We start from the raw sequence: 48,790 nt of genomic DNA, 5'->3' as shown, positions 1-48,790 counted from the left end.
GCGGCACCCGCCAATGGCCCCAGCCAGGCTTCGTGCCGCGCCGGAACGCGCAGCTGCAGCGAAGACAAGCCCGCCAGCGCATACAGCATCAGCGCCACGCCCAGCGCGACGACGGCCCAGGCGCCGCCGTCGGCCGGCATCACGGCGCCGCCCGCCACAGTGCCGGCCATGACGGCCGCCAGCATGGGCCACAGGCGGCGCAGCAGGTCGCGCAGTCCGGGGCCGGCCGCCACCTGCCAGAAATTCGTCACCATCGACGGCACGATCAAGAGGGCCGCCGCCTGCACGGGCGGCATGACGAGGCTGAGCGTGCCCATGGCCACCGTCGGCAAGCCCAATCCAACTACGCCCTTGACGAAGCCAGCGACGAGGAAGCTGGCGCCGACGGCCAGCAGAAATGACATCTCCATTTTTTCTGTTCCACAGTGAATTGCGTGGATTCTGCGCGTGCTGGCGGATTTCGCCAAGGTGGATTATTTTGAGTCAGCCTCAGTAAAATACGAAGGCTGGTAAGATGGTGAAAAGGGGAGCCGTCATGCGCTTTGATCTGGTCGATTTGCAGCTGTTCGTCAACGTCGTGGAGGCGGGCAGCCTGACGGCGGGCGCCGCGCGCAGCCACCTGGCGCTGGCGTCAAGCAGTGCGCGCGTGCGCGGCATGGAAGAGATGCTGGGCATGCCCTTGCTGCTGCGCGGCCGGCGTGGCGTGGAGCCGACCCCCGTGGGCCAGACCTTGCTGCATCACGCGCGCCTCGTATTGCTGCAAATGGAGAAAATGCGTGGCGAGCTTGGCGAATTTGCGCGCGGCCTGAAAGGGCAGTTGCGGCTGCTGTGCAATACGGCCGCGCTCAGCGAATTTTTGCCCGAGGCGCTCGGTGCTTTTCTCGACCGCCATCCGAACCTCACCATCGACCTGGAAGAGCGCCTCAGTTACGATATCGTCAAGGCCGTCTCGGAAGGGCTGGCCGACATGGGCATCGTGTCCGACTCGGTCGACATGCGCGGTTTGCAGACGTTTTTGTTCCGCCCCGACCGGCTGGTGGTGATCGCCGCGGCCGACGGCGTGCACCACCGCGCTCTGGGCCAGGATGGCGTCGTCGCGTTCTCCACGCTGCTGGATCACGATTTCATCGGCCTGGCCGACGACAGCGCGATGCAGCAGTACCTGGGCATGCATGCGGCGCGCCTGGGCCGCCCCTTGAAGGTGCGCGTGCGCCTGCGCAGCTTCGATGCCGTCTGCCGTATGGTGGCCAGCGGCGTGGGCATCAGCGTGGTGCCGCTGGCGGCTGCCAGCCGCTGCCAGCAGACGATGGCGCTGCGCTGCCTGGAATTATCCGATCCCTGGTCGGTACGCAATCTGACGATCTGCGTGCGCCAGTTCAGTGAATTACCCCTGTATGCGCGCCAGTTGATCGATCATCTGAAGGCGTGACAGGGCATGACAGGAGCAGCGATGCGTTTTTCAGAAGACAAGATGGCCAGCCTGCTGTGCAGCGACCGGGTCGAGCGGCCCATCCACATCTGGCAGCCGGAGCATCCCCGCGCCGTGATCCTGGCGATCCACGGCGGCATGGCGCATGCGGGCGATTACGTCACGCCGGCGCTGTATTTCCGCCAGCACGGCATCGCCACCGTCAGCTTCGATATGGTGGGCCACGACGGCAAGCGCAAGGTCGATATCCCCTCGTTCGACGCCTTCCTCGATGACGAGGAGCTGTTCCTGGCCTGGGTCAAGCAGACGTATCCGGGCGTGCCCGTGTTCGTCATGGGCCACTCGATGGGCGGCCTGATCGCCACCCACCTGGGGCTGCGCCGCTTTGCGGGTGACCCGGCCATCAAGGGATTTGTGATTTCGTCGCCGTATTACGTGAATGCGATACCCGTGCCGAAGGTGCTGCAGATGCTGTCGGGCTGGCTGGCGCGGCGTTTCCCGACGATGAAGGTGCCACTGGGGAATCTGACCATGCTGCTGACGCACGACCAAACCATCACCGCGCGCCATTTCCAGGACGAGCGCGACGGCATCCGCGCCAGCGCGGCGTCGGTGCGCTTCGCCCATGCGCTCACGTCGGCGCAAAAGGCGCTGGCGGGCGGCTTGTCGGACTGGCGCTTCCCCCTGTTCGCCGTGGTGGCGGGCGACGACAAGCTGGCCGACAGCCGCGCCACGGAAAGCCTGCTGCGCAGCGTGCCCGATGGCTTGCTCGACTATCATTTTTACCCAGCCAACTATCACGAGAATTTCAATGAAGTGAACCGCGAGACAATCTTTGCCGCCATCCTGGACTGGATGGAAAAATTGCTCGCACCCGTGCCGGCGTGAGGCGCCAGTATCGTTATAATCGATTTGACTGAATTGACCGTCGGCGCATGCCGGCCCGGTCCCCGCGGCACAGGGGAATACTCAAGGAACGAACGATGCGCTTGCTGATTGCCCTGATACTCCCATGGCTGACCTTTTTCACGATCGGCCGTCCGATCGCCGGCATCATTTGCCTGATCCTGCAAATCACCGTGATCGGCTGGCTGCCGGCCACGATCTGGGCCGTGTATGCGCTGAGCCAGTACAAGACGGACCAGAAAATCGCCGACGCCATGCGCCGGCGCTAAGCTAAGGCTGGCCTAAGCTGCGCTTCCTATCTTGATTCAACCGACATGAGGAGAGTGAGATGGCATTCAACAGACGCGGTACCTTGACCCTGGCGGCGGCAATGCTGGCCGCCGGGCTGTTGCTGGGAAGTGCGGCGCAGGCCCAGACCGATAACGCACTGCCGCCCGTGCAGAAGAGCGGGGCGGTGGAGTACCTGAGCGGCGGCATCGGCCTCGATGAGTCGACGGCCATCAAGAGCGCCAGCCGGCATTGGCCTTTGAGCCTGGTGTTTTCCGTGCAGGCGGCGGGCAAGGCGGAATTTGCCTCCGACGTGAAGCTGGAAATACGCGACGCCAAGGGCGCGCCGGTGCTGGACACGACGGCCAGCGGACCGTTCCTGCTGGCGAAACTGCCGCCAGGCAGCTACAGCCTGCGCGCCACCCTGGCCGGCAAGACATTGGAACGCAAGGTGCAAATCAAGGCGGGCAGTTCCGCGCGGGTAGAGCTGGTCTGGCCGGCGGGAACGAATCAAGGTAAATCCTGATGGCTGGCGACGGCAAGGCGCCTGAACAGGGCTTGTCGGCGCGGGGCTTGTCGGCACATATCCTGCCCACGTCGGCGACGATGGTCGGCGTGTGCATGACGGTGCTGTCGATCGGGCATTTGGCGCCGCGCGGCGAGGTGCGCGTGGCCATCGACAAGCTGCTCGCCGTCGATGCCATCGTTTTTCTCGTCAGCGCCGTGCTCTCGTTCATGTCGCTGCGCCCCGGCCAGTCGCGCTTGCGCTACGAATCGTGGGGCGAGCTGCTGTTCATCTGCGGCCTGGCGCTGCTGGCGCTGGGTGCCGTGGTGCTGGCCTTCGTCATCAACTGACCGCGAGCACGCGCCCTTCGGCAGCGCTTTGCAACGCCAGTTCGATCAGGCGTATCGTCGCCGCCGCATCCTCGGCCGCCACCGGCGCCGGCGCGCCGCGGCGGATGGCGTCGGCCATGCCCTGGTAAAAGTCCTGGTAGCGGCCCGCCTGCATTTCCAGGTGTTCGCAATGGCCGTCCGGCTGCGTGCCCAGGTGCAGCGCGCCGCGCACGGGGTCCACGCCCCAGCCCGGCTGGCCTGGTCTGCCGCCCGCCTTCAGGGCGTCTTCCTGCGGGTCGAGGCCGAATTTCACGAAACTGCCCTTGTCGCCATGCACGGCGAAGCGCGCCGTCGGCGCCTTCACCAGGCAGCCCGCTTGCAGCACCACGCGCAGCCGGTCGTAGTACAAAACGAGATGCATGTAGTCGACGGCTTGCGCGCCATCGCGCTGCAGGGCGATATCGGCGTACAGTTTTTCCGGCTTGCCGAACAGCTGCATGGCCTGGTCCAGCATGTGCGGACCCAGGTCGTACAGCAGGCCGCCGCCCGGCGCGGCGGACTCGCGCCAGCGCTGGCGGATCTCGGGGCGGAAACGGTCGAAGTGCGATTCGACGCTGGCGATGCGCCCCAGGGTGCCTTGCGCCAGCAGCGCTTTCAGGGTCAGGAAGTCGCCATCCCAGCGCCGGTTGTGATACACGCTGAGCACCAGCTTGCGCTCCTTCGCCAGCGCGATCAGGCTCTGCGCCTCGGTGCTGGAAATGGTGAACGGCTTGTCGACCACCACGTGCTTGCCCGCCTGCAGGGCCGCCTGCGCCAGGCTGAAATGCGCCTCGTTGGGGGCGGCGATGACGACCAGTTCGATCGAGGCATCGGCAAACAGCTGCGCCGCATCCGCATACACGGCGGCGTGCGGCCAATCCTTGTGCACGAGGTCCGGCTTGCTCGAGGCGACCGCCGCCAGTTCCAATGCATCGATGGCGGACAGGACGGGAGCGTGGAAGGTGGAGCCGGCAAAGCCGTAGCCGACCAGGCCGGTTTTGATCTTGTTCATGGCGTGTTCACAGGTGCGTGGAAGAATCCACGATCATACCCGCAAGCGGGCGGCGGCACCGCTGCTGCAATGCTGCTGCGATGCCGCTGCGCATGTCTTAGTTCAGGCTCCAGACGTATTGCACCTTGACGCTGGCGCCGACCGGCTTGCCGCCAGCGAGGGCCGGCTTGAACGTGCATTTGGCAATGCCGCTGCGCGCTGCCTCGTCGAGGGCCGGATGGCCGCTGCTCTTGACCACGCTCGAACCCGTTACCTTGCCGGCGGCATCGACGTCGAAAGACATGTTGACCGTACCCGTTTCCTTGGCCTGCAGCGATGCGGCCGGGTAGACCGGTTTGCCGCACACGCCAAAGTCGATGACGGGGCGGCGCTCCAGCACGGGTGCGCTGTCGGCGGCGACGGCCTGGCCGTAGATGCCGAGGCAGGCGCCGGCCAATGCCAGCAGCGGCACGGCCGCCTTCCAGTTCAGGGCTTGTGGTGCGGGGCGCAGCAATCGTTTGATACGTGACATAAGATCTCCTCCGTTGGCCGCCTGGGCCAGGTGGTGGGTTGAGAACTGGAGACGTTCCAGTTCCGAGAGTGCAAGAGCCAGACGCCGCGGTTCGCCCAGTTGTCTTGCTGCGAAATCATCTGCAATGTGTTCGCGTTCGAGGCGCACGCCGCGTGAAATCCACCAGACGGCAGGGTGGAAGAACAGCAGCGCCTCGATGGCGTTTTGCAGCAGGTTGAGCAGATAATCGTGGCGCCGGATGTGCGCCAGTTCATGCGCCAGCAGCGCGTCGAGCAGGTGCGGCGGCATGCCGGTGACCAGGGCTGCGGGCACCAGCACCATGGGCCGCCAGATGCCGGCCGTGAGCGGACTGGCGATGCCATCGAGCACGCGCAGTCGCACGGGCCGCGCCACGCCGGCATCGTGCGCCATGCGCGACAGCCTGGTCTGCAGTTGTCCATGCGTGGTGCCCGTGTTCCTGGCGCTGCGCGCTATCCACAGCATGCCCAGCGCCATGCGCACGGCCAGCACGGCGGCGCACAAGGCCCACACGCCGACGACGGCGCGCAGCAGCAGGTCCAGGTCGGGCAGGCTGTCGGGTGCCAGCAGGGCGGCGGGCAGCAAGGCGCTGGAGTACAGGGCGCCCGTGGCATCGCCGCCCGCCAGGCGCCAATACAAGCCCGCCGCCGGCCATGCCAGGCAGGCCAGCAGGGCGCCGCAACCGACGGCGTAGCGCGCCTCGGGACGCGCATTGCGCAGGGCGGCCCACGCCAGCGCCGTGGCGCAGCCGATCAGCAAGCCTTGCCACAGGAAGTGCAGCAGGGTCCAGCCCAGCGCCGGCACGACGCCGCTCATGGCTGATCGTCCTTGAGCATTTTTTCGATTTCTTCGCGTTCGGCGCGCGACACGCCCGTGCGCAGCGCCGCCAGCACCAGCGCCTTGGCCGAACCGGCAAAGGCTTTCTGCATCAACTCCTTGAGCAGGTTCGTCTGCAGGCTGTCCTGCGCCTGCGCCGGCGCATACACGTGCGAACGCTGGCTTGCGTCGCGGATCAGCAAGCCCTTGCCATGCATGATCTGCATCAGGCGCAGCACGGTGCCGTAGGTGATGGCCGGCTTGGCCAGCGCCATCGCCTCGTGCACCTGCTTGGCCGTGGCGGCGCCCAGCGGCCACAGCGCTTGCAGCAGATCGAGTTCGGCCGCCGTCGGTTTCGGGATGTCGGGTGTCTTGGCCATGCTGTTTTCCTCTTGCCTGAAATTCAATAGGGCTAGATTAATCGTTGTAGACAGAAATGTATACTTTAATTTTCAAATGGAGCACAAGCTGCATTTATGCGATGAAATGAACTAGACAGCACGGTATAGATGCGCCGCTTGGCAGGTAAGCGCACACGCGGCGGCGTCGAGATAATTGCATTATGGAAATTATCATGTAATCATCTTCTATTCCTGCTGGAATATAGTTGATCTCGCCGATCATCTGGATATGGCCGAGCGCTCATTTACTCTCTCCCTTACTCTCCCTTACTCTGCCATGCGCCTTAAAGAAATTTTGCTGTTGACGACCTGTACTCTCGTGCTGGCCGGATGCCATACCACGCGCTCCTCTCCCCGCTATGTATTTGCAGATACCACGCAGCCGTCGGCCAGTCTGGCGATTCAATCGATCCATACCGGGTCGCGGCAAAAAGCCACCGTCGACCGCAATGAAGTCGACTGTGCTCCCGACGGCAAGTGGAAGGCGCAACGCAGCTTCGAGCTGGCCAGTTTCCAGGGCGCGAAGTTCAGCGATCCGCCGGTCATGGTGCGCCTGCCGGAAGGCATGTCGCATTTCTTTGTCAATTTCCCTGTCGGTTCATCGAACGAGTGTTCGATGTCCTTTGCCGCCTACCTGGAAGCGGGACATAGCTACACCTTGAAGGCCGATGGCCATCTGGGCGCCTTCTTTTCCCTTGACCCCGGCGGTTGCCGTGTTGCCGTGATCGATAACGACACCGGGCAAGCCAAGCATTTGATTAAGGGGCCGCACGCGCAATCGCAATTCGGTTCCGTGTACTGTCCGAATCCGGCGCTGTTCGCTGCCGCTGCCGAAGCTGCTGAGCACGCCGCAGACGCTGCTGCCGCTGCTGCCGCTGCGGCAGCAGCGGCCAAGTAAGGCGTGGCGGGCGCCGCCCAGGGCGGCAAGGGGAGGGGCGCAGGCATCGCCAGATACCTGGCATGCCAGTTTCTCCATTAAAAAAAGACGCCGCGGCGTCTTTTTTTGAGGGGAATGGAGGGGCGCTTATTCCGCCAGCTTGGCTTTCAGCAGTTCCGTCAGCTGGGCCGGGTCGGCCTTGCCTTTGGAGGCCTTCATGGACTGGCCGATCAGCGCGTTGATCGCCGCTTCCTTGCCGGCGCGATACTGCTCCACCGACTTGGCGTTGGCCGCCAGCACTGCGTCGACGATGGCTTCCAGGGCGCCCGAGTCCGAGATTTGTCTCAGATCCTTGGCATCGATGATGGTATCGACCAGGTTCTCGTCGTTTGACTTCGCTTCCCACATGCCAACGAAGACTTCTTTTGCCGCCTTGTTCGAGATCGTGCCATCGGCGATGCGTTTGAGCATGGCCGCCAGCTGCGCGGCGGAGACGGGTGCGTCGTCCAGGTCCACGCCTTCGCGGTTCAGGGTCGACGAGACGTCGCCCATCAGCCAGTTGGCGGCGGCCTTGGCGTTTTCCTTGCCGGCCTTCTCCACCACGGCAACAAAATAAGTGGCCATGGCTTTCGACTGCGTCAGCACCAGCGCATCGTAGTCCGGCAGCGCGTATTCGCTGATGAAGCGCGCGCGCATGGCGGCCGGCAGTTCCGGCATCGATGCCTTGACGGTATCGATCCAGGCTTGCGAGATGACCAGCGGCGGCAGGTCAGGGTCCGGGAAGTAGCGGTAATCCTGGGCGTCTTCCTTGCTGCGCATTTCGCGCGTTTCCTTGCGGTCCGGATCGTACAGACGCGTCGCTTGCACGACCTTGCCGCCGTCTTCGATCAGTTCGATCTGGCGGCGCACTTCGACGTGCACGGCTTCCTCGATGAAGCGGAAAGAGTTCAGGTTCTTGATTTCGCAGCGGGTGCCGAATTCCTTCTGGCCGACGGGACGCACGGAGACGTTGACGTCGCAGCGGAACGAGCCTTCCTGCATGTTGCCGTCGCAAACGCCCAGCCACATGACCAGCGAGTGCAGCGCCTTGGCGTAGGCCACGGCTTCGGCGGCGCTGCGGATTTCCGGCTCCGAGACGATTTCCAGCAGCGGCGTGCCGGCGCGGTTCAAGTCGATGCCGCTCATGCCCGCATAGTCTTCATGCAGCGATTTTCCCGCGTCTTCTTCCAGGTGGGCGCGCGTCAGGTTCACCGTCTTGGTGACGAATTCGCCGTCCTTTTCGTAGCCGAAGGTCAGGGCGCCGCCGATGACGACAGGGTCTTCGAACTGGCTGATCTGGTAGCCCTTGGGCGAATCGGGGTAAAAATAGTTTTTACGCGCGAAGACCGAGTGCGGCGCGACGGTGGCGCCCACGGCCAGGCCGAAGCGGATCGCGCGGTCGACCGCTTGCTTGTTCATCACCGGCAGCACGCCCGGCAGCGCCAGATCGACGGGGCTCGCCTGCGTGTTGGCTTCGGCGCCGTACTTGATCGGCGAACCGCTGAAAATTTTGGATTCGGTCGTGAGCTGCACGTGGTTCTCAAGACCGATGACGACTTCCCATTGCATAGTGTTCTCGCTTATTGTCTGGTGGCGCCGCCTGGGCGGCGCGAATTTTTTCTTGATTTTCTTAAATGCCGGCAGGGCTGCGCGTATGCCAGTCCGTCACTTGCTGGAACTGGTGGGCCACGTTCAGCAGCTTGGCTTCGCCAAAATAATTGCCGATGATTTGCAGGCCGACGGGGCGCTTGCTGTTCTTGTCTCCTGCGCCGAAGCCGCAGGGAATCGACATGCCGGGCAGGCCCGCCAGGCTGGTCGACAGGGTGTAGATGTCGGCCAGGTAGTTCGCCACCGGGTCGTCCGTCTTGTCGCCCAGGTCCCAGGCGACGGTCGGCGCGACCGGCCCCATGATGACGTCGCAGACGGCGTTCGGGCCATTCAGCACGGCGTCGAAATCCTGCGCGATCAGGCGGCGGATTTTTTGCGCCTTCAGGTAGTAGGCGTCGTAGTAGCCGTGGCACAGCACATAGGTGCCGACCATGATGCGGCGCTGCACTTCCGGGCCGAAGCCCTGGGCGCGCGACTTCTTGTACATGTCCTGCAAGTCTTTGTACTCGGCGGCGCGGTGGCCGTAGCGCACGCCGTCGTAGCGCGACAGGTTCGACGACGCTTCGGCCGGCGCGATCATGTAATAGGCCGGAATCGACAGGGCCGTATTCGGCAGCGAGATGTCGACCAGGGTGGCGCCCAGCTTTTCATACTGCGCCAGTGCGCCGCGCACGGCCGCTTCCACGTCCTTGGCCAGGCCTTCGCCGAAGTACTCGCGCGGCACGCCGATGCGCAAGCCGGTGAGGGGTTCATCAAGACTGCGCGAAAAATCTTCCGCCACGCCGCCCTGTTCCGGCGACAGGCTGGTCGCGTCGCGTTCGTCGAAGCCGGCCATGGCGGTGAGCAGCAGGGCGCAGTCTTCGGCCGAGCGGGCCATCGGGCCGCCCTGGTCCAGCGACGAGGCAAAGGCGATCATGCCGAAGCGCGAGACGCGGCCATACGTCGGCTTGATGCCGGTGATGCCGCAAAAAGCGGCAGGCTGGCGGATCGAGCCGCCCGTATCGGTGCCGGTGGCCGCCGGTGCCAGGCCGGCCGCCACGGCGGCGGCCGAACCGCCGGACGAGCCGCCCGGCACGGCGTTCTTGTCCCACGGATTGCGCACGGCGCCGAAGGCCGAGTTCTCGTTGCCGGAACCCATGGCGAATTCATCGCAATTGACCTTGCCCAAAGTGACCATGCCAGCCGCCTGGAATTTTTCCACCACGGTGGCGTCAAACGGGCTGGCGTAGTTGGCCAGCATTTTCGAGCCGGCCGTCGTGCGCCAGCCTTTCGTGACGAACAAGTCCTTGTGCGCGATCGGCACGCCCGTCAACGGCGTGGCCGTGCCGGCGGCGATGCGCGCATCGGCGTCGGCTGCTTGCGCCAGGGTCAGGGCACGGTCGACGTGCAAAAAGGCGTTCGAGTTGTCCGCTTCGATGCGGTCGAGGAAATGCGTCGCCAGTGCAACGGCGGAAATTTCCTTGTTCTGCAAAAGCGTGGACAGCTGTTTGATGGATTTTGTATGCATGGCGTTTCTATTTTTATCTATTCGGCAGGATTGTTTTTTGTGCACTGCGCCGTTCTAGCGCCTGACAGAAGCGTCGCGACGCGCAGTAGCTTATGTCAGGTGCCAGTTATTCGATCACTTTAGGCACGAGATACAGTCCATCCTGTACCTTCGGTGCCACGGCCTGGTAGGCGTCGCGGCGATTCTGTTCCGTGGCGACGTCCTCGCGCAGGCGCAGGGCGATATTGTCCATGTGGGCGGCCAGCGGGTGGCTCAGGGGCGCCACGCCATCGGTATTGACGGCTTGCATTTGTTCCGCCAGTGCAAAAATCTTGTTCAATTGGGCCAAAGACGTGACGGCCTGGTCGTCGGCCATTTCAAGTTGGGCCAGGTGGGCGATGCGTTTTACGTCGGAGAGTGTCAGGGACATGGCGAATGGCGCGGAGTGCCGCGCATTAGTATTAAGTTGGCGTTTTGATAAAACGCGGGTATTTACTGCTATTTTGCTCACAAAAATCGAGGAATGCCGCGTAACTCGCGGCTGCAAGAGTCGCACTTTTCCATGGTTTTTGAGCAAATCGCATTCAAATTATAAGGTAGAATGGCGGGTTAATGCGTTGCCGGCGCTGATGGACCGCTGCCGCAGCATAGAAAAGATTGCGCAAGCGCCAAGCGAAACCCGAAAAAATCGCCTCCACGGATTTTCAGGGTGCCTGAAAGCGCCCGCTTTGAAACTCCCCATAAACAGCTTTTGCGCAGCTCGATGCGCTACAGGACACTCATGTTTGGTTTTTTACGCAGGTATATCTCCACCGATCTGGCCATTGACTTGGGCACGGCCAACACCCTTATTTATGTACGCGGCCTCGGTATCGTCCTGGACGAACCCTCCGTCGTCGCCATCCGCCAGGAAGGCGGTCCGAATGGCAAGAAGACCATTCAGGCAGTCGGCAAGGAAGCCAAGCAGATGCTGGGCAAAGTGCCGGGCAATATCGAAGCGATCCGTCCGATGAAAGATGGCGTGATCGCCGACTTCACCGTGACCGAACAAATGCTCAAGCAATTCATCCGCATGGTGCATGACTCGAAATTCTTCCGTCCATCGCCGCGCATCATCATTTGCGTGCCGTGCGGTTCGACCCAGGTCGAACGCCGCGCGATCCGCGAATCGGCCCTGGGCGCCGGCGCCTCGCAGGTGTACCTGATCGAGGAACCGATGGCAGCGGCCATCGGCGCGGGCTTGCCCGTGTCGGAAGCGACCGGCTCGATGGTGGTCGACATCGGCGGCGGCACGACGGAAGTGGGCATCATCTCGCTCGGCGGCATGGTCTACAAGGGTTCCGTGCGCGTGGGCGGCGACAAGTTCGATGAAGCCATCGTCAACTACATCCGCCGCAACTACGGCATGCTGATCGGCGAACAGACGGCCGAAGCCATCAAGAAGGCCATCGGTTCGGCTTTCCCTGGTTCGGAAGTGAAGGAAATGGAAGTCAAGGGCCGCAACCTGTCCGAAGGCATCCCGCGTTCGTTCACCATTTCCAGCAACGAGATCCTCGAAGCGCTGACCGACCCGCTGAACAACATCGTCTCAGCCGTGAAAAACGCGCTGGAACAGACGCCGCCGGAACTCGGCGCCGACATCGCCGAAAAAGGCATGATGCTGACGGGCGGCGGCGCGCTGCTGCGCGACCTGGACCGCCTGCTGATGGAGGAAACCGGCCTGCCGGTGCTGGTGGCCGAGGACCCGCTCACCTGCGTGGTGCGCGGTTCCGGGATGGCACTGGAACGTATGGACAAGCTCGGCTCGATCTTCTCCTACGAATAATCTGACAGAAGGGCCGGAAACCATTCCGGCCTTTTTTTGGTTTTGGCGCCGGCGTCTGACCGGGGCCTGCACGTTGGCGCACTGCGCCTGGCCTGATTATTGGAAGTCATGGAATACAGTCCTCCGCCACTTTTCAAACAAGGCGCCTCCGCCCGCGTCAAGATGATGGTGTTCGCCGGCATTTCTATCGCCCTGCTGCTGGTCGATTCGCGCATGCACGCGCTGACGGCCGTGCGCCAGGCGGTCGGCACCGTGCTGTATCCGGTGCAGATGGCGGCCCTGGTGCCGCGCGACGTGGCGCTCGGCGTCGGCAATTACTTTTCTTCGTTGTCGGCCCTGGAAAAACAGGTGCGCGACCTGAAGCACGAACAGATCGCCTCGGCGCAGATACTGCAGCAGGCGCAGCTCAACATCGTTGAAAACAACCATTTGCGCAAGCTGATGGAAGCGCGCGAGCGCGTGCCCGTCAAGACCATGATGGCCGAAGTGCTGTACGACACGCGCGATTCGGCCACGCGCAAGATCGTGCTCGATCGCGGCATCCAGCATGGCGTGGAACTGGGCCGCCCCGTGATCGACAACCTGGGTGTGGTGGGGCAGGTCACGCGCGTGTTCCCGTTCACCTCCGAAGTAACGCTCCTGACCGATGAAGAGCAGGCCATTCCCGTGCAGCTGCTGCGCAACGGCGTGCGCAGCGTGGCCATCGGCCGCGGCAAGTCGGGCACCATGGAGCTGCGCTTCACGGCCCCCAGCGCCGACATCCAGATCGGCGACATCGTCATTACCTCGGGCCTCGACGGTCTGTACCCGGCCGGCCTGGCCGTGGCGCGCGTGACCCTGGTCGAGCGCAATGCGCATGGCCCGTTCGGCCGCGTCGTGTGCCAGCCGCTGGCCGGCATCGAACGCAACACCCAGCTGCTCATCCTGATGACGTCGCCCGATATTCCGCCGCGCCCGCCCGCCGAAGATGTCAAGACGGGCCGCAAGATCGCCGGCAAGATGGCGCCGATCAAGGACCCGGCCAAGGAGCCTGCGGCTGCCGCCGCGACCGCGCCGGCAGCGAAACCGCCCGTCAGCCCCGCGCCGAAACCGGCCGCGCCTGCAGGACCTGCCGCAACGCCTGTAACAACGCCAGCACCTGCCGCCGTGCCACCGAAGGAAGCGACACGATGAACCGCCCGCATTACATCCTGCTGCCGGTCAGCCCCCTGTTCATCGGTTTTTCCCTGCTGTGCGCTTTTTTGCTGAATCTGCTGCCGTGGGGCCAGTTCGTCGGCGTGCCCGATTTCGTCGCGCTGGTGCTGGTCTTCTGGGGCGTCCACCAGCCGCGCAAGGTCGGCATCGGCGTGGCGTTCTTCATGGGCCTGATGATGGACGTGCACGACTCGACCCTGCTGGGCGAGAATGCCTTGGCGTATACCTTGCTGTCGTATTTCGCCATCATGATGCACCGGCGCGTGCTGTGGTTCCCCATCCTGACGCAGGCGCTGCACGTGCTGCCGCTGCTGCTGCTGACGCAGGCGCTGCAATTGCTGACGCGGCTGATCGTCTCGGGCCGTTTCCCCGGCTGGCTCAATTTCATCGAGAGCTTCGTCGCCGTCGCCCTCTGGCCTTTCGTGACGTGGATCCTGCTGGCGCCGCAGCGCCGTGCCGTGGACCGTGACCATAACCGGCCGATCTGACGGGCGCCTGCCATGACCGAACTGAAAAATACCGAGCGCGAACTGCATTTTTTCCGCATGCGCCTGACCATCCTGGGTGCGCTCGTCTTCGTCTGTTTTTCGCTGCTGCTGGCGCGCTTCATCTGGCTGCAGGTGATCAAGCACGAAGACTACGCGACCAAGGCTGAAGACAACCGCATCGCCGTGGTGCCCATCGTGCCCACGCGCGGCCTGATCCTCGACCGCAACGGCGTGGTATTGGCGCGCAATTACTCGGCCTACACGCTGGAAATCACGCCGTCGAAATTGAGCGCCAGCCTCGATTCGGTGATCGACGAGCTGTCGATCCTGGTGCAGATCGACATCAAGGACCGCCGCCGCTTCAAGAAGCTGCTGGAAGAATCGAAGAACTTCGTCAGCGTGCCGCTGCGCACGCGCCTGACGGACGAGGAAGTGGCGCGCTTCACGGCGCAGCGTTTCCGCTTCCCCGGCGTGGAAGTGCAGGCGCGCCTGTTCCGCCAGTATCCGATGGGCGAGGTGGCTTCGCACGTGGTGGGCTTCATCGGCCGCATCAACCGCAATGAAGCCAAGGCTCTGGAAGAGGGCGAGGACGCGGCCAACTACAACGGCACCGACCATATCGGCAAGGAAGGCCTGGAAAAAAGCTACGAAAAGCAGCTGCATGGCACCACCGGCTACGAAGAAGTGGAAGTGTCGGCCGGCGGGCGCGCCATGCGCACCCTGTCGCGCACGGCGGCCACCCCCGGCAACAACCTGATCCTGTCGATCGACATCGAACTGCAAAAAGTGGTCGAGGAAGCGTTCGGCGAATGGCGCGGCGCGGCCGTGGCCATCGACCCGGCCACCGGCGACATCCTCGCCTACGTCTCCAAGCCAGGCTATGACCCCAACCTGTTCGTCGACGGCATCGACCAGCAAAGCTGGAACGAACTCAATACCTCGCTGGACCGGCCGATGGTCAACCGTCCCCTGTCCGGCACCTACGCGCCCGGCTCGACCTTCAAGCCCTTCATGGCGCTGGCCGCGCTGGAACTGGGCAAGCGCACGCCGAGCCAGTCGATTTCCGATCCCGGCTTCTTCATCCTCGGCGGCCACACCTTCCGCGACGACAAGGTGGGCGGCCATGGCACGGTGGACATGCACAAGTCCATCGTCGTCTCGTGCAACACCTATTACTATCAGCTGGGCCGTGACATGGGCATCGACGCCATCCACGACTTCATGAAGCCGTTTGGTTTCGGCCAGCTGACGGGCATCGACCTGAATAATGAAAAGACGGGCGTGCTGCCGTCGACGGAATGGAAGCGCAACCGCTTCAAGACGCCGCAGCAGAAAAAATGGGTGGGCGGCGACACGATTTCGGTGAGTAACGGCTCCGGCTACAACTCCTACACGCCGCTGCAGATCGCCCACGCGACAGCCAACCTGGCCAATAACGGCGTGGTGATGAAGCCGCATCTGGTGAAGATCATCGAAGACGCAGCCACGCGCGCGCGCACCCTGACAGTGCCCAAGGAAAGCTACCGCATCGCGCTCAAGCAGGAAAACATCGACACCATCAAGCGCGCCATGGTGGGCGTGACCAGCGAGCAGGGCGGCACGGCCGCGCGCATCTTCACCGGCGTGCAGTACACGGTGGGCGGCAAGACGGGTACGGCGCAGGTGGTCGGCATCAAGAAAAACGAGAAGTACAATGCCAAGCTGCTGGCCGAACGCCTGCGCGACAACGCCCTGTTTACGGCCTTCGCGCCGGCCGACAAGCCGCGCATCGCGATCGCCATCGTGGTGGAAAACGCGGGCTTCGGCGCCGGCGTGGCCGCGCCGATCGCGCGCAAGGCGCTCGACTACTACCTGCTGGGCAAGCGCCCGAGCGACAAGGAAAAGGACACCACCAAGGTGCCCAAGGAAGATGTCGACGAAGTGCGCACCCTGGAAGAAATCACCGACGAGCAGGCCGCCCCGGCGGCGCCTGCCAGGTAACAATGAAACGTTTCCCATTACGCGAGGCGCCCGCCATGGCGGCGCGCCAGATCCAAGGCAATAAGGAAGCACATGCCCATTAACGAGAGGCGCTCGCTGTGGCGGCGCGCCAAACCCTATCTGGCGGTGTTCGATCCGCCGCTGATGATCATCATCCTGATGCTGCTGTGTACCAGCCTGCTGACCCTGTATTCGGCCAGCATCGGCATCCCCGGCAAGATCGAGGACCATCTGCGCAACATCATGCTGTGCTTTTTCGTCATGTGGGTGGCGGCCAACGTCACGCCGCAGATGATGATGCGCATCGCCGTGCCCGCGTACACGGTATCGGTGATCTTGCTGGTGGCCGTGGCGCTGTTCGGCACCATCAAGCTCGGTGCGCGGCGCTGGCTGCATATCGGCGTGATCGACATCCAGCCGTCCGAATTCCTGAAGATCGCCACGCCGCTGATGCTGGCCTGGTTCTTCCAGCATAATGCGGGCGCCCTGCGCTGGAAGTCGTTCGCCATCGCCGCCGTGCTGCTGCTGGTGCCCGTCTACCTGATTGCGCGCCAGCCCGACCTGGGCACGGCGCTGCTGGTGGTGGCGGCGGGCTTTACCGTCATCTTCCTGGCCGGCCTGTCGTGGAAGGTGCTGGCCGGCTTGCTGATCACCTTTGTTTCCTGCCTGCCGATCGCCTGGTCGCATCTGCATGATTACCAGCGCGACCGCGTGATGATGCTGATCGACCCGACCAAGGACCCGCTGGGCAAGGGCTTCCATATCATCCAGTCCATCATCGCCATCGGTTCGGGCGGCATGACGGGCAAGGGCTGGACGCACGGCACGCAGGCCCACCTGGAGTTTGTGCCGGAGCGCACCACCGACTTCATCTTCGCCGTTTATTCGGAGGAGTTCGGCCTGGTCGGTAATCTGATTTTGATGCTGATGTATTTGCTGCTGGTGGGACGGGGGATGATGATCGCCGCCAACGCCCCCAGTTTTTTCACTCGCCTGCTGGCAGGAGCGATAACAATGATTTTCTTTACGTATGCGTTTGTAAACATGGGCATGGTCAGCGGCATCGTGCCGGTGGTCGGCGTTCCCCTTCCATTCCTCAGCTATGGCGGCACCGCGCTGCTGACCCTGGGCGTGGCCACCGGTATCCTGATGAGCATTCAGCGCCACCGCAAGCTGGTGCAGACCTGATGCGGGCGCCTTTCGACACCTTCGCCATGCGCGGGCTGAGCCTTGCCGCCTTGCTGACCCTGGCCGCCTGCGGCACGGCGCCGCACAAGCCCGCATCGAACAACGTGCCGCTGCCGTCCGGCGGCAAGGTCAAGGTACCCGTGCGCCAGGATCCCACCTTGCCGGCATTGCCGGCGGCCGGCTCCGGGCGCGGCGGCTATTACAAGGATGACGGCCCGGGCGATAATCCGCCCGCCAACCTGCGCGACGTGCCCGATGCGGAAGTGCGCAACGAGCCGTATTCGACGCGTTCGAACCGCCCGTATGTCGTCTTCGGCAAGACGTATACGCCGATCACCGACAACGAGCCATTCAAGCAGACGGGGACCGGCACCTGGTATGGCAAGAAATTCCATGGCCAGCGCACCTCGTCGGGCGAAATCTACGATATGTACAAGATGACGGCGGCCCATCCGACCTTGCCGATTCCATCGTATGCGCGCGTGACGAGCATCGACAGCGGCGAGCAGGTGATCGTGCGCATCAACGACCGCGGCCCGTTCCACGCCACGCGCGTGATCGACGTGTCCTACACGGCGGCGCTGAAACTGGGCTTTCTCGGCAAGGGCAGCCACCAGGTGGTCGTCGAACGCCTGCTGCCGGCCGATATCGACGCCATCCTCGCCGCCCGTGCGGCACCCAAGCCGGTGCCGTCGGTGGTGGCCATTTCCATCGATACGCCGGTGGAAACGGGCGCCGTGGTGCAGCCGGAAGTGTCGTCGCAGATGCTGCCCGTCGATGCGACGGTGGCCATGCCGGCTCCGGCGGCGCTGGCCAGCGGCTTCTATTTGCAGCTGGGCGCCTACTCGCGCGCCGACAATGCGGAAACGGGACGTTCGCGCCTGGCGCCGTACGCGGCAGCCTTGGGTACCCTGGGCGTGGTGCAGGCCGGTAACCTGTTCCGCCTGTATGGCGGCCCGTTCTCCAGCCGCGCCGAGGCGGCGCGGGCGGCGGCGAATTTGCCGGAATCGACGGGTATCAAGCCCATCGTCATCGAAAGATAAGCGCGGGTCGGATCAGGTGCGAGGCGCCGTCATCCGGCGCGATTGTCAGGCGTTATTTACAGGAGCGCAGTTCCTGCTCCGGGAACTGCGCCTTGATCTTTTCGAGACGTGCGCGCGTGGCGGCGTCGAGGTCGCGGAACTGGTAGGCGAATTGCTTGCTGGCGCTGTAGCGCGGCGCGACGCGGGCGCTGTGCACGCCCTGTTTGTTGAGCGTTGCCAGCTGGCTTTGCGCGCTCGTTTCCGACTTGAATACGCCCAGTGAAATACCCCAGCGCAGCGGACTGCTGTCGTTCATGATGAAGTAATTCGTCACGCCCAGCTGCTTCAATTCGCCGGCCTTGCGGTCGGCGCCTTCCTTGCTGCCCTGCGGCGGGATGTACACCATGTAGCTGGAAATGTCCTGGCCGGCCACGTTGCGGCGCGACTGGCGATCGCCCAGGTCCAACGCGGCCACTTGCGCTTCGAAGCGGCGGCCATCGGCCAGCAGGAAATTGCCCACTTCCGTGCACGCATACGATGGCGGCGGCGCCGGTGCGGCGGGCGCTGGCGCCGCAGCTGTTTCGGCCGTCGGCGGGGCCGCGGGCGCCGTCGCCTGCTCCTGAGTCAGCAAGGTGAGCTTGCCCGCCTGCAGCTGGTTTTTCAGGCGCGCCGGCTCGCGCGTCTCGCTGCGAAAACTGCCCAGATAACCCTGGCCGATGGCCAGTACCAGCAGGTTGACGCCGGCCAGCAGCCAGAAGACGAATTTCAGCATACGTGGTTTCCTTGTGTTCCTGCCGCCCCGGCGCGCGCGGCCGCCTGCAGGCCGATCATGACGATATTGTCTACCAGGTGCAGCGGTACCGCCAGCGCCAGGGCCGGTGCGATGCGCGCTGCGGCGCCGCCCGACAGCAGGCAGGCGCTGGCGCCGTGCATGCGCACGGCCCGTTCGATGGCGCCCGCCTGCGCCGCCAGGCAGCCGGAGAGGATGGCGTCGTCCGTGTTGTCGGCAAAGCCGGCAGGCAGCATGGCGTCGCTGGCGATGTGCGGCAGCTGCGCCGTGTTGCGCGCCAGCGAACTGGCCATCAGTCCCAGTCCAGGCAAGATCATCCCGCCGAGGAAAACGCCTTCGGCCGTGATGGCGTCGATGGTGGTGGCGGTGCCGCAATTGGCGACGATGACGGCCTGGCCAGGCGCCAGCGCGTGCGCGCCGATGGCGGCGGCAAAGCGGTCGCAGCCCAGTTGCGACGGCGCGCGGTAGCCGTTCGTGAGGCCCGCCAGCCGCGGCAGCGAGACAAAGTCACGCGGCACGACCGGCAGCATGGCGCGCAGGCGCGTGCCGATGACGGCGCCGGCCACGTTCGACAGCAGCGCTGCGCTGATGGCGAGTGGCGCCCAGTGCGCCGCCAGGGTGTCGATCTGCGCATGCGCGACGGCGCCGCTGGCCAGCCAGCCGCCGGCCGCGCTGTCGGCGGCCACGAGCGCCCATTTGATGCGCGTATTGCCGGCGTCGATCAGCAGCAGCATGCGCTTACTCCCCGAGCAGGCGCAGGGACACGTCGCCGGACATGACTTCCTGCAGGCCACCATCGGTGCGCAGCAGCAGGCGGCCCAGCTGATCCACGCCGGCCGCCACGCCTTGCTGCAGCAGCTGGCCGTTGTCGAGGATTTTCACGTGCTGGCCCTGCCAGGCGTGCAGCGCGTTCCAGCGTTCCGTAAACGGCGCAAAGCCCGTGTCGTCGAATTCGGCCAGCACGCCGGCCAGGCGGCTGAGCAGGGCCGCCACCAGGGTGTTGCGCTCCATCTGCGCCAGCCAGGGTACGGCCGAGACGCTGCGCCCGATTCTTTGTTCCAGCGCATCGGGCATCAAGAGATTGATGCCGCAGCCGATCACGGCCCACACGCCGCCATCGGCCGCCTGCTGCGTCTCGACGAGGATGCCGGCCAGCTTGTGGCCATCCTTGAGCATGTCGTTCGGCCATTTCAGCTGTACCGGCACGCCCAGCGCCGTCATGCTTTCGGCCAGCGCCACGCCGACGGCCAGCGGCAGGCCGACCAGCCGGTGCAGCGGTCCCTTGAAGCGCCAGGCCAGCGAGAACATCAGGCTGGCGTCCGCCTGCGACACCCACGGCCGTCCGGCACGTCCGCGTCCGGCCGTCTGCTGGCCGGCGATGCGCAGGGTGGGGCCGGCCAGGGTGGCGCAGCGCGCCAGCAAGTCGGCGTTGGTCGATTCCGTTTCGTCGACCACTTCGATGGCCACGTGGGAGGCGCCCGTGGCGCAATGGGCGGCGATGGCCGCGCTGTTCAAGTCTGAGTGCTTCGTCATGTTGGTCAGTTCAGTTGCGCGCCTTGTGCGGCGCATTCGCGAAGGCCCGGTCGTAGACGGCATTGGGCAGCGCGCGCAGCAGCTTGGCGACGACGCCCATCTGCCACGGGATCACGCGGTAGCTGTCGCCGTCGGCGATGGCGCGCGCGGCGCGCACGGCGAATTGCTCGGCCGGCATCAGGAAGGGCATGCGGTAGGCATTGTGGCGCGTCATCGGCGTGTCGATGTAGCCGGGCGTGATGGTGACGACATTGATGCCCGCCGGTTTCAATTCCAGGCGCAGCGATTCGCAGTAGCTGATGACGGCCGCCTTCGAGGCGCTGTAGGCTTCGGCGCCGGGCAGGCCGCGGATGCCGGCCACGCTGCCGATGCCCACCAGGCGTCCGCTGCCCTGGTTTTTCATGGCGGCGATGAAGGGCGCGAAGGTGGCGACGGTGGCCGTGACGTTGATGGCGATGAGGCGCGCGAAGGCGTCGAGGTCTTCCGCGTGTTCGCTCAAGGTGCCGTAGGACACGCCGGCGCTGGCGATGACGACGTCGATGCCGCCGGCATAGGCGATGAAGTCGCCGGCCGCGCTTTTCAGGGCGGCGTGGTCGCACACATCGACGGCGTAGGCGCGGTGGCGTTCAGGGTGGGGCAGGGAAGCGATCAGTTGCTGCAGCGTGTCGCGGCGGCGGGCCAGCAAGCCCAGCTGGGCGCCCTGGCGCGCGTACTGCAGCGCCAGGGCGGCGCCCAGTCCGCTTGACGCGCCCGTGATGAAAACGCGGTGCATCAGGCGATGTCCGGGCGCGCCAGGGAAGTGGCCATGCTTATTTCTTTTCCGCTTTGGCTTTCGCGACCAGCACGTCCATCACGGTGAGCGCCTGGGCGTTCAGCTGCTCTTCGTTCTTGGCCGACTTGCTGCCTTGATCGGCTTGCGAAGGCGAGGTGATGTAGCGGCCGTCGATGGCGATCATGGGCCAGAACGTCACGTTATAGCCCTGCATCATGGCGTCGGCGCGGCGCACGCGGGCCGAGACGCCCATCGAGCGGTAGGTGTCGATGAATTTCTGGCGATCCACGCCCTGCTTGGCGACGAAGTCGAAGACGGCGTCGTCGGTGTTGAGGCGGTTGCGTTCCACGTGCATGGCGTGGAAGACGCCGGTGTGCAGCTTGTCGACCAGGCCCATGGCTTGCAGGGTGAAGAACAAGCGCTGCTGCGGCGCCACGCTCTCGTCGCGCGACACGTGCACGCGCTTGAAGACGATGTTGTCGCCCTGTTTCTTGACCCAGGCCGCCAGCTGCGGCTCGAGCACGTTGCAATGCGGGCAGTAATAGGCGAAGAATTCCGTCACTTCGATTTTCTTGCCCGATTCCGTCGCCTGCGGCGTGGCCAGGGTTTCGTATTCGACGCCGTTCTTCGGCTCGGCGGGCGAGGCGGACGCGCCCAGGGCGATGCTGCACAGGGCGGCGGCGAACAGGATTTTCTTCAGAAAACGCATGCTGGTTCCTTATTTTTGGTTGCGGACGACGGCGACATCGATGCCGTTTTCAGACAGTTTGGTGCGCGCGCGGTTCATCGCTTCGAGCTGGTTGAACGGCCCGATGCGCACGCGGTGCAGCACGCCGGCATCGGTGCTGCGGTCGCTGATGGCCGCTTCGAAGCCGAGCAGCGCCAGTTTGCCGCGCGTGCTTTCGGCGTCCGACATGTCATGGAAGGCGCCGGCCTGCAGATAATAAATCCATTTGTCGCTGGCTGCATCGGCCTTGGCTTCTTTCACGTCGGCCTTGGCTTGCGGTGCTGGCGCCGCTGGTGCGGCCGCCGGCGTTTTCGGCGCCGGCTTGTCCTTCAAGGTACCGATCAATTCCTGCAGCGCGTCCGGCGGTGGCGCTTTGGGCTGCTGCGCGGTGGCAGGCGCCGGCGCCGGCGCGGCCGGCTGCGTCGGCGTGACGATCTCGCGCGGCTCCTTGGAGAAGTCGCGCGCCGCTTCCTTGGCCGCTTCCTTGTTGCCGTACATCGGCTTGTTCGGGTCGGCGATCTGGCCGGCCGTCGGTTCGGCCGATTTGCCGGCCTTGCCCGATTTGTCGGTGAAGGGCGAGGCGCCCTTGGTGATCACCAGGGCGACCACCACGGCGATGCCCAGGCCGATGACCAGGCCGATGATGATGCCGACCAGGGTATTGCCCTGCTGGCGCCGGGTCGAAGAGAAGCGGGAAGCATGATTCATTGACGGAGACCTTCGCGATTACATTTTGTTTGGCGCGGACACGCCGATCAGTGCAAGGCCGTTGCGCAGGACCTGGCGCGCGGCGATGACGAGGGCCAGGCGGGCCATCTTGACGGCTTCGTCCTCGACCAGCACTTTTTCGGCGAAGTAGAAGCTGTGCAGGTTGGCGGCCAGGTCGCGCAGGTAGAAGGCGACCTGGTGCGGTCCCAGTTCGGCTTGCGCGCGCGCCAGCATTTCCGGGTAGGCGGCCAGGGTTGCCAGCAGGGTCGCTTCGGTCGGTGCCGTCAGGGCGGACAGGTCGACGCCGGCGATAGTGCTTTCATCGCCGCCCCAGTTTTCCAGGATGCGGCAGATGCGCGCATGCGCATACTGCACGTAATACACCGGATTTTCATCGGTGGTTTTCAGCGCCACGTCGACGTCGAAGACGAATTCCGTGTCGGCCTTGCGCGAGATCAGGAAGAAGCGCACGGCGTCGCGGCCCTTGGCGATGTCGCCGCCGCCCGACCATTCGATCAGGTCGCGCACGGTCACGTAGGAGCCGGCGCGCTTGGAAATCTTGACTTCCTCGCCGTCCTTCATGACGGTGACCATCTTGTGCAGCACGTAGTCGGGGTAGCCCTGCGGGATGCCCATGTCGACCGCCTGCAGGCCGGCGCGCACGCGCGCGATGGTGCCGTGGTGGTCGCTGCCCTGGATATTGATGGCCTGCACGAAGCCGCGCTGCCATTTCACCAGGTGGTACGCCACGTCGGGCACGAAATACGTGTAGGTGCCGTCCGTCTTGCGCATGACGCGGTCCTTATCGTCGCCGAAGTCGGTGGTGCGCAGCCACAGCGCGCCATCCTGCTCGTAGGTGTGGCCCGCCTTGATCAGGGTTTCCACGGCGCTGTTGACCTTGCCGTCCGCGTACAGCGACGATTCCAGGTAGTAATTGTCGAACTTCACGCCGAAGGCCTGCAGGTCGATGTCCTGCTCGTTGCGCAGGTAGGTGACGGCGAACGGGCGGATCGAATCGATGTCTTCCACGTTGCCGTTGGCCGTCGCTGGCAAGCCGTCGCTGGCCGATACCGTCTTGCCGGCCTTGAAGTCGCTGGCGATGTCGGCGATGTAGTCGCCGTTGTAGGCGGATTCGGGCCATTCGGCGTCGCCGGGCTTGAAGCCGCGTGCGCGCGCCTGCACGGAATTGGCCAGGGTCTGGATCTGCACGCCCGCGTCGTTGTAATAGAACTCGCGCGTCACTTGGTAGCCTTGCGCGTCGAACAGCGAGGACAGGGCGTCGCCCAAGGCCGCCTGACGGCCGTGGCCCACGTGCAGCGGACCGGTCGGATTGGCCGAGACGAATTCGAGGATGACTTGCTTGCCGGCGCCTGCCGTGCTGCGGCCATAGCGATCGCCTTCGCCCAGGATGGTCTTGATGACGGCCTGCTTGGCGGCGGCGGAGACGCGCACGTTGATGAAGCCGGGACCGGCGATTTCCACTGCCTCGACCAGGCCCTTGCCGGCCGGGTTGGCCAGCACGGCCGTGACGATGGTTTGCGCCAGTTCGCGCGGATTCTGTTTCAGCTGCTTGGCCAGTTGCATGGCGATATTGCAGGCGACGTCGCCATGCGATGCATCGCGTGGTCGCTCGAGCACCACGGTAGGCGCAAGCGAAGTGCCGGCCAGGACGGGAGCGAGGGCGGCCTGGAACAGGGCGATGATTTCTTGTTTCTGTTGGGCGAGCATGAGCAGGATGGCGGTGGAACCGCGTTAAGAATGAATAGAATGAATCGAAAAGCAAAACGGACGGCCAGTACCCAAGCCGCCCAGACTGCGTTAATTATACTGGTTTGCTGCCGGGAACAATACGCCAGCCGGCAGTGTTCCCGTGCCGGCGCGTTTCACGATATTATCAGGACAGCATGCCCATGTTGGTGCGCGAAAACATCAGCAGGGCGCAATCTGCTTGTATATATGCAGTTTTTTGCCGCAATTTACATGTATCGCTGCAATCGCCTGGGCCAGAGGGCGCCACAAACGCTACAATCGACCCTTTATTGATGACGCGCGGCCGCGACTTTGCCACCATGCAGCCCGCCGCGCGCAGCCACACCGGATAACTATGAACAAGCGCCCCACGCTGAAATTGAAAACCAAGCCGGCGCCAGGCCAGGCGCCTGCCGCACCGAAATTGCGTCCCAGCTACCATCCCGACCTGAAACCGGTGTTGCAGCCAGGCTTCCAACCCGATTTGCGCGCCGACTCGCTGGCGTTTTGTCTGCTGGGCGCGGCCAATGCCGTGGCGCAAGTGCGCACGGGCACGGCCCTGCCGCAGGCGCTGGCCAAGGTGTTTGCGCAATCGAACGCCAGTGCGCAGGCGCGCGGCGCCATCCAGGACATTTCCTACCGCACCATGCGCCAGCTGGGCCGCAGCGAAACCCTGGTCGGCCTGATGACGTCGAAGGCGCCGGAGCCACCGATGCTCGCAGCCCTGCTGTGCTGCGCGCTGTCCTTGATGTCGGCCGAGCCGGACGAGCAGCCGTACGAAGAATTCACGGTGGTCGACCAGGCGGTTGCCTGCGCCACCTCGCACCCTGACCTGGCACACGCCAAGGGCATGGTCAACGCCGTCTTGCGCCGCTTCTTGCGCGAGCGCAAGTCCTTGCTGGAAGCGGCCTTGCAGCAACCTTTGGCGCAATGGAATTATCCCCAGTGGTGGATCGATTCGCTGCGTCTGGCTTACCCGCGCGACTGGCAAGCCATTTTGACGGCCGGCAATGCCGTGCCGCCATTGACCTTGCGCGTGAACCGCCGCAAGAGCACGGTCGAAGCCTACCTGGCCGTGCTGGCCGGGGCGGGTATCGCCGCGCGCCAGGTGGGACCGTTTGCCGTGCGCCTGGACAAGCCGATCGGCGTGGCGCTGATTCCCGGCTTCGAGCAGGGCGTCGTTTCCGTGCAGGATGCTGGCGCGCAACTGGCCGCACCGCTGCTGGACTTGCAGGACGGCATGCGCGTGCTCGATGCCTGTGCGGCGCCGGGCGGCAAGACGTGCCATATCCTGGAACTGGCCGACGTGCACGTGACGGCCATCGATGCGGACGCCAAGCGCCTGCCGCGCATCGCGGAAAACCTCGCGCGTCTGGGTCTGGACGCGACCTTGAAGGCGCAGGACGCGCAATCGAGCGCATGGTGGGACGGCCAGCAGTACGACCGCATCCTGGCCGATGTGCCGTGCACGGCCTCGGGCATCGTGCGCCGCCATCCCGATATCCGCTGGTTGCGCCGCAAGGGTGACGCGTTCCAACTTGCAACACTTTCATCCAAAATTCTGGACAACCTGTGGCAGATGCTGCGCCCCGATGGTAAATTGCTGTTCGTGACATGTTCGTTGTGGCCGCAAGAGTCCGAGGCACAGGCGGCGGCATTTGCGGTGCGCAATAATGCGACCCGATTGACAGCGCCTGGCCAGCTGTTGCCGACCGGCAGCGCGGAGCAGGACCACGACGGTTTGTTCTATGCGCTATTCCAAAAAAATGCGGCTTGAGCGATTCGTCGAACCTTTTCTCACGGACACTACCGGCACACTTGTGACAACACGACTCTTCCGACTCCTGGCCCTGCTGCTGATGCTGGCATGTACCATGCCACGCGCGCATGCCGCCGATATGGTCGAGATCACCCGTGCCTACATCGAGGCCAGCGAAGAGGGCTACAAGCTGGCCGCCACGTATTCCTTCGAACTCAATCACGACCTCGACGATGCCGTGCAGCATGGCGTGCCGCTGTATTTCACGACGGAAATCGAACTGACCCGGCCCCGCTGGTACTGGTTCGATGAAAAAGCCATCGTGGCGCGCCAGACCAGCAAGCTGTCGTACAACGTGCTCACGCGCCAGTATCATGTGTCGGGCGGCGGCTTGCAGCAAAGCTTTCCCACGCTCGACGATGCGCTGTTCCTGATCCGCCGTCCCAGCCGCTGGCTGGTGGCGCGGCGCGGCGAGCTGAAAGTGGGGCAGACGTATAACGTTACCTTGCGCATGGGCATGGACCGCGACTACCTGCCCAAGCCGATACAGGTCAATGCCTTCAATAACAGCGACTGGCGCCTGGCTTCGAATAAAAAAACCTTCTTGTATACGGCGGAGTAGTGAGTCAAGCATTGCGCTATCTGCTGGTGGTGGGCGGCGGCATAGTCAGTATCCTGCTGTTCCTGCTGGCATCGGCTTCCGATAATTCCGGCTTTTTCGACCGTTACTACACCTGGCTGCTGGGCCTGAATGCGGCCGTGGCCGTGTCCCTGCTGGCGCTGGTGGGCATTTCCCTGGGGCGGCTGTACGCGCGCTACAAGAGCGGCAAGTTCGGCTCCAAGCTGATGACGCGCCTGGTGATGCTGTTCGCCGCCGTCGGCATCCTGCCTGGCCTGGTGATTTTCCTCGTCTCTGTGCAATTCGTCTCCCATTCCATCGAATCCTGGTTCAACGTCAAGATCGAAGCGGCGCTGGAATCGGGTATTGAGCTGGGCCGTGCCGGCCTCGATGCAGCCTTGGTCGAGCTCGACCACCGGGGCCACAAGGCCGTCGAAGAAATGGGCGCCGACCCCGTGGCCGGCCCGGCCGTGCTGACCAGCCTGCTGCGCGAAGAGGGCATGCAAAATGCCATGCTCGTCAGCGGCGATGGCGTGCTGCTGGCCAGCGCCGGACCGCACAGCGCGGCTGACTTGCCGACGCCGGCCATGCTGGTGCAGGCGGCCTTGCCGGCCGGCTATGCCTCTGCGGAAGGGGGGCTGGAATTGCACGACGACGGCACGGAGTCGGGCGGCGGCGGTTTCCGCTCGGGCTTGCCGGCGTCGCTGGAAACGGCGGCCAGCCTGCGCCTGCGCGTGCTGGTGGCCGTGCCGGGACCGTCCGTCTCGCCCCGCTACCTGCAACTGCTGCAATCGGTGCCGCCCAAGCTGGCGACGAATGGCGAGGTGCTGCGCGCCGCCTACAGCGAATACAAGGAACGTTTCGTCGCGCGCGTGGGACTGCGCAAGATGTACATGGAAATCCTCACCTTGACCTTGTTGCTGGCTATCTTTGGCGCCATCGGCAGCGCTTTCCTGATCGCGGGCAACCTGGCCCAGCCCCTGCTGCTGCTGGCCGAGGGCACGCGCGCCGTGGCCGAGGGTGACCTGTCGCCGCGCCCCATCGTCGCCACCAAGGATGAACTGGGTACCTTGACGCAATCGTTCAACATCATGACGCGCCAGCTGCTCGATGCGCGCACGGCCGTGGAAAGCAACCGCGCCGCGCTGCAAAACGCCAAGGCCCACCTGGAATCGGTGCTGGCCAACATGTCGGCTGGCGTGATGGTGCTCGATGGCGACTTTAAACTGGTGACCTGCAATGAATCGGTCGAGCGCATCCTCCAGCATTCCGGGATGAGCATGGTGGGCCAACCGCTGGCGCAGATTGCTGGAATGGAAGAATTTGGCGGCGCCATCATCAGCGCCTTCACGGCGCAAAGCGCGCAATCGGCGTCGGGCCGCAACCAGCAGCGCCTGCATTGGCAGCGCCAGATCGAGATTCCGCGCCGTTTGGGCAGCAGTGCCGACGAGCATGACATCACCTTGCTGGCGCGCGGCTCGCGCCTGCCGCTGGAGTCCGGCAGCGGCTACATCGTCGTATTCGATGATATTTCCGACGTCATTTCCGCGCAGCGCTCGATCGCCTGGGGCGAGGTGGCGCGCCGCCTGGCGCATGAAATCAAGAATCCGCTCACGCCGATCCAGCTGTCGGCCGAGCGCCTGCAGATGAAGCTCGAAGGCAAGCTGGAGCAACCCGATGCCGACCTGCTCAGCCGCGCCACCACCACCATCGTCAAGCAGGTCGATGCGATGAAGCGCATGGTCGACGATTTCCGCGACTATGCGCGCACGCCGCCGGCCGTGCTCGTGCCGCTGCGCTTGAACGAGCTGATCGAAGAGATCCTGAACCTGTACCTGCGCGGGGACGATGGCGACATCATCCATCCGCTGCTGGCGCCGAATCTGCCGATGGTGATGGGCGATCCGACCCAGTTGCGCCAGGTGATTCACAACCTGCTGCAGAACGCGCAGGACGCCATGGCCGACCTGCCGCCAGATTCGCCGCATCCGCGGATTGACGTGAGGACGGAAGCAATTCATTATCGCAGTGCGGACGGCGGCGTGAATATCGCCGTGCGGCTGGCCATCACCGACAATGGTCCTGGTTTTGCGCCAAAAATCCTGGCGCGCGCCTTCGAGCCGTATGTGACCTCGAAGGCCCGCGGCACGGGATTGGGCCTGGCGATGGTCAAGAAAATTATCGATGAACACGGCGGACGCATCGATATCGAGAACCGGGTCGACGGCAATGGCGCTTCGGTGGTCATTTTGCTGTTAAAGTTAGCTCCCGACACTCCTGCCCAGGAATTCCTGGCGTGAGGGTCTGGTTTAGTATTTAAAACACTAATAAAATCATAGTTGTCCGCCGTGTACATCTTGTGCGCGTCGGCCGGCGAAATGAGGAAGGCAAGACACGAATGGCAAACATACTCGTAGTGGATGATGAAATGGGTATCCGTGAGTTGCTCTCGGAAATTTTGGGCGACGAAGGACATGCTATCCAGCTGGCCGAAAATGCGCAGCAGGCGCGCGAAGCGCGTGCCGCCGGTGCGCCGGATCTGGTATTGCTGGATATCTGGATGCCCGACACCGATGGCGTCACCTTGCTCAAGGAGTGGCAGCGCGATGGTTTGCTGACCATGCCGGTGATCATGATGTCGGGCCACGCCACCATCGATACGGCGGTCGAGGCGACGCGCATCGGCGCCATGAATTTCCTGGAAAAACCGATTGCCCTGCAAAAACTGCTGAAAGCGGTCCAGCAAGGCTTGACGCGGGCACAGGAAACCGTGCGCGCGCCGAGCGTGGCGCCGCGTCCCGCGGCACCCGTGGCCGCCGAGGAAAGCAGCCATCCCGTGCCCAGCTTTGGTGGCAGCGCGCCGCAACAGCTGATGGTGCGCCCAGGCATCGCCGTACCGGCGGTGGCCGAAGGCCATGGCTACAACCTGTCGTTCGACTTGCCGTTGCGCGAGGCGCGCGATGCGTTCGAGCGCATGTATTTCGAACACCACCTGGGCCGCGAAGGCGGCAGCATGACCCGCGTGGCGGAAAAAACGGGCCTGGAACGCACCCATTTGTACCGCAAACTGAAACAGCTGGGCGTCGAACCGGGCAAGCTGGCCAAGAAAGGCCTGTGACGTCAGCCGTACGGCGCTTGATGCCGCTGACCCTGGTCAGCGGTGGTTGCGCCGCCGGGCGCGAGGCGGCCATCGCGCAAGCCTTGCAGCCTGGCCAGCCGGCCGCCGTGATCCTCGAGGGGCTCGCTGACGGCAACGCCATCCTGGCCAACCTGGCCGAACAAATTTCCCCTTCTCCATCATTTCCACTGCAACTGTTGCGTATTGCGCCCGGCTGCCTGTGCTGCAGCGGCAATCTCGTATTGCGTGTAACATTAAACCGTCTGCTGCGCCATCCACCCGCGCGCCTGTTCATCAGCCTGGCCGACGCCTCGCATATCGAACAGCTGCGCACCTGGTTGACAGCCAGTCCCTACGATGTCCTGCTGGCGCTGGAACCGGACGTGCTTGTTTCCTGAACGTAGTTTCCTACGGTATGACCGCAGTCGCAATTTGCATCTCGTTACAACTGTGTAGCCCGCAGGGTGGCCCGGCCGCTTGAAATGGCGGCGTGGGGACCCCACCTCTGTCCTGAAACCGCAAGAGTTTCTCTTGCTTGAGCGAAGGATGCAAAATGAACCTGATCTATAACAGCGAACAATACAGCGTCGTGGAATTCGGCGTCGATGGCGACCTGGAAGCCCTGCGCTTCGGCGGCTATGAAATCGTCGACAAGGGCGGCAAACGCGAGACTTTCATCGCGGGAGTCCTCGCGCAAAACTTCCGCCGCGACGTCACGGAATTGATCGCCAGCGAACCGAGCATGGAAGAGATCGATGAATTTTTGGGCAGCTATGATTCCCTCATGAGCCAGCCCGTCCTGTTGCACTGATTCTGGCTGTCTGATGGCCATCGCCACCATACCAATCCGCAAGGCGGCATGGTATGGTGGGCATGTTATCCCGCTGCAAACAGACCATGTGCCAACTTCTCGGAATGAATTGCAATGTCCCCACGGACATTGTCTTTAGTTTTACCGGCTTCGCCATGCGCGGCGGCCATACCGATACCCACCATGACGGCTGGGGCATCGCCTTTTTCGAGGGCGCCGGCGTGCGCCATTTCGTCGACCACCAGGCCGCCATCGCCTCGCCCGTGGCCGAACTGATCAAACGCTATCCCATCAAGTCGCGCAATGTCATCGCGCATATCCGCAAGGCCACGCAAGGCCAGGTGGCGCTGGAAAACTGCCACCCCTTCGTGCGCGAACTGTGGGGCAGCTACTGGGTCTTTGCCCACAATGGCGATTTGAAGGAGTTCAACCCCGTCCTGACGGGCAGTTACCGCCCCGTCGGCTGCACGGACAGTGAACGGGCTTTCTGCTACCTGCTGCAGGAATTGCACGCGCGCTTCGGCGACGCCCCGCCGGCCTTGCCACAACTGCATGCCGCGCTGGCGGAGTTGTTGCCCAGCATTGCGGCCCACGGCACGTTCAACATGATGCTGTCGAGCGGCGAGGCGCTGTTTGCCCATTGCTCGACCAGCTTGTACTATCTGGTGCGACAACATCCGTTTCCAACTGCTAAACTCTCCGATGAAGACCTGAGCGTGGACTTTTCCCAGGTGACGACGCCCCAGGACAGAGTGGCCGTGATCGTTACCCAGCCGCTGACGACGAATGAACAATGGACGGCGTTTGTGCCCGGCGAATTGAAATTATTTGTCGATGGGATGGTGCAAGACACGCCAGTGGCCTGATTTTTGACGACAATAGCCTTGATTACTGCCAAAATACCCACAGCGCGGGCGAAATTCAGCTAAAGTATTGTCAATAGTGAACCTTGATGCGGGCGCCGCGCGGCCGGTGTCACTCGACGTGATTGATGAAGAGTTAATGATCGATATTTCCAGCAACGACATCACCCCGAAACCCTTGCGCGTGCGCGAGTTCTATCTGGGTCGACAACCTATCCTCGACCGCAACCAAGCCCTGTTCGGCTATGAGTTGTTATTCCGCAACGCTCCGGTCGGCCCCGCCAACATTACCAGCGACCTGTCCGCCACGGCGTCCGTGATCGCTCACGCTTCCCAGCTGGGCATGGAAAAAGTCATCGGCGACGCGCTCGGTTTCGTCAACGTTGACGCCGACGTGATCATGAGCGACATCTTCGTTTTCCTGCCGCGTGAAAAAGTCGTGCTGGAAATCGTCGAATCGATGCCCGTCACGCCGGAAGTGCGCGCGCGCATCAGCGAACTGGTGGGCCATGGCTTCACCTTCGCGCTGGAGAACGTCGTCTCCGATACGTCACAAGTGCAGGAACTGCTGCCGCTGGTGCAATACGTCAAGATGGACATGAGCACGGTCGACCCGAAAGTGTTGGCAGCGCTGGCGCCCCGTTTCAAGCAGGAAAACAAGAAACTGGTGGCGGAGAAGGTCGAGACGCGCGAAGAATTCAAGTCGGGCCTGGACCTGGGCTTCGATTATTTCCAGGGTTATTACTTTGCCAAGCCCGCCATCATGACGGGCAAGAAGCTGTCGCCGTCGCAACTGGCCGTCATGGAACTGATGACACTGGTGACGTCGGACGCCGACAACATGGATATCGAGCGCGCCATCAAGCGCGACGTGTCGCTGGCCCTGAACTTGCTGCGCCTGGTCAATACCCCGGCCGTGGGCGCGCGCCAGCGCATCGACTCGCTGAGCCAGGCCGTCACGGTGCTGGGCCGCCGCCAATTGCAGCGCTGGCTGCAGATCATGCTGTACGCGGAGCCAAGCAAGCGCGGTCATAGCATGACGCCGCTGCTGATGCTGGCCACCACGCGCGGCCGTCTGCTCGAGCTGCTCGCGCATAAACTGCGCCCGAACCATGCCCATTCGGCCGATATCGCCTTTACGGTCGGCATCATGTCCCTGATGGATACCCTGTTCGGCGTGCCGATGTCGGAAATCCTCAGCCAGATCGAAGTGATCGACGAAGTGGCCGAAGCGCTGCTGTCGCGCGAAGGCTTCTACGGCGACCTGCTGCGCCTGGCCGAATGCATCGAACGCATCGAAGACATGGAAGGCGAGATCGTGCCGACCTTGCGCGACCTGGCCATGTCGCCGGACGACCTGGTGGAGCTGGAAATGGCGGCCTACGAATGGAGCGATAACGTCGTCCGCTACGCTTTGTAATGGCGCCTGACCTGAGCTACTGCGCGTCGGTATAGGCGGCCTGCGATGCTTACCGTACTTTAGTACGGTTGCGCTTCTCGGCCACCTCTCCCTTCCGCTCGCTACGCTCATGCCAGGCGCCGTTATGTCGCGTATCTGTTGTGTTATTTATTAATGCCCTGCACGGCGTAGCCGTGGCAGGGCATTTTTATGCCTTACGCGGCGGCACCAGGCCTGCGGTAGGTCGGATTAGGCCCGCAGTGCCGTAATCCGACGATATTGTTGGCGGTGACGGTTGTTGTTGGATTGCGCGCCAGCGCTGATCCGACCTACGCGACCTGCCCGACCTGTACGAGCGGATTGAAAAGCCCTGCACGGCTTAGCCGTGGCAGGGCTTTTTTACGCCGCTACGCCGCGGCGCCGGGCCAGTGCTTGTGCAGCTCGGGGTCGGTGCGCAACTCCCACAGGGCCAGCACGGCGACGGCGATACCGACGATCAGCTCGTTCCACATGACGACGCGCTGATCGGCCAGCCGCAGCACCCACGGTGAGGCGGCGACCCAGACGCCGACCAGCAGGTTGACGACGACGGCCCAGAAATAGGTCTTGTACAGATCAAAGGCGGCCAGCACGGCGATGACCAGGCCCGAGACAAAAGCGTTGATCATCTGGGGCGAGCCTTCGGGATAGGAAAAGGCCCAGGGCGAGACGAGCAGCCACAGGCCCAGCAACAGGATCACCTGATCCTGCCAGCGTTTCAGTTTGAAATTGGTTGCCATAATACCTCCTTGCCAGTTGGGGAACGGGCCGGAGCGGGCATGCAGCATGCCGGCCGGCATACTGCGTTAGTGCGCTGCGGCGCGCGAAAAGTTCCGCGCGCCGTTGCATGGTTTATGACAGGTTGGGCGACAGCCAGCGTTCCACGTCCCCGATGCTGACGCCACGGCGCTTGGCCATGTCTTCCACCTGGTCCATGCCGATCTTGCCGACGACGAAGTATTTCGACTCCGGGTGGGCAAAATAGAAGCCGGAGACGGCCGCGCCGGGGAACATGGCGTACGATTCCGTCAGCTGCATGCCGATTTCCCCGGCCTGCATGACCTCGAACATTTCTTTTTTGACCGTGTGCTCGGGGCAGGCAGGATAGCCGGGCGCCGGGCGGATGCCCACGTATTTCTCGGCGATCATGTCGTCGTTGCCCAAGTGCTCGTCCGGCACGTAGCCCCACAAATCCTTGCGCACGCGTTCGTGCAGGTACTCGGCAAACGCCTCGGCCAGGCGGTCCGCCAGCGACTTCAACATGATGGACGAGTAATCGTCGTGTGCATCCTCGAAGCGTTTTTCATACTTTTCGATGCCCAGGCCGGACGTGACGGCAAACATGCCGATGTAATCCTTCACGCCCGACGCCTTCGGCGCAATGAAGTCGGCCAGGCACTGGTTCGGGCGCTGCACGCCGTCGACCACGGGTTTCACGCCTTGCTGGCGCATGCCGTAATACGTAAACGCCACGCTACTGCGCGTATCGTCGGTGTACACCTCGATATCGTCGTCATTGACGCTGTTGGCCGGCAGCAAGGACACGACGCCGTTGGCCGTCAGCCAGCGCCCGTCGATGAGTTTTTTCAGCAAGGCCTGGCCTTCCGCGTATACCTTGGTGGCCGCGTCGCCCACCACTTCATCCGTCAAGATGGCGGGGAAGGGGCCGGCCAGGTCCCAGGTCTGGAAGAACGGACCCCAGTCGATGTAGTTGGCCAGGGTGGCCAGGTCGACATTTTTAAACACGCGGCGGCCGATGAACTTCGGCTTCACGGGCGTGCACGGGCCGTCGAAGGGCACGACCATCTTGTTCGCGCGCGCCTGCGCCAGCGGCAAGATGGGCAGCGCCTTCTTGTTGGCGTGCTGCTCGCGGATGCGCGCATAGTCGAGTTCGATGTCCTCCACGTACTTGTCGCGCTGTTCCGGCGTCAGCAAGGATTGCGCCACGGACACGGAACGCGAAGCGTCCGGCACGTAGATCACGGGGCCTTCGTAGTTGTGCGCGATTTTCACGGCCGTGTGGGCGCGGCTGGTGGTGGCGCCGCCGATCAGCAGGGGAATCTTCAGCATGCGGAAGTGTTCGTCGCGCTGCATTTCCTTGGCGACATAGGCCATTTCTTCCAGCGACGGCGTGATCAGGCCCGACAGACCGATGATGTCGGCGTTTTCCACCTTGGCGCGGGCGAGGATTTCCGAGCACGGCACCATCACGCCCATGTTCACCACTTCGAAGTTATTGCATTGCAAGACTACCGTGACGATATTCTTGCCGATGTCATGCACGTCGCCTTTCACGGTCGCCATGATGATCTTGCCCTTCGGCTTGGCGACGATGCCCGTGCGCTGCTCTTCGAGCAGCTTTTCTTCCTCGATAAATGGAATCAGATGGGCCACGGCCTGTTTCATCACGCGCGCCGATTTCACCACTTGCGGCAGGAACATTTTACCCTGGCCAAACAGGTCGCCGACCACGTCCATGCCGGCCATCAGCGGGCCCTCGATCACGTGGATGGGGCGCCCGCCATTGTGCAGCAGTTCCTGGCGCGCTTCTTCCGTGTCTTCCACGATGAATTGCGTGATGCCATGCACCAGCGCGTGCGACAGGCGTTCCTGTACTGTTCCCTCGCGCCAGGCCAGGGTTTGTGCTTCGGCCTTGCCGCCCGCCTTCAAGGTGCCGGCAAATTCGATCATGCGCTCGGTCGAGTCTTCGCGGCGGTTCAGCACCACGTCTTCCACGCGCTCGCGCAATTCCGGGTCCAGGTTGTCGTACACGCCCACCATGCCGGCGTTCACGATGCCCATGGTCATGCCGGCCTTGATGGCGTGGTACAGGAAGACGGTATGGATGGCTTCGCGGGCGGGATCGTTGCCGCGGAAACTGAAGGACACGTTCGACACGCCGCCCGAGATCTTCGCGTACGGCAGGTTTTCCTTGATCCAGCGCGTCGCGTTGATGAAGTCGACGGCGTAGTTGTTGTGCTCTTCGATGCCGGTGGCCACGGCAAAGATGTTCGGATCGAAAATAATGTCTTCCGGCGGGAAGTCCAGCGCATCGACCAGCAAATGATAGGCGCGCGCGCAAATTTCGATCTTGCGCTCGAAGGTATCGGCTTGCCCTTTTTCATCGAAAGCCATGACGATGACGGCCGCGCCGTAGCGGCGGCACAGTTTCGCCTGGCGCAGAAATTCCTCTTCGCCTTCCTTCATGGAAATCGAGTTGACGATGGCCTTGCCCTGCACGCATTTCAGGCCCGCTTCGATGACCGACCATTTCGACGAGTCGACCATGATGGGCACGCGCGAAATATCGGGTTCCGAGGCGATCAGGTTCAGGAAACGCGTCATGGCGGCCAGCGAATCGAGCATCGCCTCGTCCATGTTGATATCGATCACTTGCGCGCCGTTTTCCACTTGCTGGCGCGCCACGGACAGGGCTTCGTCGTATTGCTCGTTGAGAATCATGCGTGCGAACGCTTTCGAGCCCGTGACGTTGGTGCGCTCGCCCACGTTGACGAACAGCGATTCGTCGTTGACGACGAACGGTTCCAGGCCCGCCAGGCGCAGGTCGTGCGACGGGGCCGGCACGGTGCGCGGCGTGTTTTTCGACAGCAGCTCGCCGATGGCGGCGATGTGCTCCGGCGTGGTGCCGCAGCAGCCGCCCGCCATGTTCAAAAAGCCCGCGTCGGCAAATTCCCGCAGCAGGGCGGATGTGTCGGCTGGCAACTCGTCGAAGCCCGTGTCGCTCATGGGGTTGGGCAAGCCCGCGTTCGGGTAGATGCAAACAAAAGTGTCGGCGATCTTGGCCAGCTCTTCCGCGTACGGGCGCATCAGGGCGGCGCCCAGCGCACAGTTCAGGCCGATGGTCAGCGGTTTCGCGTGGCGCACGGAATTCCAGAAGGCGGGCACGGTCTGGCCTGACAGAATGCGGCCCGAGGCGTCCGTGACGGTGCCGGAAATCATCAAGGGCAGGCGTACGACGGTCGGGTTTTGTTCGTAGAACAGGTCGATGGCGAACAGGGCCGCCTTGCAATTCAAGGTATCGAAAATGGTTTCCACCAGCAGCACGTCGGCGCCGCCTTCCACCAGGCCCTGCGTCTGCTGCAGGTAGGCGGCCACCAGCTGGTCGAAACTGACGTTGCGCGCGGCCGGGTCGTTGACGTCGGGCGAGATCGACGCCGTCTTCGGCGTCGGTCCCAGGGCGCCCGCGACGAAGCGCGGCTTGTCCGGCGTGGAATACTTGTCGCAGGCGGCGCGCGCCAGCTTGGCCGCCTGGACGTTCATTTCATAGGCCAGGTGGGCCATGTGGTAATCGTCCTGCGCGATCGTCGTGGCGCCGAAGGTATTCGTTTCGATCAGGTCGGCGCCCGCCGCCAGGTAGCGCTCGTGGATTTCCTGGATGATGTGCGGCTGCGTCAGGGTCAGCAGCTCATTGTTGCCCTTGACGAACAGTTCGCGCGCGCCGCTGTCGGCCGGCGCGGCGAAGTCGATAAAGCGGCCGGCGGGACCGCCACGGTAGGCTTCTTCGTCGAGCTTGTACTGCTGGATGATCGTGCCCATCGCGCCGTCGAGGATCATGATCCGCTGCGCCAGGATGGCGCGCAAGGTGGCTTCGGTCGGGGACATGGCGGGGATCACGGTATCGTTCATTTCATGCTTTCAATAGGCAAACGGGCGGCGGCGCGGCGACAAGACAGTACGAGGCGGTTGCGGGCCAGCAGGATCAGCTGACGGAGTGTGCCTGCCGGGTAGGGCAGGCAGAAGGTGGCAATCGCCTGAATCACCGGGTCTAAAATTATACGGCATCAGGCTGCTTTGGTTTTAAGCAAAAGCGCACGTTTGCCCCACGGCAGGCTTGCTTGCAACAGATCGGCTTGCGCCGCGCCTGATTCTGAAATGACATTCCTGAAAAGCTTACTCAAAATGTTAATTCTTCCGCCAAAATTGCCAGGAAGCTATGTGCTCCAGGCTATGGAAAAATTCCCACATTGTTTGCGCCATAGCAGCCTGTTTTTAATGGATTGTATGGCAATAGTTGTAAAAGAAAATAATTTTGATTCAAGGCCATATAGATGGGGGGAATGATTCTTAAAATAAATCTTTCCAGACGAATACTTTATTATCATCAAAACCAATTGAATCAAAAGCATTAATAGTTGTCTTTAGGAATCGAATTAACCGATAATATGGGTTCTTCGAAATCACATTCTCACCAAAAGTCACCAATATGTCACATTTCTCTCGTGTCCTCCCCGGTATCGCGCTGCACCAACATGGTTGCCAGCCATGAAAAACCATCTGCTTGTGGCAATGTTTCTTGTGCTGGGCCTGTCCGCTTGCGGCGGTGGCGGCGGTGGTGACGCGGCGGTGGCGACCACGTCGGGCAATCCTGTCGTGGTTCCTGCCGTAACGGCCGTCTCGGCGGCGAATGTCGCCGTGGGCGGCAGGCTGGTGGTGACGGGCACGAATCTGAGCCGCGTGACGGCTTTCCAGGTAGGCGGCGTGAACGTTGCCGCCAGCGCCAGCAGCGACACCAGCGTGACCCTGGCCATGCCGGGCGCGCCTGTGACGGGCGCCTTGAGCCTCGTCAGCGCCAGCGGCACGGCAACCACCAGTTATAACGTCAATGTGTACTTGCCGTTGAGCGTGAGCAGCGTCGCGCCGGTGACGGGCGGCGTCGGTTCCAGCGTGACGATCGCGGGCGGCGGCATGGGCGCCGTGACGGCGGTGCAGTTCGGCAATGGCGCGGCGGCAACGCCGCAAAGCCAGACGGACGGCAGCGTGACGGTAGTGGTGCCTGCGGGTGCAGCGACAGGCGCGCTGACGGTGCGCGGTCCGTACAACGATGTGATCAGCAGCGACACGTACACGGTCCTGGCCAGCGTGGCGGTGACGTCGATCACGTCGGCCGTCAACGGCGCCACCTTGTCGGTGACGCTGCAGGGCAGCAATCTCGACCAGGTCAGCTCGGCGACGGTGGGCAATACGCCAGCCGTCATCGTCAGCGCCAGTCCCAGCCAGCTGCTGCTGTCCGCGCCAGCGTCGGCAACGGGCAACGTGATGCTGTCGGCCGCTTCGCGCATCGCCGTGAATGCGGGCACGGTGTCGGCCTTTACCTTGGGCAGCATTGATTTCGCGCAGGTACTGAACTTGAACTCCAGCGATGCCGCCTTGCGCCTGACGCGCGGCAAGCCGGCCGCCGTGCGCGTCTCCGTGCTGGCCACGCAAACAGGCCAGACCAGCCCTGCCGTGATCTTGAATGCGACTGCCGCCAATGGCGGCAACCTGGGCAGCATCACCATGAGCGGCCCATCGGTCTTGCCGACGGTGAAAAGCGATTACAGCTTCGTCGGCAATTTCAGTGCCGTGTTGCCGTCTAACTGGATCTTGCCCGGCGTGCGCGTGCGCGTGACGGCCGTGGGCAACGACGGCGTGCAAGTGAGCCAGGAAGCGGCGCCCGTGGTGGCCAGCGCAGCGAAAATTCACCTGGTGCTGGTACCGCTGAGCACCGACGATGGTGTGGCGCAATTGCCTGACGCCGAGCTGATCCGTGCCGCACTGACGCGCGTGTACCCGTATGCGGCGGAAAATATCAGCGTCACCACGCGCATGGCGCTGAGCATGCCAGGCAGCAGCACGGCCGACAGCTGGTGGAGCGATGCCTTGGACAAGCTGGAAAACAAGCGTGCACTGGAAGATAGCGGCGCCTATTATTATGGTTTCGTGCCGAGAATGTCTTCCACGCGCACCGCCGGCCTGGCCTACATCAACCCGCCGGGCAGCAGCAATGCCTTCACGGCGGCCATCGGCCTCGATGCCAGGTTCAACAGCATTGCTTCCGTCGATCCCTTTGGCAATAACTGGCCTGAATGGCTGACCACGCTTGTGCACGAGCTGGGCCATAACCACTCGCTGCAGCACATCGCCTGCGGCGGTCCGGCCAGTGCGGCCACCGACTACCCGTATCCGAATGGCGACCTGGGCCCGCAACCGCTGTACAACAGCGACTATGCGGGCAGCATTGGCCAGTTGAGCAAAGCAGTCTACGGCAGCACGCCGATGAAGGACGTGATGAGCTATTGCAGCGGTGCCTGGTTCTCCGACTACAGCTATGTGCGGGTACAGCAATTCCTGGAAAGACGCAGCACGCAGGTGACGGGCAGCAATGTGATGGCCGCCAGCATGTCCGTGGCCGAGAACGGCTATCTGACCATTTCCGGCCGCATCACGCCGGCCGGCGTGGGGCTGCGTCCCGCCATTGCCTCGTCGGTGCGCATCGGCACCGCTGCCAGCGGCAGCGGCCACGCGTATATCTTGCGCGTGCTGACGGCGTCGGGACAGACTATCGACTTGCCTTTTGATGGCGTCTCCGTGGCTGATCATGGCGGCAACGCCATGAGCCATTTCCGCGTCAGCTTCGCCAATCCGGGCGACATCAGCGATGTGCAAGTGCTGCAAAATGGCAAGGCTTTAGCCAAGCTGGAGCGCTCTGCGCGCCGCAGCAGGGCTGCCGCCAACGATGCCACGTTCGATGCGACACAAAGCGGCGGCAAGCTGGCGCTGGTCTGGAATGCCGATGCGGAACCATACGCCGCCGTGCTGCACGTGGCCGCCGATGGCCGCAAGACGGTGGTCGCCAGTGACTTGACGGGTGGCAAAGCCAGCGTCGACGTCAGCGGCTTGCCGGCCGGCGGCCGTTTCGAGGTCAGCCTGTCATCGTCCGTGGGCGCACGCCTGATGAGGGTGCAGCGCCGCTAGGCCAGGGCGCTGGATGCAACGAGGGCTTGCCGCGGCAAGCCCTTTTTTATGTGTGGAATATGCACAGGTCTCGTACCTGGCGAGGGCTGCCGTTTTACCTTCCGCCTGCCTAGAATGGGGCTTCACCCACTTGCGGAGCATCCCATGCCCATTCTGAACCTGCGTTTGTCCACCACGCCCGATGCGCGCCAGTCGGCCGCCATCGCCGTCACCTTGAGCACCTTGACGGCACAGTTGCTGCACAAGGCGCCCGAACTGACGTCGGTGGCGATCAGCCATCTTGACGCGGCGCACTGGTTTGTCGGCGGGCCATCCCTGCAGGTGCAGGGCAAGGCCAGCTTTTTCCTCGATATCCTGATCAGCGATGAAACGAATACGGCGGCGGAAAAGGCCGCGTATATCGCCGCCGTGTTCGCCGCCATGCACGAGCATCTCGGCGCCTTGCATGACGTCAGCTACATCCACGTGCACGACGCGCGCCAGGCGGCCTGGGGCTACGGCGGCTTGACGCAGCAGTTCCGCGCCGTGCGCAAGGCGCTGCAGCCGGCCTGATCAATCCCAGCGGCGATTGTGATAGTGTTGCACGGCAAAATCGACGAAGACCCTGACCTTGGGCGACAACTGGCGGCTGTGCGGATACAGCGCGTACAAGGTGCGTGGACGCAAGGTGTAGCCGGGCAAGACTTCCACCAGCTGGCCGCTGCGCAGCGCGTCGCGCACGATGAAGCCGGCCGCGCCGGCAATGCCCATGCCGCCCACGGCAGCCTCGCGCAGGGCCACGCTGGTATTGGCTTGCAGGCTGCCGCGCACGGCTATCTTGTGCGCGGCGCCGCCGGCATCCGTGAACGACCACTCGGCCGGCTTCTCGGCGGAGCTGTACATCAGGCAATTGTGCTGCGCCAAGTCTTGCGGCGTGGCCGGATGGCCATGGCGGGCCAAGTAGGCGGGCGAGGCGACGGCCAAGGTGCGGCTGCTGCCCAGCTGGCGCGCCACCAGGGTGGAGTCGGGCAAGCCGCGCGCCAGGCGCAGCGCCACGTCGAAACCATCGTCGATCAGGTCGACGATGCGGTCAGTGCAGACGAGATCGATGTGGATGTGCGGGTAGTGGCGCGTAAAATCGGGCAGCCAGGCGGCCAGTTCCAGGGTGCCGAAGGCCATCGGCGCATTGATGCGCAGGCTGCCGGACGGCTGTGCCTGGTGCATGGCGACGGCGCGGTCGGCCGCATCGAGGGCGTCGAGGATGTCGCGGCTGGCCAGATAGTATTCCTGGCCGGCGGCCGTCAGGGCGAAGCGGCGCGTGGTGCGGTTGAGCAATTGGGCGCCCAGCTGGCTTTCCAGCTGGCGGATCTGGCGCGACACGATGGAGTGGGAAATGCCGAGCGCGGCGCCGGCGGCCGTGAAACTGCCCAGTTCCACGACGCGGCGCAAGGCGCGCAGGGCGGTCAGCTGGTCCATGGGCGCTTGCCGCCGGTATCGATGGCTGAATTAAACGAAACGCTTGCCTTCGAGGGGGAATCCCTTGATGAACTCGGCTGCGGGCAGTCGCTTGCCGCCCGGTTTTTGCAGTTCCGTCAGCCGCAAGGAACCATTGCCGCAGGCCACGACGATGCCGTGCTGGGCGTCGGCCGCCAGCACCTGGCCCGGCGCTTCCTTGCTGTCCGCTTCGAGTACCTCGGCGGCCCAGATCTTGATGGTGACGCCATCGACCTGGCCGCAGGCGCCGGGAAACGGATTGAAGGCGCGGATTTTCAGGCCCAGCTCCAGCGCCGGCAAGCTGAAATCGAGCGCCGCTTCTTCCTTGGCGATCTTTGCCGCATAGGTGACGCCCGCTTCCGGCTGCGGCACGGCTTCCAGCGGCTGCTGCTGCATCTTGCGCAGGGTCTCGACGATCATCTTGCCGCCCAGTTTGGCCAGCTTGTCGTGCAGGGTGGCGGTGGAGTCGCCCGCTTCGATGGGCGTGCGCTCGACGGCCAGCATGGGGCCCGTATCGAGGCCTTCTTCCATCTGCATGATGGTGACGCCCGTTTCATCGTCGCCGGCCTCGATGGCGCGGTGGATGGGCGCCGCGCCGCGCCAGCGCGGCAGCAATGAACCGTGGATATTGATGCAGGGTTTGATGTCGAGCGTGCTGCGCGGCAAGATCAGGCCGTAGGCCGCCACCACCATCACGTCGTAATCGGTGGCCAGCAGGCGCTCGTGGGCCGCTTTTGCCTCGGCGGCGCGCTGCGGATCCTTGCTGTCCATGCGCAAGGACAGCGGCTGCAGCACCTCGATGCCGTGCTGCTGCGCATATTGCTTGACGGCCGAGGCGTGCAACTGCATGCCGCGACCGGCGGGGCGGTCGGGCTGGGTCAGCACCAGCGGAATCTCGAATCCCGCTTCGTGCAAGTCTTTCAGGGCCGTGGCGGCGAATTCAGGCGTGCCTGCGAAGATCACTTTCATATGGTTCCTTGACGTGAGGTGCGCAGGCCCGCGCCGGAGGCGCCAGGCTGGCATGGTATTACGGTCAGTCTATCAGCAGTGCTGCAAAAGCGGCTTAGAAACGACGGTTCTGTGCGCGCAGGCTCGCTTCGCGCTCGAGACCGCGGATTTCCTTGATCATCTTGGTCTTGATGCGGTTGCGTTTGAGCGGCGACAGGTATTCGACGAATACCTTGCCCAGCAAGTGATCCATCTCATGCTGGATGCAGACGGCCAGCAAGCCATCGGCTTCCAGCTCGAACTGCTTGCCGTGGCGGTCCAGGGCGCGCACCTTGATGCGGGCCGGGCGCTCGACGCCGTCATACACGCCGGGCACGGACAGGCAGCCTTCGTCGTAGACCTGCTTTTCTTCGCTGGCCCAGGTAATTTCCGGGTTGATGAATACTTGCAGCTGGTTTTTTTCTTCGGTGATGTCGATTACCATCATCTGGATATGCTCGTCCACTTGCGACGCGGCCAGGCCGACGCCGGGGGCGTCGTACATGGTTTCGGCCATGTCGTCGATCAGGGTTTGCAGGCGCGCGTCAAATTCGGTGACGGGCTTGGCGACCGTGTGCAGGCGAGGATCGGGGTAACGCAGGATATTTAATATGGACATACGGATTCGACTGGTTAAGGTGGGCGCCGGTGCGCCGGATTATTCATGCCTGGGCCATGCGAACGATGGCAGGGCTGTTTTATTTGTGTACGCCTCGGGCGCGTAGGGCGCAACGGCGCGGCAGATGCGTTTGCCAGTGCGCTAATCGTTTGCTGCAAAGGGAAATTTTATCACAGACACCCATGCTCCTGTGGAGGAGGGACTGTTTTGCACGGCCATTGCACGCATCCTTGCGCGCGTCGGTATCGCGCGCTTGCCATGGCGCTAGCATGGGATGCCACAGTACACAGCGAGGTTGTCATGCATGCACTTGCCACGACGGCAGACCCGTCCACGGAACTGGCGGGATGGCTGCGCCTGCAGCATTTGCCCGGCGTGGGCCCGGTGGCGGCGCGCGCCTTGCTGGCCCGCTTCGGCTTGCCGCCGGCCATCTTTGCCGCGCCATTCGAGGCCTTGCGCGAGGTGGTGCCGGCCGGCGTGGCGCGCGCCATCGTGCAGCCGCCCAGGCCGGTGGCCAACAGCCAGCTGGAACTCACCCTGCAGTGGCTGCAGCGGCCCGGCAATGCCGTGCTGACCCTGGCCGATGCCGCGTATCCGCCCCTGTTGCTGGAAATCGCCGATCCGCCGCTATTGTTATATGTGCGGGGACGGGCGGAGCTGCTGTCGTGTCCCGGCGTGGCCATCATCGGCAGCCGCAATGCCAGCGCGCAAGGCATGCAGAACGCGGCCGCCTTCGCGCAAGCGCTCAGCGCGGCAGGCTTGACCATCATTTCCGGGCTGGCGCTCGGCATCGACACGCACGCGCACGAGGGCGGCTTGCGCGGCGCTGGCGGCACGGTGGCCGTGATCGGCACGGGCGCCGATCTCGTGTACCCACGACGTAACCTTGATCTGGCGCAAAGAATTGCCGAACAGGGCTGCATCGTCAGCGAGTACGCGCTGGGGCTGCCCGCCATGCCGGGCAACTTTCCGCGCCGCAACCGCCTGATCAGCGGCCTGGCGCGCGGCGTGCTGGTGATCGAGGCGGCGGCCCAGTCGGGGTCCCTGATCACGGCGCGCCTGGCGGGCGAGCAGGGGCGCGACGTATATGCCTTGCCCGGCTCCATCCATGCGACTTTGGCCAAGGGGTGCCATGCACTCATCAAGCAGGGCGCCAAGCTGGTCGAATCGGCTGATGACGTGCTGCAAGAGCTGCAGTGGCTGGGCGGCGCCCCCAGCGAGCCGGCCGCGGTGGAAGACGAGCCGCCGCTGCTGGCCGCGCTGGGCCACGACCCGCTCGATGCCGATACCCTGGCTGCGCGCAGCGGCCTGGCCATGGGCGCGCTGATGGGGCAATTGCTGGCGCTGGAGCTGGCGGGCCTGGTGGAACGCTTGCCGGGAGGACTGTTTCAACGCTGCAAATGACAGCTTGTCACTTGTGTGGCGGCCTTGCCGCACGGGCGCGCTTTGTCTGTGCGCACCCTTGTGTCTAAGCGAACTTAGCTGCTAGAGTAGAGCCATGTTCGATATCCTGGTGTACCTCTACGAGACTTACTATCGCCCCGACGCCTGCCCCGAGCCGGCAGTCCTGGCGCGCAAACTGTCGGCCGTCGGTTTCGACGACGTGGAGATTTCCGAAGCGCTCGTGTGGTTGACGGACTTGAACGCCATGGCCGGCGTCGAACAAACCCTGACGGCCAGTTCCACGGGTACGCGCTTTTATGTGCAGCAGGAAAGCGACGTGCTGGGCACTGCCGCCATCGGCTTCATCCAGTTCCTGGAAAGCGCCAAGGTGCTCTCGCCGCTGCAGCGCGAAATCGTCATCGAACGGGCGCTGGCGCTCGACGAGGCGCCCGTGTCGCTGGGCAAGCTGAAAGTCATCGTGCTGATGCTGTTGTGGAGCCAGGGCAAGGAACCGGACGCCTTGATGTTCGACGACTTGTTTGTCGACGACGAAGATCTCCCGCCGCGCCTGCTGCACTAGTAGATACACGCCCTTAGCCGCACCTGGCGCCGCTGCCGCGCCATCTCCCTTACTATAGGCTGCGGCACCACGCACGCCAGTCCATTGTGTTTGCGCCTGCGCATTCTTGCTTGCAGATAACTTGCCGAATTCTTCAATAGGCGCTTATCATTGGCCGCTTGACAAGACCACAAGTCACAAGGCCTTGCGCAGACAAAAGCGTCGGCGCCTGGCAATGCACTGTATGATGCGCATGCTGAAACTATCCTAGAGCATTTTTCGAGACTAAAAAATATGACAAAAACCCTCATCATCGCCGAGAAGCCTTCTGTCGCGAACGATATCGCGAAGACGCTTGGCGGCTTCACCAAGCACGATGAGTACTTTGAATCGGATGAATACGTCCTGTCGTCGGCGGTCGGCCACTTGCTGGAGATCGCCGTGCCGGAAGAATTCGACGTGAAGCGCGGCAAATGGAGTTTCGCGCACTTGCCGATGATTCCACCGTATTTCGCGCTGAACCCGATCGCCAAGACGGAAGCGCGCCTCAAAGTATTAAACAAGCTGATCAAACGTAAAGACGTTTCCACCCTCATCAACGCATGCGATGCGGGGCGCGAAGGCGAGCTGATTTTCCGCCTGATCGCGCAAAACGCCAAGGCCAAGCAACCGGTCAAGCGCCTGTGGCTGCAGTCGATGACGCCGGGCGCCATCCGCGACGGTTTTGCACACCTGCGCAGCGACGAAGAAATGCTGCCGCTGGCCGATGCGGCCCGCTGCCGTTCGGAAGCCGACTGGTTGATCGGCATCAATGGCACGCGTGCCATGACGGCGTTTAATTCGAAAGAAGGCGGTTTTTACCTGACCACCGTGGGCCGCGTGCAGACGCCGACCCTGTCCATCGTCGTCGAACGCGAAGACAAGATCAAGAAATTCGTGCCGCGCGACTTCTGGGAAGTGCGCGCCGAATTCGTCTGCGCGGCCGGCATCTATGAAGGCCGCTGGCTCGACACGAAGTTCAAGAAGGACGAGAACGACCCCGAGAAGCGCGCCGAGCGCCTGTGGAGCAAGGCCGCTGCCGACTCGATCGCCACCGCCTGCCGCGGCCGCCAAGGCGTCGTCACGGAAGAATCGAAACCGACCACCTCGATGGCGCCTGGCCTGTTCGACCTGACCAGCCTGCAGCGTGAAGCGAACTCGCGTTTCGGCTTCTCGGCCAAGAACACGCTGGGCCTGGCCCAGGCGCTGTATGAAAAGCACAAGGTCTTGACGTATCCGCGTACCGATTCGCGCCACCTGCCAGAAGACTACATGCCGACCGTGCTGCAGGCGCTGGAAACGGTCAAGGACAACAGCAATTACCACCAGTTCGCCAAGCAGATCATCGACAAGGGCTGGGTCAAGCCGAACAAGCGCATCTTCGACAACACGAAGATCTCGGATCACTTCGCGATCATCCCGACGACGATCGCGCCAAAGAATTTGTCCGAGCCGGAACAGAAGCTGTACGACCTCGTCACGCGCCGCTTCATGGCCGTGTTCTTCCCGCCTGCGGAATTCCAGGTCACCACGCGCTACACGGAAGTGTCCGGCCATCAGTTCAAGACGGAAGGCAAGGTCATGACCAATCCGGGCTGGCTGGCCATCTACGGCAAGGAAGCGTCGACGGACGCCGACAAGGAAAGCAATGGCAACGGCAATCTGGTGCCCGTCGCCAAGGGCGAGAAAGTGCAGACGGAAAGCGTCAGCGCCAACGGCCTGGTGACGAAACCGCCTGCGCGCTTCACGGAGGCGACCTTGCTGTCGGCCATGGAAGGCGCCGGCAAGCTGATCGACGACGACGAGCTGCGCGACGCGATGGCCGGCAAGGGTCTTGGAACCCCGGCAACGCGTGCGGCCACCATCGAGGGCTTGCTGACGGAACGCTACCTGATCCGCGAAGGCCGCGAACTGATTCCGACGGCCAAGGCGTCGCAGCTGATGACCTTGCTGAAAGGCCTGGGCGTCAACGAATTGACGGCGCCGGAGCTGACGGGCGAGTGGGAATACAAGCTGTCGCAGATGGAAAAAGGCAAGATTTCGCGCGAAGAATTCATGCGCGAAATTGCGCAGATGACGCAAATCATCGTCAAGCGCGCCAAGGAATACGACAACGATACGATTCCCGGCGACTACGCCACTTTGGAAACGCCGTGCCCGAATTGCGGCGGCGTGGTGAAGGAAAACTATCGCCGTTTCGCCTGCACCAAATGCGAATTCTCGATGAGCAAGACACCGGGTTCGCGCCAGTTCGAAATCGCCGAAGTGGAACAATTGCTGAAGGACCGCACCATCGGCCCGCTGCAAGGCTTCCGCTCGAAGATGGGCCGTCCGTTCGCCGCCATCCTGCGCATCGTGCGTGATGAAGAGATCAAGAATTTCAAATTGGAATTCGATTTCGGCCAGAACGACGAGAGCGAAGATGGCGAAGGTGTCGATTTCACGGGCCAGACGCCTGTGGGACCGTGCCCCAAGTGCAATGCCGGCGTGTATGAAATGGGCCTGGCCTATGTGTGCGAACACAGCGTGGCCAAGCCGAAGACGTGTGACTTCCGCAGCGGCCGCATCATCTTGCAGCAGGAAATCTTGCCGGAACAAATGGCAAAACTGCTCAACGATGGCAAGACGGACTTGTTGCCGGGCTTTGTATCGCAGCGCACGCGCCGTCCGTTCAAGGCTTTCCTCGTGCGCGGCAAGGATGGCAAGGTGAGCTTCGAGTTTGAAGAGCGCAAGGCCAAGCCTGGTGCCAAGACCAAAGCGGCAGCTGCCGAGGTCGAAGGCGAAGAAGGCGCGGCGCCAGCGAAGAAAACGGCCGTCAAGAAAGCGGCAGCCGTCAAAAAGGCGCCGGCCAAGAAGGCCACGGCCGTGAAAAAGCCGGCCGCCAGGAAGGCGCCGGCGAAGAAGGCGGCAGCGGCGGAGTAATCGGGCGCCAGCCAGCAAGGCAAAAAAAAGCCAGGGATTTCCCTGGCTTTTTTTATGTCCCTGATCCGTCCTGGAATAAGTTGACACTTTTTCGTTACAGAGAAGGAGTGTCCGATGGAACAAGGGTTTCGACGCAGTCAGCGAGATTACAGCCTGGCTTTTAAATTGAGCGTTGTCGAGCAGGTTGAAAAAGGCGAGATGACGTACAAGGCGAGATGACGTACAA

General features: G+C 63.3%; 44 protein-coding genes. 25 read left to right on the top strand and 19 right to left on the bottom strand.

Features of this window, described 5'->3' with window-relative positions; all coding sequences use genetic code 11:
• On the bottom strand, positions 1-410 hold a 410-nt coding region (locus CBW66_RS29545; RefSeq protein WP_253251346.1), incomplete at its 3' end, for a sulfite exporter TauE/SafE family protein.
• Between the two features lie 125 nt (positions 411-535).
• Here CBW66_RS29545 and CBW66_RS24885 point away from each other — a divergent pair.
• From CBW66_RS24885 to CBW66_RS24865, 5 genes are all read left to right on the top strand, one after another.
• Positions 536-1,429: a LysR substrate-binding domain-containing protein gene (locus CBW66_RS24885; protein ID WP_070222806.1), complete on the top strand. Its 894-nt coding sequence runs from the start codon at positions 536-538 to the stop codon at positions 1,427-1,429.
• Positions 1,430-1,450: 21 nt separating this feature from the next.
• The gene (locus CBW66_RS24880; RefSeq protein WP_086139849.1) at positions 1,451-2,317 is read left to right on the top strand and encodes an alpha/beta fold hydrolase; all 867 of its coding nucleotides are present in this window, start codon (positions 1,451-1,453) and stop codon (positions 2,315-2,317) included.
• Positions 2,318-2,412: 95 nt separating this feature from the next.
• The gene (locus CBW66_RS24875; RefSeq protein ID WP_086139848.1) at positions 2,413-2,604 is read left to right on the top strand and encodes a YqaE/Pmp3 family membrane protein; all 192 of its coding nucleotides are present in this window, start codon (positions 2,413-2,415) and stop codon (positions 2,602-2,604) included.
• 59 nt (positions 2,605-2,663) lie between these two features.
• On the top strand, positions 2,664-3,128 hold the full coding sequence (locus CBW66_RS24870; RefSeq protein WP_086139847.1) for a carboxypeptidase-like regulatory domain-containing protein: 465 nt from the start codon (positions 2,664-2,666) through the stop codon (positions 3,126-3,128).
• Positions 3,128-3,457 carry a hypothetical protein gene (locus tag CBW66_RS24865; RefSeq protein WP_086139846.1) on the top strand — a complete coding sequence of 110 codons (330 nt, stop codon included), beginning with the start codon at positions 3,128-3,130 and terminating at the stop codon, positions 3,455-3,457. Before CBW66_RS24870 ends, CBW66_RS24865 begins: the two co-directional genes overlap by 1 nt.
• Here CBW66_RS24865 and CBW66_RS24860 read toward each other — a convergent pair.
• From CBW66_RS24860 to CBW66_RS24850, 3 genes are all read right to left on the bottom strand, one after another.
• Positions 3,450-4,487: an oxidoreductase gene (locus tag CBW66_RS24860; RefSeq protein ID WP_086139845.1), complete on the bottom strand. Its 1,038-nt coding sequence runs from the start codon at positions 4,485-4,487 to the stop codon at positions 3,450-3,452. The two genes, CBW66_RS24865 and CBW66_RS24860, sit on opposite strands and share 8 nt — an antisense overlap.
• A gap of 97 nt (positions 4,488-4,584) precedes the next feature.
• Complete coding sequence (locus CBW66_RS24855) at positions 4,585-5,832, bottom strand: M56 family metallopeptidase (protein WP_086139844.1); 1,248 nt, start codon at positions 5,830-5,832, stop codon at positions 4,585-4,587.
• Entirely contained in the window at positions 5,829-6,212 is a 384-nt protein-coding gene (locus CBW66_RS24850) for a BlaI/MecI/CopY family transcriptional regulator (protein WP_086139843.1), read from the bottom strand. The genes CBW66_RS24855 and CBW66_RS24850 overlap by 4 nt, the downstream gene beginning before the upstream one ends.
• Before the next feature lie 175 nt (positions 6,213-6,387).
• On the opposite strand from CBW66_RS24850, the gene CBW66_RS29120 reads away from it, so the two are divergent.
• Positions 6,388-7,131 carry a hypothetical protein gene (locus CBW66_RS29120; RefSeq protein ID WP_170933062.1) on the top strand — a complete coding sequence of 248 codons (744 nt, stop codon included), beginning with the start codon at positions 6,388-6,390 and terminating at the stop codon, positions 7,129-7,131.
• 126 nt (positions 7,132-7,257) lie between these two features.
• On the opposite strand, the gene gatB is transcribed toward CBW66_RS29120, so the two are convergent.
• The 3 genes from gatB to gatC form a co-directional block, all read right to left on the bottom strand.
• A complete protein-coding gene (gene gatB, locus CBW66_RS24840; RefSeq protein ID WP_276206276.1) occupies positions 7,258-8,733 on the bottom strand; it encodes an Asp-tRNA(Asn)/Glu-tRNA(Gln) amidotransferase subunit GatB in 1,476 nt (491 codons plus the stop codon).
• Positions 8,734-8,779: 46 nt separating this feature from the next.
• Entirely contained in the window at positions 8,780-10,264 is a 1,485-nt protein-coding gene (gene gatA / locus CBW66_RS24835) for an Asp-tRNA(Asn)/Glu-tRNA(Gln) amidotransferase subunit GatA (protein ID WP_086139840.1), read from the bottom strand.
• A gap of 106 nt (positions 10,265-10,370) precedes the next feature.
• Positions 10,371-10,673, bottom strand: a complete 303-nt coding sequence (gatC, locus tag CBW66_RS24830; protein WP_070222787.1) for an Asp-tRNA(Asn)/Glu-tRNA(Gln) amidotransferase subunit GatC — start codon at positions 10,671-10,673, stop codon at positions 10,371-10,373.
• A gap of 351 nt (positions 10,674-11,024) precedes the next feature.
• On the opposite strand from gatC, the gene CBW66_RS24825 reads away from it, so the two are divergent.
• The 6 genes from CBW66_RS24825 to CBW66_RS24800 all read left to right on the top strand — a co-directional run bounded on the left by CBW66_RS24825 (position 11,025) and on the right by CBW66_RS24800 (position 17,961).
• Positions 11,025-12,068, top strand: a complete 1,044-nt coding sequence (locus CBW66_RS24825; protein WP_010393186.1) for a rod shape-determining protein — start codon at positions 11,025-11,027, stop codon at positions 12,066-12,068.
• 108 nt (positions 12,069-12,176) lie between these two features.
• Positions 12,177-13,241 (top strand): rod shape-determining protein MreC, encoded by a 1,065-nt coding sequence (gene mreC / locus CBW66_RS24820; protein ID WP_086139839.1) that lies wholly within the window; start codon positions 12,177-12,179, stop codon positions 13,239-13,241.
• A complete protein-coding gene (gene mreD / locus CBW66_RS24815; protein ID WP_086139838.1) occupies positions 13,238-13,750 on the top strand; it encodes a rod shape-determining protein MreD in 513 nt (170 codons plus the stop codon). The genes mreC and mreD overlap by 4 nt, the downstream gene beginning before the upstream one ends.
• Positions 13,751-13,762: 12 nt before the next feature.
• Entirely contained in the window at positions 13,763-15,730 is a 1,968-nt protein-coding gene (gene mrdA, locus CBW66_RS24810; protein ID WP_086139837.1) for a penicillin-binding protein 2, read from the top strand.
• Positions 15,731-15,802: 72 nt separating this feature from the next.
• Positions 15,803-16,918, top strand: coding sequence for a rod shape-determining protein RodA (gene rodA, locus CBW66_RS24805; RefSeq protein ID WP_086139836.1), 1,116 nt, complete (start codon positions 15,803-15,805; stop codon positions 16,916-16,918).
• Positions 16,918-17,961: a septal ring lytic transglycosylase RlpA family protein gene (locus tag CBW66_RS24800; RefSeq protein WP_086139835.1), complete on the top strand. Its 1,044-nt coding sequence runs from the start codon at positions 16,918-16,920 to the stop codon at positions 17,959-17,961. Before rodA ends, CBW66_RS24800 begins: the two co-directional genes overlap by 1 nt.
• 52 nt (positions 17,962-18,013) lie before the next feature.
• Here CBW66_RS24800 and CBW66_RS24795 read toward each other — a convergent pair whose 3' ends face one another.
• The 7 genes from CBW66_RS24795 to argS are packed head-to-tail and all read right to left on the bottom strand — an operon-like array spanning position 18,014 to position 24,198.
• Positions 18,014-18,712 (bottom strand): SPOR domain-containing protein, encoded by a 699-nt coding sequence (locus CBW66_RS24795; protein ID WP_086139834.1) that lies wholly within the window; start codon positions 18,710-18,712, stop codon positions 18,014-18,016.
• Complete coding sequence (locus CBW66_RS24790; RefSeq protein ID WP_086139833.1) at positions 18,706-19,464, bottom strand: type III pantothenate kinase; 759 nt, start codon at positions 19,462-19,464, stop codon at positions 18,706-18,708. Before CBW66_RS24790 ends, CBW66_RS24795 begins: the two co-directional genes overlap by 7 nt.
• A 4-nt stretch (positions 19,465-19,468) precedes the next feature.
• A complete protein-coding gene (locus CBW66_RS24785) occupies positions 19,469-20,263 on the bottom strand; it encodes a biotin--[acetyl-CoA-carboxylase] ligase (RefSeq protein WP_086139832.1) in 795 nt (264 codons plus the stop codon).
• A 10-nt stretch (positions 20,264-20,273) separates the two neighbouring features.
• Positions 20,274-21,035 carry an SDR family oxidoreductase gene (locus CBW66_RS24780; RefSeq protein WP_086139831.1) on the bottom strand — a complete coding sequence of 254 codons (762 nt, stop codon included), beginning with the start codon at positions 21,033-21,035 and terminating at the stop codon, positions 20,274-20,276.
• Between the two features lie 37 nt (positions 21,036-21,072).
• Entirely contained in the window at positions 21,073-21,744 is a 672-nt protein-coding gene (locus tag CBW66_RS24775; protein WP_086139830.1) for a thiol:disulfide interchange protein DsbA/DsbL, read from the bottom strand.
• 9 nt (positions 21,745-21,753) lie between these two features.
• Complete coding sequence (locus tag CBW66_RS24770) at positions 21,754-22,470, bottom strand: SPOR domain-containing protein (protein ID WP_086139829.1); 717 nt, start codon at positions 22,468-22,470, stop codon at positions 21,754-21,756.
• Between the two features lie 18 nt (positions 22,471-22,488).
• Entirely contained in the window at positions 22,489-24,198 is a 1,710-nt protein-coding gene (gene argS / locus CBW66_RS24765; RefSeq protein WP_086139828.1) for an arginine--tRNA ligase, read from the bottom strand.
• A 376-nt stretch (positions 24,199-24,574) separates the two neighbouring features.
• On the opposite strand from argS, the gene rsmB reads away from it, so the two are divergent.
• The 8 genes from rsmB to CBW66_RS24725 all read left to right on the top strand — a co-directional run bounded on the left by rsmB (position 24,575) and on the right by CBW66_RS24725 (position 32,809).
• Complete coding sequence (gene rsmB, locus CBW66_RS24760) at positions 24,575-25,996, top strand: 16S rRNA (cytosine(967)-C(5))-methyltransferase RsmB (RefSeq protein ID WP_086139827.1); 1,422 nt, start codon at positions 24,575-24,577, stop codon at positions 25,994-25,996.
• Between the two features lie 97 nt (positions 25,997-26,093).
• Entirely contained in the window at positions 26,094-26,600 is a 507-nt protein-coding gene (locus tag CBW66_RS24755; RefSeq protein ID WP_226939765.1) for a DUF4390 domain-containing protein, read from the top strand.
• Positions 26,600-28,897 carry a PAS domain-containing sensor histidine kinase gene (locus CBW66_RS24750; RefSeq protein ID WP_070222758.1) on the top strand — a complete coding sequence of 766 codons (2,298 nt, stop codon included), beginning with the start codon at positions 26,600-26,602 and terminating at the stop codon, positions 28,895-28,897. Before CBW66_RS24755 ends, CBW66_RS24750 begins: the two co-directional genes overlap by 1 nt.
• Before the next feature lie 98 nt (positions 28,898-28,995).
• Positions 28,996-29,715, top strand: coding sequence for a response regulator (locus CBW66_RS24745; protein WP_086139826.1), 720 nt, complete (start codon positions 28,996-28,998; stop codon positions 29,713-29,715).
• Entirely contained in the window at positions 29,712-30,113 is a 402-nt protein-coding gene (locus tag CBW66_RS24740; protein WP_086139825.1) for a GTPase, read from the top strand. Before CBW66_RS24745 ends, CBW66_RS24740 begins: the two co-directional genes overlap by 4 nt.
• A gap of 155 nt (positions 30,114-30,268) precedes the next feature.
• Positions 30,269-30,526 (top strand): DUF3567 domain-containing protein, encoded by a 258-nt coding sequence (locus CBW66_RS24735; RefSeq protein WP_070222752.1) that lies wholly within the window; start codon positions 30,269-30,271, stop codon positions 30,524-30,526.
• A gap of 86 nt (positions 30,527-30,612) precedes the next feature.
• Complete coding sequence (locus CBW66_RS24730) at positions 30,613-31,392, top strand: class II glutamine amidotransferase (protein WP_086139863.1); 780 nt, start codon at positions 30,613-30,615, stop codon at positions 31,390-31,392.
• A gap of 136 nt (positions 31,393-31,528) precedes the next feature.
• Entirely contained in the window at positions 31,529-32,809 is a 1,281-nt protein-coding gene (locus tag CBW66_RS24725) for an EAL and HDOD domain-containing protein (RefSeq protein WP_034784728.1), read from the top strand.
• Positions 32,810-33,195: 386 nt separating this feature from the next.
• Here CBW66_RS24725 and CBW66_RS24720 read toward each other — a convergent pair whose 3' ends face one another.
• Complete coding sequence (locus CBW66_RS24720; protein ID WP_083287233.1) at positions 33,196-33,567, bottom strand: SPW repeat protein; 372 nt, start codon at positions 33,565-33,567, stop codon at positions 33,196-33,198.
• 112 nt (positions 33,568-33,679) lie between these two features.
• Positions 33,680-37,474, bottom strand: a complete 3,795-nt coding sequence (metH, locus tag CBW66_RS24715) for a methionine synthase (protein ID WP_170933061.1) — start codon at positions 37,472-37,474, stop codon at positions 33,680-33,682.
• 636 nt (positions 37,475-38,110) lie between these two features.
• On the opposite strand from metH, the gene CBW66_RS24710 reads away from it, so the two are divergent.
• The gene (locus CBW66_RS24710; protein ID WP_086139824.1) at positions 38,111-40,582 is read left to right on the top strand and encodes an IPT/TIG domain-containing protein; all 2,472 of its coding nucleotides are present in this window, start codon (positions 38,111-38,113) and stop codon (positions 40,580-40,582) included.
• A 144-nt stretch (positions 40,583-40,726) separates the two neighbouring features.
• A complete protein-coding gene (locus CBW66_RS24705) occupies positions 40,727-41,134 on the top strand; it encodes a tautomerase family protein (RefSeq protein ID WP_086139823.1) in 408 nt (135 codons plus the stop codon).
• On the opposite strand, the gene CBW66_RS24700 is transcribed toward CBW66_RS24705, so the two are convergent.
• The 3 genes from CBW66_RS24700 to def all read right to left on the bottom strand — a co-directional run bounded on the left by CBW66_RS24700 (position 41,135) and on the right by def (position 43,661).
• Positions 41,135-42,037 carry a LysR family transcriptional regulator gene (locus tag CBW66_RS24700; protein ID WP_086139822.1) on the bottom strand — a complete coding sequence of 301 codons (903 nt, stop codon included), beginning with the start codon at positions 42,035-42,037 and terminating at the stop codon, positions 41,135-41,137. It abuts the gene before it with no gap.
• 30 nt (positions 42,038-42,067) lie between these two features.
• Positions 42,068-43,024 (bottom strand): methionyl-tRNA formyltransferase, encoded by a 957-nt coding sequence (gene fmt, locus CBW66_RS24695; RefSeq protein WP_086139821.1) that lies wholly within the window; start codon positions 43,022-43,024, stop codon positions 42,068-42,070.
• A gap of 94 nt (positions 43,025-43,118) precedes the next feature.
• Positions 43,119-43,661 (bottom strand): peptide deformylase, encoded by a 543-nt coding sequence (gene def, locus CBW66_RS24690; protein WP_076568288.1) that lies wholly within the window; start codon positions 43,659-43,661, stop codon positions 43,119-43,121.
• Between the two features lie 300 nt (positions 43,662-43,961).
• On the opposite strand from def, the gene dprA reads away from it, so the two are divergent.
• The 3 genes from dprA to CBW66_RS24675 all read left to right on the top strand — a co-directional run bounded on the left by dprA (position 43,962) and on the right by CBW66_RS24675 (position 48,564).
• Positions 43,962-45,065: a DNA-processing protein DprA gene (gene dprA, locus CBW66_RS24685; protein ID WP_086139820.1), complete on the top strand. Its 1,104-nt coding sequence runs from the start codon at positions 43,962-43,964 to the stop codon at positions 45,063-45,065.
• A gap of 94 nt (positions 45,066-45,159) precedes the next feature.
• The gene (locus CBW66_RS24680) at positions 45,160-45,624 is read left to right on the top strand and encodes a DUF494 family protein (RefSeq protein WP_034749287.1); all 465 of its coding nucleotides are present in this window, start codon (positions 45,160-45,162) and stop codon (positions 45,622-45,624) included.
• A 273-nt stretch (positions 45,625-45,897) separates the two neighbouring features.
• The gene (locus CBW66_RS24675; RefSeq protein WP_086139819.1) at positions 45,898-48,564 is read left to right on the top strand and encodes a DNA topoisomerase III; all 2,667 of its coding nucleotides are present in this window, start codon (positions 45,898-45,900) and stop codon (positions 48,562-48,564) included.
• The last annotated feature ends 226 nt before the right edge of the window (positions 48,565-48,790 follow it).

The organism is Janthinobacterium sp. GW456P, from assembly GCF_002127655.1.
Classification (GTDB): domain Bacteria; phylum Pseudomonadota; class Gammaproteobacteria; order Burkholderiales; family Burkholderiaceae_D; genus Janthinobacterium.
The sequence above is the reverse complement of the archived record's forward strand: the minus strand, read 5'-3'. Positions and strand labels throughout refer to the sequence as shown.

Coding starts and splice junctions, on each gene's coding strand:
- CBW66_RS24885 (WP_070222806.1), top strand. CDS start 536: ATGCGCTTTGATCTGGTCGATTTGCAGCTGTTCGTCAACGTCGTGGAG.
- CBW66_RS24880 (WP_086139849.1), top strand. CDS start 1,451: ATGCGTTTTTCAGAAGACAAGATGGCCAGCCTGCTGTGCAGCGACCGG.
- CBW66_RS24875 (WP_086139848.1), top strand. CDS start 2,413: ATGCGCTTGCTGATTGCCCTGATACTCCCATGGCTGACCTTTTTCACG.
- CBW66_RS24870 (WP_086139847.1), top strand. CDS start 2,664: ATGGCATTCAACAGACGCGGTACCTTGACCCTGGCGGCGGCAATGCTG.
- CBW66_RS24865 (WP_086139846.1), top strand. CDS start 3,128: ATGGCTGGCGACGGCAAGGCGCCTGAACAGGGCTTGTCGGCGCGGGGC.
- CBW66_RS24860 (WP_086139845.1), bottom strand. CDS start 4,487: ATGAACAAGATCAAAACCGGCCTGGTCGGCTACGGCTTTGCCGGCTCC.
- CBW66_RS24855 (WP_086139844.1), bottom strand. CDS start 5,832: ATGAGCGGCGTCGTGCCGGCGCTGGGCTGGACCCTGCTGCACTTCCTG.
- CBW66_RS24850 (WP_086139843.1), bottom strand. CDS start 6,212: ATGGCCAAGACACCCGACATCCCGAAACCGACGGCGGCCGAACTCGAT.
- gatA (WP_086139840.1), bottom strand. CDS start 10,264: ATGCATACAAAATCCATCAAACAGCTGTCCACGCTTTTGCAGAACAAG.
- gatC (WP_070222787.1), bottom strand. CDS start 10,673: ATGTCCCTGACACTCTCCGACGTAAAACGCATCGCCCACCTGGCCCAA.
- CBW66_RS24825 (WP_010393186.1), top strand. CDS start 11,025: ATGTTTGGTTTTTTACGCAGGTATATCTCCACCGATCTGGCCATTGAC.
- mreC (WP_086139839.1), top strand. CDS start 12,177: ATGGAATACAGTCCTCCGCCACTTTTCAAACAAGGCGCCTCCGCCCGC.
- mreD (WP_086139838.1), top strand. CDS start 13,238: ATGAACCGCCCGCATTACATCCTGCTGCCGGTCAGCCCCCTGTTCATC.
- mrdA (WP_086139837.1), top strand. CDS start 13,763: ATGACCGAACTGAAAAATACCGAGCGCGAACTGCATTTTTTCCGCATG.
- rodA (WP_086139836.1), top strand. CDS start 15,803: ATGCCCATTAACGAGAGGCGCTCGCTGTGGCGGCGCGCCAAACCCTAT.
- CBW66_RS24800 (WP_086139835.1), top strand. CDS start 16,918: ATGCGGGCGCCTTTCGACACCTTCGCCATGCGCGGGCTGAGCCTTGCC.
- CBW66_RS24795 (WP_086139834.1), bottom strand. CDS start 18,712: ATGCTGAAATTCGTCTTCTGGCTGCTGGCCGGCGTCAACCTGCTGGTA.
- CBW66_RS24790 (WP_086139833.1), bottom strand. CDS start 19,464: ATGCTGCTGCTGATCGACGCCGGCAATACGCGCATCAAATGGGCGCTC.
- CBW66_RS24785 (WP_086139832.1), bottom strand. CDS start 20,263: ATGACGAAGCACTCAGACTTGAACAGCGCGGCCATCGCCGCCCATTGC.
- CBW66_RS24780 (WP_086139831.1), bottom strand. CDS start 21,035: ATGCACCGCGTTTTCATCACGGGCGCGTCAAGCGGACTGGGCGCCGCC.
- CBW66_RS24775 (WP_086139830.1), bottom strand. CDS start 21,744: ATGCGTTTTCTGAAGAAAATCCTGTTCGCCGCCGCCCTGTGCAGCATC.
- CBW66_RS24770 (WP_086139829.1), bottom strand. CDS start 22,470: ATGAATCATGCTTCCCGCTTCTCTTCGACCCGGCGCCAGCAGGGCAAT.
- argS (WP_086139828.1), bottom strand. CDS start 24,198: ATGCTCGCCCAACAGAAACAAGAAATCATCGCCCTGTTCCAGGCCGCC.
- rsmB (WP_086139827.1), top strand. CDS start 24,575: ATGAACAAGCGCCCCACGCTGAAATTGAAAACCAAGCCGGCGCCAGGC.
- CBW66_RS24755 (WP_226939765.1), top strand. CDS start 26,094: ATGCCACGCGCGCATGCCGCCGATATGGTCGAGATCACCCGTGCCTAC.
- CBW66_RS24745 (WP_086139826.1), top strand. CDS start 28,996: ATGGCAAACATACTCGTAGTGGATGATGAAATGGGTATCCGTGAGTTG.
- CBW66_RS24735 (WP_070222752.1), top strand. CDS start 30,269: ATGAACCTGATCTATAACAGCGAACAATACAGCGTCGTGGAATTCGGC.
- CBW66_RS24730 (WP_086139863.1), top strand. CDS start 30,613: ATGTGCCAACTTCTCGGAATGAATTGCAATGTCCCCACGGACATTGTC.
- CBW66_RS24725 (WP_034784728.1), top strand. CDS start 31,529: ATGATCGATATTTCCAGCAACGACATCACCCCGAAACCCTTGCGCGTG.
- CBW66_RS24720 (WP_083287233.1), bottom strand. CDS start 33,567: ATGGCAACCAATTTCAAACTGAAACGCTGGCAGGATCAGGTGATCCTG.
- metH (WP_170933061.1), bottom strand. CDS start 37,474: ATGAACGATACCGTGATCCCCGCCATGTCCCCGACCGAAGCCACCTTG.
- CBW66_RS24710 (WP_086139824.1), top strand. CDS start 38,111: ATGAAAAACCATCTGCTTGTGGCAATGTTTCTTGTGCTGGGCCTGTCC.
- CBW66_RS24705 (WP_086139823.1), top strand. CDS start 40,727: ATGCCCATTCTGAACCTGCGTTTGTCCACCACGCCCGATGCGCGCCAG.
- CBW66_RS24700 (WP_086139822.1), bottom strand. CDS start 42,037: ATGGACCAGCTGACCGCCCTGCGCGCCTTGCGCCGCGTCGTGGAACTG.
- fmt (WP_086139821.1), bottom strand. CDS start 43,024: ATGAAAGTGATCTTCGCAGGCACGCCTGAATTCGCCGCCACGGCCCTG.
- def (WP_076568288.1), bottom strand. CDS start 43,661: ATGTCCATATTAAATATCCTGCGTTACCCCGATCCTCGCCTGCACACG.
- dprA (WP_086139820.1), top strand. CDS start 43,962: ATGCATGCACTTGCCACGACGGCAGACCCGTCCACGGAACTGGCGGGA.
- CBW66_RS24680 (WP_034749287.1), top strand. CDS start 45,160: ATGTTCGATATCCTGGTGTACCTCTACGAGACTTACTATCGCCCCGAC.
- CBW66_RS24675 (WP_086139819.1), top strand. CDS start 45,898: ATGACAAAAACCCTCATCATCGCCGAGAAGCCTTCTGTCGCGAACGAT.